This is a genomic window from Vibrio sp. 10N.222.49.C9 (assembly GCF_041474985.1).
GTDB lineage: Bacteria > Pseudomonadota > Gammaproteobacteria > Enterobacterales > Vibrionaceae > Vibrio > Vibrio crassostreae_C.
Genome location: NZ_JBFRVD010000017.1, coordinates 32,291 through 89,961, shown reverse-complemented (window position 1 = coordinate 89,961; position 57,671 = coordinate 32,291). Strand labels below are relative to the sequence as shown.

Genomic DNA, 57,671 nt, shown 5'->3' with positions numbered 1-57,671 from the left:
TATTAACTGATATTGAAACGATATTATATGCAAGACTAATAGATGCTTTCGTAAAGCAGTAACGACTCGCTTTAGTTCAAATCAGACCTTCTCTGCCTAACGCGGCATAGTAAACTGAGTACATAGTTAATCATTAGTAAAAGTAGGTCAACTAATGCCGAAAAAAACAAGTCAAGATTGTTGAACTAAGCAACTTTGGGGCAAAGACATGCTAGCGATAATCACGCTGACAAACACAACCTGTGTAATTTCACTTAGGGGCAGTACTAAGATATTCTTTGTCGGCAAATCCATCGAAACAATATGCACTTGCTTGTCTTCGATGATTCGCCTTAGTCGTTTCCAGTCTTCTGCTGTCAAACGAGTTAGGCGGACTACTTGCTCAATGAATAGAACACATCCCTTGTTAGCTTCACCCAATAGACGCATAAGCTCATGACTATGCAAGCTTACACCTAACTTATTTTCGATGAACCAACCTGAAACAGAGTGTTTCATGTTTTTCAAAAAGTCAGTCATAGACTCTTTAGCACGAGCTGTGTCTTGGCTGTTAGTCGGTGCTCTTAAGCAACGAGTATCTGCATTATTGCTTTCTATCACATAACTAGGTCAGCAACTCAAATGATAGAGATATTACGCTAAAGGGGAGGTGATAAAGAAAAGCCCTAACGTATGGCTAGGGCTTTATTATCAATGGGATTAAACAGGCCAATCCCAATCAATGTATTGCTGTAGCTGTTCGCCAAGTTCCTCTGAAGCAGCACCGTCTACGTGATATGCGTGATAGCCGTACGTTTTTCCTGATGGAATTTTGGTAAATGTCGTTGCTTGATAAGGGTCAAATACTGGAGTAACACCGATTGATTGAATATCAGTGTTGATGGTCTTTAGCCATGTAACCATGATTGTTTTAGCGCCAGTGCGTTCGACGTACTTACGAGCAGCTTCAAGTGACCAGCCTTTTGTGCAGATATCGTCAACTAGCAAAACTGTTTTATTGCGCTTTAGTGGAGCATTTACGTAAGGCTTTTTGTAGTTCTTTGTTGGTAGCTTGTTCAGCTTAATAGTGTTGAGCTGATTATGGTGGTCAATCACAATGCCAGCATTACGCGCATTCTGAGATTTGGTCGCTGTAGTGTGACGCTCAATCAAATCATGCAAATAGCCCTTGTTGAAGCATTTGCCGAAAGTCATAAGATCATCGTTCATTTTGTCGTTGCCAACTCCTGCTTTATGCCCAGGGTAGGCAGCAATGAAATCAATACGCTGATGAATGCCAGTAAAGTACATACTAGTAACTAGCGCGCCAAGCCAGAAGTCAACATCACCTTGACCGAACTTAGCTGCTGCACGTCCATTTTCAGAGTACTTTCTGAACTCTGGCTTGTACGTACTGAACGGGGCTAACGCGTAGTACTCAAAGTCACCGTCTTTGACTTCATGACTCCAGAAGTGCTCACGTAGACAAAGCGTATCAATGAAGCGAGCAAGTTCTTTCGGTTCGCTAAACTCGAAGCCGTAGTCAGTATTATTACTGTACCAAGTCGCACGCAAGAACAGAATCTTGCCATTTACAGCAGTGCGCATATCATCGTCGCTACTGCCGATATAGATAACTTCGTTAGATTCCCACCTCATTTCATCAAGAACGTACTGAGTTGCTGCTGCGCGTGGCTTAGGCGGAATCTTGGAGTCACGCTGTCGAGTAAAGATTGCTAGGTCTTTAAAATGCTTCTCGAACTCGTCGTAAAGGTCTTTTTTGTTGCCGTCGTTATCCGTAAGTGTCCAAGCTCGGTTAGCAAGTAACACAGGCTTAATCCCACGAAGTGTAAAGAAAGCCATTAACTTCTCTACCTCAGCGAACACGTCTGTTTTAATCTTACCGCCGGTGTTAATAAGCGTATCTTCTACGCTGAGAATCACACCTTTTAGCTGTTTAGCAGCCATGCAAACTCCTTACAAATCCATTGAAAGTTGACCTTGTTCGCCTTGTGCTGGTGACGGTTCGCTTTCTTCAGGTTGTTTTAAAAACTCGATTAAATCACTGGATTGGTCAGGGACGCTGAATACTTGTCCGCGTTTATATGCACTGACCGCTTTTATTTCTGCATTTTCTAAATCTGATTGATAGAGATATGGCATTACTAGGAATCGACCGTAGTCTTTTGTGAAGTTCACTGTATGAGCCGTACCACTCTTAATCTTCCACTCGACGGGCACTGTAACTTGAGCAAGGCTTGCTTGAATGCGATTGCGGCGCACAAAGTTATGTGCGCTGTAGCTTTGACCTATCAAATACTCAGTAATAATCGCACCACCATTAGCCACTATTTCAGCTCGTAAGTGTTCAGAACCACGCGGGTAGTTGCTATCAATACCAGTACCGAGAACAGCAATCGTCGGCACACCAAAACGCATTGATTCAACGTGAGCTTTCTGGTCAATACCGTCAGCAAGGCCACTTACTGATGCAAGTCCTTGATTAGCCATAGCTGAAACAATATATTTCGTTAGCCAGAGTCCGTCTTCGGTAGATTTTCTACTGCCAACTATCGCAATAGACGGCTGGTGAAGCGTTCGGTAGTTACCCTCAACGAATAACCACATCGGCGGCTCAGGTGTGTTCTTCAACTGCTGCGGAAAGGTGTCTTGGTCATGGAAGAAAATACGAACGTTCTTTTTGGTGTAATCACGCGCAAGCTCAAGCCCCTTATTCCACAAGTCAAGCTTGAACTGCATCCACGATTCGTCTGACTCTTTAATAGAGTCATCTAGCTTCTTGTGAAGCATCTTTTCGAAGTGCTCAACGTCGTCTGTTTTAATCAGTTTTCTAAAGCTGATTTTTTGAGCCGCGATTTTATACAAGGTTCTAAAGCCGATGCCGTGTATAGACTGTAATGCTAGAAACGCAACGGTTTCAGCTTTCCAGTAATCTTGCTCATTTTCCATTTCAAATACCTTGCTATAGCTGCGCCCGATTTTCGTACTGAGAGCGGTGGGTTTAAAGCTGGATTGAATGCCGAAGACAAATCGATCTTATTGCTTCCATCTTCCTGATTTATATTGCATATAGCAAGTGGCCAACCGACAAAAGCATGAACATTTTGTTCTAGATAAAGAGTTTTACAGGTAGGCGTTTCGTGTACGTGATGTATTAGTTCGACATGAGTGCGGGTGAGTAGCTGGGTTTGGCTTAAGTGATAAGTAGGGTGAGGTGGTGATTTGTTGCCGGGAATAGGCGCTGTCTTAACGTTAGAGTATCCTCCTCATTCACGCCTAAACTGTTACCAGAGTAAACACGTCTTGGGGCAAAAGTGTGTTTCCTAGCGCCGTCAACACAATGAGCTGCCCTCTAGTGTGTTAATTAGAAGCACGTGTAACCCTTCTTACAGAAAGTAAGATTCCGGGTGGTTTTAACTTCACATCGCAACCTGCGCATCGCAACTTGCGATGTGAGTGGCCACTTAAGAAGTACCAGCGCAAAGAGTAAGATATTATATTTTAATCAACGACTTAAGATTAATTTATTATGGATTTACTGATAAGTTATCCTTCGACTGAGAGGGGGCGTATAAAAAAGCTCTCCAGAATAGAGAGCTTTGATAGGTTATCGGTAGTATTGTTTTTGGCGCTTCGAGTTATGCTTCCAACTTTTTGCTAGGCCATACACATACGACGGGTAGTCGTCCCATGGGTTAGCTAATGCTCTTCCTCGTGCAGCGCGCAGCTTAACTGGGTAACCTCTACACTCAACCTTGTGAAGAAAGTAATAGCTCTTCTCCTGCTTGGTAGAAAAGTGCTTATGAGTTCCACTGCGAACGCTTGGATAAAGATCCCAAAGATATTGGCACTGGTATTTTATACGGTTCCGGTACTGCTGTTTTAGCCTTTTCATTTACCCTCCAGGTTTGCATTACCTAGAAGGGGTCCTCTGCAAAGTAATTCATTCCGGCCTCCCCAGTGTGCCTTTAGTGAAATTGTAGCCTATGTTTTTTTCAACTACATAGAAGAGAAAGCCGAGATCACTCTCTGCTTAAATGCCCCAAGTCGAAGCTCATCAAACGTCCCTAGTGTTCCATAGAGACTATTTGAACTGTCTATACTGCTTTCCCAAGATACTGTTGTTCTCCCGCCTTTTGGGGACTCAAGCGGAAGCGCGACACTTAAGCTATTTCCTCGACCAGAGAACTCTGTTTCGATAGGTTTCCCCATACTTACATAGAGACGAGACTCAGGAATATCCTGTTCAACCCTTTCAGAAAACTCAATCAGACTTTGTTCAGCAAAAGTGAATAACCACGCTTGTTGGTTTATTGTATTATTCACACGAAGTATTCGTCCGAGCACCTGCCTGAAATACAATTCCGTTTTGACCGAACTCATATGGCAACATACTTGAAGGCGCGGAATATCAGTACCCTCACTGATCATACCTACACTAACAATCCATTGTGCGTCGCTTTGTCGATAACGCTCTATTTCTGCTAGCGGTTCTTCATGTCGATAAGTGACGATAGAAACGGTTTGCCCAAACTTTTGAGATAGTATCTCTTTGATTGTTTGCGCATGTTGAACCGACGCTGCAACAATCAGTCCACCGGCATTAGGGGATCTGATACGTACTTTTTCTAACCGCTCACATCCTAAACCGAGTAGATATTCCATCGCCTCTTGGTTGTGAATAACACTCTGGTAGGATGATTTTGTCTGTTTAAGCATCTCTAATATTGATGAAAAGGATTCGACTTTTTCGCGACTACTAACAGACAAGTCTTCATTATCAACCAAGACGATTTTAGGCCTTCTACAAACACCATCAGCTATAGCTTGTTTAAGAGTGTATTGGTAATCGACAAGAAGCTGTCCGTCTGGGTCGCTGTACTCACCCATCACAATGGGTAAAGAATCTGAACGCCACGGTGTACCTGAAAGTGCGAGGGTAAAAGTAGCAAGCCCTTGAATCTTAGTGAGAACTTGCTGCCCCCAAATGTTCGCATTTTCAACCTCAGAGCCAGAGCAATGGTGTATTTCATCAAAGACAACAAAGACCCTGTGATTCCGCAATGTTTGCCAAAATTCGTCATTGAGGAATTGGATAGATTGGTATGTTAAAGATTGCCCGACAGATCCCATGCCGCCATTAAACGTACACTTAAGTATCGACGAAAAGGTTCTTTTTATACCATCAGAAACCGTCAACGATGGTGAGAAGCACAATACAAGATCTACCATGTCACTTTGTAACAACCTTGACGCAATATTAGCGGCAAGTACTGTCTTACCTGCTCCAGGTGTAGCTTGGCAAAAGAAATGGGAGTAGTTGGATTGATATTTTTCCAACGCTCTGTCAGAGCATTCACTTTGCCACTTCCTTAACACGGTTCATTTCCTTCATAGAGAGTATTAAGAACCTTTGTTAAAACGTTCACTTTACCGAGCAATAAAGCGGCGCGCTCTTTAGCCTCTTGATGCAAAGGGGCCAGTTTATTCTCTAGCTCAGGAAATCGAGATACGATCGACTGATACTCGTCAATCTCCCCAAGTATTATTTCCAATTCGCCCTTATATTCGTTACGTTCATTGCTTAAAATGGAATAGTTTTGAATGGGTACTTTAGGCTTTATATCCGCTTGGTTATTCGCTATTACATTGTTATGTAACTCTTTAAATTGTGGCGTTTGAAAGTAACGTTTTTTCCGGCCTGAGCCCTCACTTCGCAACCAACTTTTCTTTTCAAAGTGAAAAATTGCTCGGTACACCTTTTTGCGAGCTTCGGCAGAATTGGAGTCCACATTATCAAGGGATAGCCACAAATCTCTCGCTTCTAGCACGGTGAATCCATCTAACCCATTTTCTATCAATAACTTGTGCATGACCGCACTAATTCTTCGAGCCCGTTTCATTTCCAAAATTACACCAACCAAAAACTAAGGATTGCTTAGTATACAGAAATCAGTAAAACTAAGAAAATCTTAGTTACCTTGAGATCAGAGACATGAACTATAAGTGTCATTTACTAACCCAATCCCTGAGCGTCTTAAAGAAGCACGCAAAAAAGCGAAACTCTCCCAAAAAGCTTTGGGGGTGCGTATAGGTATGGATGAAAGCTCCGCAAGCCCGAGAATGAATCAATACGAAAAGGGGAAACATACACCAGATATCAGTACGTTAAAGTCAATTGCAGATGAGCTTGGTGTGCCTTTGAGTTACTTCTTTTGTGAAGATGAGATTTCTGCGGAGTTAGCTGTGAATCTAAATAAGCTCTCTGAAACGGATAAGCAGAAGGTTCTTGAGGTCACAGTGCGGCTTATTGAAGAGTCATTTCAAAATAGTTGTCCTAAAGGGGACTAGCTACGCGAGCCAGCGAAAGGGCACTGGCTCTATTTGTCTTTTAAATACTATTTGCTGTTAAGGTAGTCTAGAACGACTTCATGATGGTCTTTAGTCTTGAACTTATTAAATACATGCTCAAGGTTCCCAGATTCATCGATAAGGAAGCTTGTACGAACCACGCCCATATTCTCACGGCCCATGAACTTCTTAAGTTGCCAAACACCATACTTCTCACAAACTTCGTGCTCTTCATCGGCTAGTAGAGTGAAGTTCAGATCTTGCTTGTTGATAAAGTTGGTCAGCTTTTTCGGGGTGTCTGGACTTAAACCAAGTACAACAACGTTGTGGGCATCTAGTTCAGCTTTCGTGTCTCGAAGTCCTTGAGCTTGAACCGTACAGCCAGGTGTTGAAGCGCGTGGGTAGAAATAAAGTAGTACTTTTTTTCCTTTCAGCTCAGAGAGGGTTACTGGGTTGTTGTCTTGGTCGTTTAATGTGAAATCTGGAGCGATTTGTCCTGCTTCGATAGCCATGGGTTATCCTTACTTTCTTTAATTTACTCTGAATCGAGCTTTGTTATTATTTCAGTGTGTAGTTTTATCTATGCTTGGTGGTGTTGTCTAGTGGTAACTCTAAACTAGGTTTAGTTACCTTCTGAAGTTGCCTTCAACGATGTTATCGGGCCTAGTGTTAACGACTTTATCCATGGCTTTCTCACGCTCTGAAGCAGGAAGCATCTCCATTAGTTCTTGAATCATTTTGATGTGATTAGCTGCTTGGGTAGCTAATGCTTCTTTGTGGCTTTTTGCTTCGTCGTAATATTCTTTTTTCTTTTTATTCGCTAGAGCTCTTTCACCTTTGAGTAACTTTATTTCTTTTTGAAGAACTTCAATGGGGGAGTCACTTGCTTCATCTTGAGCAACTTGTACTTCCAATGACTTATTTTTTATTATCAGAACAACGTCATCATGCCTTCTGAGTGAACCAGCGGAAAGTCCCGCTTCTTTTTCGACATTACTGTTGTTGATTTTGAGCTTGCCCTTCCGTGCTTTACTGCGCAATTCTCTCGATGTTAATTTCGATATATCACCATTCAAAAGTCTTTCCAATGCTTTGATTAGCTTATTTTTAGTTATCTGTGACATTAATAAACAACTCCGCATGGGATAAGTAGACTTTTAACTTCATCTTGAAAAACGACAGGCTCATAGTCGAGACCTAAATCGTCCATAATACGTTCAGCAGCTAGAACTTTCATGTAAGATTCAGAGGCGGTTTGAGGAGTGAGTTCATTGTTTTCAATATCATAAAGCATATGAATTTCCGCTTCTTTACGTTTAGCTTCGGCAAATACAGCATCAACGATATAGTCATTCTTACAGTCTACACATTCCATTAGGTTAACTAGCGTTCGTAGACTACAGGTAGTTGAAGTGCAATACACTCCAGGGGCAACAGCATGAATATGGCGACTTTGGGTTCGAATTTGCTTTTTCCAATAGTTGAGAGACAACATATCGTTATCAATCCTATCCTTGAATAGGTTGCGTTTTTTTTTCATCATGTTCTTAGCAAACTCTTTGCCCTTGCCGCCTGCAACTCTCTCCTTGTTTGCCAATTTCTCATAGATACTTAAATAGACACGGGCTTTTTGGTCGATTCGTTCTTCATCAATTTCGTTCGCAAGTGTCTTTTTCTTTTGCCTGATTTTTTGAAACTTACTGGCATTTTTAGCGTAATGCCGTGTCATTGCCATAGACACATGACTAAATTGCTGTTTGAGTTGTGGGAAATGACAAAGCTCGTAACTAATTAAGTAGTAAGCAAAAGAGCGGCGAAGTTGATGTGGCGTAAACTCGTAATTCTTACCCACTTCAAACGATAAATTGGGATCAGATACTTTTAAGTCAATTAAATCTTCATTGGTTAGCACAAGCTTTTCACCCATTGCGTTTTTGAACCAAGTTGTAGAGTGTTTCCGTATTGAGGATATGCCTAATTTACTGAAATCCCCTCTTGTTTTATGGAAGAAGGATTGTGAGTTGGGGTGTCTCTTTCTAAGTGGCGTATGCAGCGCTTGAAGGACTTCATAAGCTTTCATACCAATCTCAGTGGTGACAAACTCATCTTGTATTGATTGAGAGCCTTTTGCTGTCTTTGAAAGGTTGGCATGGATAACGTATATACTCTGGCGGTCAATGATATCTTCGGAGCAGCCCTGAGCGGTGTTCAGATTATACATTTCATCGCCTCTCATTCCTGTTCGAGTCATTAACCCCCATAGGCAGCCACCGTTGAGCTTTTTAAAAAGCATTTGAGCCTCTGTTAGATTGGTGATTGTCCATTGCCCAATCGTTAGTTTGCGTTCTGAATGGAATTTATCTAAATGAGCGCTAACTATCTCTGGTTTGTGAAGGTTTATGAGAGTCAGAGTCTTTTCTTCATTTGGGGCGTGAATTACTGTGAAGGCTTGTTGAAAAGCAATGGTGCGCTTCTTATTTTCTTTACCCGTCTTACCTAAATACCAGTTGATACTGCCGTTTTCTTTTCTAGCGTCACCACTGACCAGATACTTAGCATAACCTACATAGGCTTTGTCAGTGTAGGTGGTAATGTAATCTGCCAGTTTCCCTAGTTCATGACGAAGAGCGTAAGCTTCATTAATCACCTCTTCCGACTTTTGAAGCCCCATATAGTAGAGCCTTTGTGGAATGACGGTATGTTGTTTAGGTTCTTTAAGGGCTAAGCCAAAATCTGACGCGTTAAGTTTTTTATTAAGGTTAACCTCAAATGGCAAGCCTTTGGCTTCTACATAAAGGCGATTTAACCCGCTGTAAATTTTCCCTCTTTCAAAGTCGATATCGGTACAGCCTGTTAACACCCAAGTTTCGAGTCGGTCAAAGTTAAGCACTGATAGAGTGTTAAGTCCTGCATTTAAAATTGGGTTGATGACTTTCTTAAGGTCAGTTAGCGCATAATAAAGAGTATCAAAAGAATGGTCACGAGGTGAAAGCCACATCATTTTAAGGATGAGCACTATAAGCTCATTTTTTAGGTTGCGCTCAATCACTCTACCATCGTTGGTAAACTCTAGGGTTCGGGGTGTGTTTGCTTGCGGGTCAATATGATACTGCAAGTTTCTCCATGCCTCATCATCGGCAATTTTGCCTAGCGATTCACCTGTCACCGTAAAGCCTATATCAAGAGCTTCGAGTTCATCCCAATCGCCGCGCTCAATCGCTGGCTTTAAGACATCTATTAAGTAATTTGTATGAGCGCCAACGTTTTGTTGTGCTTTAAGAAGCTTGTTTTGGTGTTCTAGGTCAGAGAGTTTTATCATGTGAGCTTCCGTAACTACATAGATAGAATTGCATGGTCGATGGACACTCTTGGATGGCGACCTTGGGTATTGAATTTTTTCATGGCTTCATCGAATACATCATCACTTGCCCCATCCAGCGTACACTCAAACGCTTCGATTTTTTCTAGAGCATCCCCTTTTGAATCAGGGAACATATCAAGCCCTTCCTTAAAAACATCGATGTATGAAATAAGCTTATATATAGCATCAATTTCATCTACCGCTTTGGCAGATTGGCACTTGTGGCACATATCAAACTCGGCGCAAGGTAAGTTTACGCCTAGCGCATAGTTCGTTTCACGCTGTGTATTCTTACCATCAATCATGACTTGTTTCCCATCGCAAGCTATTCCGTTGGGGTTAGTTGTACGCTTTTTCTCACCTTCCTCGTATGTCAGCATCGGAATACCGCGCCTTTTAGCCACAGTGTCTTTTGCTTGCTCTAAATTATTGTCAAAGAGATTTTCGATGACTTCGACACCTTGAGATAGAATGACTTTATTAAGTGATGGAAGCCCGTTTATGTAACTTCTCTCTATTGTTTCTCGCTTGTTTTGGAGCAAGCTTTGAACGGCTTGAATGCCTCCTTCGGCAAAGGTTTGATTGCTGTTCATTTCTCGCCAGCGACTTGATGAAAGAGAGAGATAGTAATGGTTGGATTCAACAGACCATTTCTTAATGAGGCTTGCTGAAATAGGGCTAATGCCTTCCCAACCAGAAGGAACATCAGATTTAGTTCTAGCTAAAAGCAGCCGTTCGTATTTTTTAGGCTGTTTGTCTGCTTTTTCTTTTGCATATAGCTCTATATCTTTGATAAGTGTTAAATCAGAAGCAGGGGCTTTGAAGCATCCCATTTCACCATTTCTATAGTAAAAAGAAACGACAACATTGCCATCGTTATCACTTTCGGAGTAGGTGAGCGGAAGTGAAATTCCTTTAAGCGGCAGGTCTGTGTAACAAGATAAAATGCAGTAGGCACTGTTGGTCGCCCCTTGTGTTGCTTTGGCTTTGGAGAGCGTTTGTATTTCTTTATAAGCAACCGTGCGACCTAAATTATTCACGACCTTCTTTAACGTGATGGCTTGGTGATTTCGGTAGGCGTAAAACAGCTCTTTAAACCAAGGTAGGCTACCAGCCCGATAGGGCGATAGCAGGTGCAGTTGGCTAACGAGATGTTTATTTAGTTCTCCCAAATTAAAATGATCATCGGCTACATCGTGATTATTAAGGGTAAAAATTAACTCAGAACCATCTTCACCACTGCCGTAGAGCTTGGACAAGCGCTCTAATAACTTTATGAACTTCACGCCATCGCGTTTATCAACGTCAAACGGCTCACCCACCAACAGAGCATCGACACCACTACTGGAGCGAGGCTTATAGCTTGAAATCTTGACTACTTGCAGACTCTTATCTCGCTCTCCTGTTTTAACGTCAATTGGGTGGGCGGTTTGTCGAATGTTGCTGTCGTTCAGTGAGGTAAAAAAGCACATTAAGTGATAGGCGGCACCCATCGTAAGGTTAAAGGCCGCGCCAGCATTTACAGCAATGCCCCTTTTGCTTGGTATCCCAGCTCGTGCTTCCAATGATGTCGGGATTTGGATTGTTTCCTCATGCAAGCCAAGGCTTATGATAAAAGGCATGGTTTCTGGTAGAGGGGTATTGTTTTCTTTAGCGGCAATGAGCTGTGGCGCAAGAGTGAAAAATAATGCCTCTAATCGTGTGACCAGAAGCTTTTCTTCCTCATCTGAGTACCCTTTGAACGGCGTTTGTTCTCCTCCAAACGCTCGGTGATTCCTAGCCCAATCGGAAACAGGTAAGCCGCACCATTCAAGCGCAGTGCGAAGGGATGAAAGTAGTCCTACAACACTCGATTCTTTAATGCCTAACTCATCCCCATGAGTGTATTCCCATAGGCGTTTTGAAGGGTTAAGCATCTTGATACGATGTCTTAACTCACCATCGTTGCCTGCATACTTCAAATAACCACTTTCGGTGAATGGGTCAACATTCAGCGCATCACAAAAAACGAGGTAGGCGCGGAAGTTCTCGTAGCATGTTGTGACGGTTCGTGCTGACTTGCCATTGTTGACATATTGCTGAGTTTTTTTGCAAAAATTTCTGATAAATTCGGTTCGGCTGCCTATTTTTTCGTTTTCTTTGTTAGTCCCAAAATACAATAGGTGAGATACATCGAACTGCTCTACCTTTGTTGATTTAGAGCCTTTATAGGGAATCTCAAAATTCAAAGGAATAACATTTTGACTGTTGCGTACACGCTTAACGGATTTGGACTGTCTTGCAATTTTACTTTTCGCCATTATGCCCAACCTCCGTTTATTTTGCGGTTTTTCGCTTTTGCCATGTTGATTTGGTCGTCCAATTTATTCATGAATTTAATGTATTTTTCAGTGGTTGACGTGCTTGCGTGTCCCATTAAATCAGCCAATTCATCCATAAGGAAGTCATAGCTAACAGTACGCTCTTGTGATTCCTGCCAAAGCCAATGAGTTGAAAAGGTAGAACGTAAATCATGAATACGGTAATACCAAGAAGAGTCGAGTTTGCGTATCTGTTTTCGAAGGTTTGAAAAGTGCGTTTCTAAAGTATTACCGGAATATGGCGTCCCTTTATTTGAAATAAATAGGTAATCTACGGCATCTAAAATCTCACCTGCCTGAACAAGTTCATTGCGTTTGCTTAGGTTCGTAAGTCGTGCGTTACTTTCTTTGTATATCTCTAGCTCTTCGTACAGCTCTATGGGAACTTCTACGGTGCGAGGCTTACTGAATTTTGTGCGAGTAATTTTGATTGGTACTGCATCTAAATCACTGTAGTCAGCCTTTCCTATGTTGTGAGCGGGGAAGTGAATTGCTTCATCAATTCTTAGCCCAGCCTCAACACATAGTCGGAAGATTAATTCAGTCGACCTTGGGAGCGAATTGACATGTTCATTAAATAAAGTCTTGTGCTCAGAGGGCATGGGCTTGAGCTTTTTATGGGCGGGTGTGTTTTCTTTTTTAGGAAACATCTTCATGATATTGGATGTTTCATAAGTACGTTTAGAGCTGGGTTTTGTGTGAGCCAACATATCGTGTTGGTCTAACTCTTGATGCACTGTTCCAGTTGTGTAGTGGGTAACAACATTATGATCGTCATTTTTGATGTAGCCGTATTTTTGCATCCATTTATAGAACCCAATCACGGCACTCATATAACTTCTAGCGGTAGATAAACTAAAAGCTTCATCGCCATTAGCACCTTCAATATTATTGCAGTTTGCAAGCAGAAACTCAGAAAATCGCCAAGGAGCCCCTTCTTCTTCATACTTTGAGAGGGTTTTATATGTTAGGTATTCACGTGGAATCTCCACACCATATTGATCAGTTTGGTAGTGGTGAGTTGAATCTAAGTAACGAGTATAAGCCAATAAGCCTTTAGCAATTGATCCTGTATCTTTGACTGCTGCTTCACCACGCAATTTAGACACTAGATATAGAGATTGCGGATAAACAACCGTCCCACCAGGGGTAATGATGATATCGGTTTTCTTTAGACGAGATTTCAGATTGGAAGGAGAAAGGCAGGGAGAGTACGTCACCTCTCCAGATTCAGTATCGGTACTCTCTGAAATTGTCAGCTTTGCTAATGTATCGACCTCGACAGAAAGCAGTCGGTAGTCATCATAAACATCGGAACATTTTTCTTCATGCGTTTCTATCACAAAACTTTCCTCGATATGTTACCCACATATCAAAGATAGATTTGTCATAAAAAAACATCAAGGTTTTCCGTCATGAGAAATTTCTAAGGGTGAATTTTTTCTCGCCCCAAACGCCAAACTGTTCAGCAACGCTGTGGTCTTCATCAGATAGCAGGGTGAAGTTTAGAGATTTCTTCTCAACGAAGTTTGGTAGACGTTTTACTGGGTCAACACTCACACCTAGAACAACCACGTTTAGGTCATCAAGCTGTGTTTTGATATCACGCAGGCCTTCCGCTTGCACAATACAACCTGGAGTCATTGCTTTAGGGTAAAAATAGAAAAGTACTTTTTTACCTTTGAAGTCACCAAGAGATACGATATTGCCATCTTGATCTGGAAGAGAAAAAGCAGGTGCTGGAACACCAGCCGTTAGCGTATTCATGACATTTCCTTTTTAAAGACTGTTTTTGATAAAGTTGAGCGAGCCTTGGACTGATAGGCTCTGACACAGCGAATCGAATTCTTCTTGTAGCTGCATCAAATTACATTCTGATTGCACAGAAGCGGTAATAGAGATATGGAATTGGTCGTTGTCGAGTTGAACCTTAGATTTATTGATGGTTCGTGCACTTAACGAATCGAGGCCGATGTTTCGGTCTGCGAAGAACTGGGTAAACTGCTCAGTAAGTCCGATTTTATCGTCTGACTCAACGAACACCTCTACTGTGTAAGAGTTCTCAATAACATCATGAGTTGAGGTTCGCTTCATAATCGTAATCAAGTCGTGCTCTTGTCCAAGCAAGGGCAAGGTGGTTTCAACGCGGGTAATGTTGTTTGCCTTTCCAGACAGCAGCATGATAAGCGTAAATTCTTCGCCAAACAGGGCGATACGGCTATCAATAATGTTACAGCCTGATTGGGTGACTAAATGAACCACTTGGTTGCATACACCTGGGCGATCAGTGCCCACAGCTGTGATTACTAGATGTTGAGTCATAAAATCACGTCTCTTTACTTTATATTCCATTGATTCATGCATGTTAGCACAGTTAGCTCGTGGAATAAGCGTGCGTGCGGGGCTTTTTATGTGCGACCTTGCTTCGAACATGCAACCAATGATAAGAATATCGAGCGCGTTAAAAAATGAGATAGAGCGATGAGAGCACAGCTTACTTGTTACTGACATCCAGTGATGTGCTATCCGCTAGATTGAGTGCAGGTTACCCAAATTCTAGGTAGAACGCCGTTAGAAGTCGTTTTACCTCAAACATACGACAATATTTAATGCAGATGTTGCCGGTAAGCCACTTTAATGTCTTGTGTTTATTGATTGGCTTACAGTAACATGCAAAAAGAATAAATTAAGGGAGATAGACATGTTTTCAGGAAGTATCGTTGCGCTAGTTACGCCATTTAATACAGATGGTGAAGTGGATTTCGACAGCCTTAAAAAGTTAGTTGAGCACCATATTGCTGCAGGTAGTGATGGTCTGGTTGCGGTTGGCACAACAGGTGAGTCTTCAACACTCACTATTGAAGAGCATGTCAAAGTCGTCAACAAGATCGTTGAATTTGCTGATGGTCGTATTCCCGTTATCGCTGGTACAGGTGCAAATGCAACTCATGAATCTGTTCTATTCAGCCGTTTGTTGAATGGTTCTGGTATTGCTGGTTGCCTGAGCGTAACGCCTTACTACAACAAACCGACTCAAGAAGGTTTGTACCAACACTACAAAGCGATTGCTGAAGTCAGTGACGTTCCACAAATTCTATACAATGTTCCAGGTCGTACTGCGGTAGACTTGTTGCCAGAAACGGTTGCTCGTCTTGCTGAGATCGAAAACATCGTTGCACTGAAAGATGCGACGGGTGATCTCGACAGAATTGCAATTCACCGTGAACTTTGTGGCGAAGACTTTATCTTACTAAGTGGTGATGACTTAACAGGCCTAGAATTTGTTAAGCGTGGTGGCGATGGCGTGATCTCTGTAACGAACAATGTTGCAGCCGCTGATATGGCAACCATGTTCAAGCTAGCAAAAGAAGGTAAGTTTGAAGAAGCGGAAGCGATCAATGAGCGTTTGATGCCTCTACATAAGAATTTGTTCGTTGAGTCTAACCCTATTCCCGTAAAATGGGCGGTTCATAAAATGGGTCTGATTGCTGAAGGTGGCTTACGTCTACCGCTGACTGAACTGTCAGAGCCAGCTCAACCTGTTGTTGCTCAAGCAATGACTGAAGCGTGCATTTACTAAAACGTATGAAGTGATGCCGAAGCGAACCTTCGGCATTTAGGAGTATAAATGAAGTATTCTCACCAGCTAGTGATTGGGTCACTGGCTGTTTTCGTTCTTACAGCATGTTCTGGCAACCCGACTCAACGTCGCCAAGCCAAAGATGATTTCGAATACTTAGAAACACCTGAGTTTTCACAATGGCAATTGCCTGTAGATGCTCAGCCTCAGTTCTACCCAAATTTTGACATCCCAAGCGGTGAATTCAGTGGTGGTACTGGTCGTGAAGTGGATATTCGTCCACCGCAACAGGTTCTTGAACTGATCCCGGGTGCTCGTGCTGAGCGTCAAAACGGTGAAGTGACACTATGGCTTCTTCGCGCAGAAGAGGCAGACCGCGTGTGGCAAACGGCTGTAGATATGCTGGCTCAACGTGGTATTGGTATTCGTGAGCAATCAGAGAATGAGATTGAGACCGATTGGGTAACTTGGGTTTCTGAAGATGAAGACGTAGAGATTGGTAGTCGTTACTCTATCTCTCGCTTCCAAGCAAACAACCGTCATGGCTTCAAGATTAATCTGATTGATTGGCGTGAAGGTACTGAAGAGAAAACAGTAACGGCAACCAATAAAGAGCGTTACAACGCGTTCCTGACCAACCTAGTTATGGCTAAGTACGATGAAAACCTTCGTGCTGAAGCGGCGCTGAAAGCGCAAGAGTTGGTGAAGCGTATTCCAATTTCAATGGGTGCTGACCGTAGTGGTTTCCCTGTGATTATTGCTCGTACGCCATACAATGTATTCTGGCAGCGTCTGCCTAACTTGTTGCCTGAAATGGGCTTTGAGCTTGAAGAACGCAATCAATCTCAGGGTACGGTGAAGGCGAAGTACGCAGCACCAGATGATGAGTTCTGGGAAGAAATTGGCCTACAGCCTATCGACTTAGCGCCAGGCACTTACAACTTCCTATTTGGTGACCTTGGCAACCGTACGTCAATCAACGTAACGGATGCATCAGGTAAGCCAGTAGAAGAAGAGCTGCTTAAGTCTATGGTTCCGGTATTAGCGCATATTGCTGACCAAACCAAAGATGACAAAGAAGCGAAAGCTGAGTAGTCATTCAAGCCGTCACAAGCTGAGTTAAATCAGCCTTGTGATTAGCAAAAGCAAATAAAAAAGAGGACACACTGTGTCCTCTTTTTTATTGTATTCGTTGTCATCAGGCTACATTGGTCAATCAAAATTGGTCAATCAAGCTGATTAGCCAAAGCAAAAGGCTATGCGTCTTTATTGTCTTTGGATTCTTCTTTTTCAGCTTTCTCTTGGTTAAGTTTATCCAAGCGATTGAGCTTATCTAAATCTCGCTCAGTTTTACCACGCCCCGTCAGATCCATATTGGCTGTCTGTTTGAGCGCTGCGATGTTACCCACAACAACGCTAACTACGATGATGATGATAACCCAAGGGTTTGTAAGCCACTCCAACATAAGCGCTCCTAATGACTGATATTCGCTACGAAGCGTGCATAGATCTCGTCTAGCTGCTCCATAATAATCTCATACCCTAATACTGGCTTAGATTGGAGTTGCTTGCCAAGTAAAGTCGGAGATAACTGTGATAAACACGACTCCGATACTTTGCGATGGCTGATATGCCATGGTTCGATCGCCACACCACCCAAATCTTGGCTGTAAGGAAAGAAGAAACCAAATTGTGCAGCATGAACTGATAGCCATTGGTAAAACGATTGCTGGTGGCCAGTAAGGTATTCCCATGGTTCTAATTGCAGATGTATGCCTTCAGGTAAGTGGTTACGAGCAAAGACATCGAAGTCACAACCCCAATGATGACGACTCGCGCCGGGAAGCGCAGACCATCTCAGGATAGCCGATAGCTTTTGTTGTTCGGTCAGTTTTGAAGCATCAAGAGGTTGGCTTTCTGAATCTAATATCGGAGCTTCGCCAGAAAACTTACGGTTCCAAATCAGAGATTGCCTTTCATAGTCGCGAAAGCCACTGGCAATCTCCATTTTAAAACCAGCGAGCTGAGCAGCTTCAATCAAATTATTCAGGTCATTCTTAACCTCACTGTGGACCAAGAAGGTCTTGGTGCCGATCAGGCTAGGCTCTAGATGAGAATCTGATTGTCCGGTAAGCTGCTCTGGTGTCATAACGAGTCTCTCAATAATTGGATGCTATGAATCGCTGATGAAAGACTATTTAGCGAATAGGTTCACTAATGTTCTTTCGTACATGTCAGTTAGTTTCTCTAGATCCGCCACTTTCACGCATTCGTTAACCTTGTGAATCGTTGCGTTAACAGGACCTAGTTCAACCACTTGTCCGCCCATACGTGCAATAAAGCGACCATCAGATGTACCGCCAGTCGTTAGCAGTGCTGGTTTCACATCATTGACGTGACCTACTGCATCGACAATAGCATCAAGCAGTGAACCTGCGTCTGTTAAGAACGGGTCGCCATTGAATGTCCATCTTAGGTCGTATTCGAAATCATACTTGTCGAGTGTCGTTGTGATGCGCTCAACGATGATGTCGTTGCTTAACTCTGTACTAAAGCGTAGGTTAAACTGAACATTAAACTCACCAGGGATCACGTTTGAAGCACCAGTACCCGCACTCACATTTGGAATTTGGAAACTGGTTGGCGGGAAGTAATCATTACCTTTATCCCACTCAGTTGTTGCTAGCTCATTAATAGCAAGCAGAGAGCTGTGTACTGGGTTGTTTGCTAGGTGAGGGTAGGCAACATGACCTTGTGTGCCTTTAATCGTTAGGTCGCCAGTGATAGAGCCACGACGGCCGTTCTTCACGACATCACCCACGAACTCAGTGCTCGATGGTTCACCAACGATACACATATCGATGTTTTCACCGCGCGCCATTAATGCTTCAACAACACGTACAGTACCGTTGATGAAAGGACCTTCCTCATCTGAAGTGATCAGGAAACCAATTGAGCCTGTGTGGTCTGGGTGTTTGGCAATGAACTGCTCGACGGCAACAATCATTGAAGCCAGAGAGCCTTTCATATCAGCAGCGCCACGGCCATGTAGGAAACCGTCTACGATAGTCGGTTCGAATGGCTTAGTGTTCCACTGTTCGATTGGGCCTGCAGGTACCACATCAGTGTGACCAGCAAAAGCAAACAGAGGTGCTTCAGTACCACGACGAGCCCAGAAGTTGGTCGTATCTTCAAATACCATCACTTCGATTTCAAAACCGAGTGCTTTTAAGCGTTCAATCATCAGGTCTTGGCAGCCTGCATCTTCTGGTGTTACCGATTGACGGCTGATTAGGTCTTTTGCCAGAGCCAAAGTTGGGCTATCTGTCATCCTTGAATTCCTTGTTTAAATAAAACGTCTAGTCATTAATTTTTAGAAGCTGATTCAATGATCAACGTCCAGTTGTCTGTCTATGTAAATACAACGATCTAAGCAAAAATAGCCGCGTATTGGTCGGCTTTAAATCCGATGTGAAGCTTACCTTCAACTTTTAAGATTGGGCGCTTGATCATGGCAGGTTGTTCAACTAGCAAAGTCACCGCTTTTTCTTCTGTTAGGGTGTCTTTCTGTTCTTGAGAAAGTTGGCGATAAGTCGTACCACGTTTGTTTAGCACAAGCTCCCAACCTAGCTCAGAGCAGAAGCTTGTTACTAGCTCTTCTGTGATGCCTTGTTTGCGATAATCGTGAAATTCGAACTCGATACCTTCAGCTTCGAGCCATTTCTTTGCTTTTTTAATGGTGTCGCAATTTGGGATACCAAACATGGTGATAGTCATTATTCTTCCTTTGAGTGATTTTATTTCATTGTTATGAGTTGAATCCTATCAGGAAGCAGCAACTCAGACAAAATAGAGTGATGAATATTTCATAGAGTGAAAAAAAAGCGTAAGAAAATGTCACTATTGGAGACTTATTGATCAGCCTCAACATGTTGTCAGCGAAAAAAGAAATAATTGAGCTGCACATATATAGGAGGTGTCAATGGAGTTGAGTCCTGTTTTTGCAAGGCGGCTATATTTAGCATTGTTAGTGGAAAGCCTTGATAGGCCAAATGTGCCTAAACTCATCGAAAAAACGGGGTGGCCTCGTCGTACTATTCAAGATGTACTCAAGGCGTTACCGGGGATCGGTATCGAACTTATGTTTGTTCAAGATGGGCGACGTCATAATGATGGCTATTACCAGTTATCCGACTGGGGGCCATTTGACAGTCAATGGGTTATCCAGCGTAAAGGCGATATAGCAACAAGCCTTGGATTTAGTGCATAAGCCAGCGAAAGCTGGCTTTCTTTTGGGTGTCATAAAATCAAAGCATATCGATATGCCGCTTTAGTTGCTTACTCGCACAGGTAGGCGGTACCAAGCATAGTCACGGAAGTGCTGAAATCTTGGGGTAGGGTAAAGATGACGGTGTCTGCGCCTAGCTCAATGGCATTCGATTTAAGCTCATTCATCGCACCTTGAATCAGGGCGTCATTGGGAAAGAACAAGTAGCTGTACCAATGACCTTCGCTGCCAGTGATTTCCCCTTTATACTCACACTGCTCGATGTTAATCAGGCCGTGGTAATCCATTTGTACCTTGTCCGCTTTACTATGAGGCGTTGATGTGGGTTTGGTACACCCGAGTAACATGCCACTCATAGCCAAAGCGACTAATTCCTTTTTCATACGTTTACCCTGCTATTGCATCAAATAAATCGCGAAGCCTACCCAGCTTGCGAACAGTAGTAACCACGGCAGTTTAGTGGCGTGATTTGATGGTGTTTCAACACTTGTTTCGATCGTGTCTTCTTGGTGTTGATTAGCTTGTTGAGTCTGTTTTTCTTTCTGTACGCGCTTCTTCGCTTTATCGGCTTGGCGGCTGCGTTCTTTTTGCTGTTTCTTGTACAGTGCGATGCCTTTCTCGATACCCTGAGCAATCAGTTTAGTTTGTTCTTTGGTTTGAGCTGGCTTTTGAGTCGCTTTGGCTATCTTCAGTGCTTCCTGTTGAGATTCAACAGAGGGCGTATTAGTTTTGTTTTTCATACTGAGTTCGACAATTAAAACGGATTGGCTACTAAGATAACGCAAAGCTAGTTAAGTATGAATGATTTGCGTTAAAGTGTTGGTTTGAAAATAAGTGAAAGTGAGATTTGTGCGGTACTCCATAGAACAATACGACAAGCACGGCTTTTTGAAAGCTCCAATCTTGCTCTGGCTAGGTTGGTTGTTTCTTGCGAAAGCCTTGGTCGTTTTCATTGTTGCAGGCGCAAGCCGAGAATCGGGAACCGATATTCTTGAGATAATCTACCCAGACCATCAGATGTTTTATGTCGGGATCGCGTTGAGTGTGCCTAGTTTGCTGCTGATGTGGTTATTTGGGCTAAGATCGCCAGATAGAAAGCGCCTTAACAAAGTCGTGTCATGGGGACGTTGGGTTACCATGATGGCTATCTTGGCACAGGGCTCCCATACGATTTATTTAATCTATTTGGATAACGGATGGTTCCGTTGGTCAAATGGCATCACCCTATTGTTGCTGCTGTGGTTAGCGCTTTATCTAACCAATAGCCATGCTGCAAGGGATTGCTTTAAAGTGGTTGAGCTCGAAGACTGATTCTCATCAAAACATTTGTCCCATTCACAATTATACTTAGAAGCTAAAACTGGAAGGAATAATCTATGCTTAATGTTTCAAATGAGCAGCCTAACGTTCAAAGTGCTATTTTGCCTGAAGCTGGGCCTTTCGCGCTTTACGTTCAACTTAAAGTGAACGCTAATACTGCTAATGTACTAGCAGAAATTCAAAAGCTTCCGACTCTAATCGACGAACTAAACCAAACTCAGCCTGATGCGAACTTAACGGCATCGGTTGCGTTCTCAAAAGCTTTTTGGGATAGGTTCGAGCAAGCAGCGCCCGCTGATTTGATCGACTTCCCTGTGCTGGGTGAAGGTGATATCACAGCACCGAGCACACTGTCTGACGTTCTGATTCACTGTCATTCAAACCGACATGATCTGCACTTCTTTATCTTGCGTAAATTGCTATCTGAAGTAGCAGCTGATGTTGAAGTGGTTGATGAAACTTACGGTTATCGCTTCCTAGACTCTCGTGACATGACGGACTTCGTTGATGGTACTGAAAACCCGAAAGACGCACAGCGCGCTGAAGTCGCGATTGTTCCTGAAGGTGAATTTGCGGGTGGTAGCTACGTGATGGTGCAGCGCTTTGTTCATAACCTTCCAGCTTGGAACCGATTGAATGTATCGGCGCAGGAAAAAGTGGTTGGTCGTACTAAGCCTGATTCAATCGAGCTCGATGATGTTCCAGCAGCGTCTCACGTTGGTCGTGTAGATATCAAAGAAGAAGGCAAGGGGCTTAAGATTGTTCGCCACAGTCTACCTTACGGTACTGCTACGGGCGACCACGGCTTATTGTTCATTGCTTACTGTAACGTTCGTCATAACTTCGATGCGATGTTAGAGAGCATGTACGGCGTAACTGATGGCAAAACAGACCAACTGCTTCGCTTTACTAAAGCGGTGACTGGCGCGTATTACTTTGCTCCTTCAACTGAGATGTTGAGTGCATTAACGATTAAGTAAGTCGTCTCAAAAAGAATAAACAAAGGGAGCCTCAGGGCTCCTTTTTTATTAAAGCTTTATATGAATTGGTCGATATAAGAGCAATCGTGAGTTTTATTCCTCTTTTTGTAAGCGAAGGTCTATGGCTATAACTGTTAATACCAATGTCTCAGCGCTGGTGGCCCAGAGAAACCTCTCTAATGCCAATAACATGCTGAACCAATCTTTGGAGCGCTTGGCTTCAGGGAGTCGTATTAACAGCGCTAAAGACGATGCTGCAGGGCTACAAATTTCGAACCGCTTGGAAGCGCAGATGAGTGGTATTGATGTCGCTGTGCGTAATGCGAATGATGGTATATCTATCATGCAAACCGCTGAAGGCGCGATGAATGAAACCACCAATATCATGCAGCGCATGCGCGACTTGTCTCTACAAGCAAGCAACGGTTCAAATAGCCAGTCGGAAAGAACGGCGATTCAAGAAGAGATTACCGCCTTAAACGATGAGCTGAATCGTATTGCAGAGACCACTTCTTTTGGTGGCAAAAAACTTCTCAATGGTAATTTTGGTAGTACGTCATTTCAGATTGGTGGCAGTTCGGGCGAAGCTGTGCAGATTGGTTTGAAAAGCATGCGTACTGATGACATCAACATGGGCGGCTTTAGCTACGTTGCTAATGGCATGGCCAGTGATTCATGGGAAGTGAAATCAAACCAGAATGATATGACGATGTCGTTTACCGATCGTTTTGGTCAGCCACAAGAGATCACCATCAACGCGAAAGCGGGCGATGATATCGAAGAGTTGGCGACTTACATTAATGGTCAAACGGATCTCTTATCGGCTTCTGTTAATGATGACGGACAACTTCAGATTTATATGTCAGGTGAAGATACCGCGGGTACCATCTCTTTTTCAGGTTCATTAGCCAGTGAGCTTTCGATGTCAGCGGGCTATTACGAGTCAGTTAATGACATCAATGTAACGGATGTGGGTGGTGCTCAGCGCGCCGTCTCTATTTTGGATACGGCGATGAAGTATGTCGATAGCCATCGCTCTGAATTAGGGGCAATGCAAAACCGCTTTGATCATGCCATTAACAATCTTGAAAACGTTCATGAGAATTTGGCGACATCAAACAGTCGAATCAAAGATACCGACTACGCCAAAGAAACCACTCAAATGCTCAAGCAACAAATACTGCAGCAAGTGAGCACAACGATACTTGCTCAAGCCAAGCAAGCGCCGAATCTAGCTTTAACGTTATTAGGTTAATGAATTACCTACAATCTTATAAAAGCATTTCAGCTTGGTCGGTGCTTTTTGGCGAATAAAAATACAATTTCTCACTCGACTGACTTCCCGGCAACTTTAGCGATTTTCTCATCTTTTTTCGATAATTTTACGACCAGTCACGCTTTCTTCTGTTTTACCGCTATTTCTTTAAATTTGTTGTTTTTTTCCTAAAGGTTTCGCCAATCACGCCGTTATTAAAAGTAACTTAGAGATAACTACTTGGTTTTCCGAGACGTCGGAAACCGCTATACCGGAAAATCAATTGGAGAAGTCACCATGGCAGTGAATGTAAATACAAACGTTTCAGCGATGACAGCGCAACGTTACCTAAACAACGCAAACAGCGCACAACAAACATCAATGGAGCGTCTAGCTTCAGGCTCAAAAATCAACAGCGCAAAAGATGACGCTGCTGGCCTACAAATCTCGAACCGTTTGAACGTTCAAAGTCGTGGTCTTGATGTTGCTGTACGTAACGCGAACGACGGTATCTCAATTGCACAAACAGCTGAAGGTGCAATGAACGAGACGACTAACATCCTGCAACGTATGCGTGATTTGTCTCTACAATCTTCAAACGGCTCAAACTCAAAATCTGAGCGTGTAGCGATTCAAGAAGAAGTAACAGCACTGAACGACGAGCTAAACCGTATCGCGGAAACGACGTCTTTTGGTGGTAACAAGCTACTTAACGGTACTCACGGTACTAAATCATTCCAAATCGGTGCGGATAACGGTGAAGCGGTAATGCTTCAACTGAAAGACATGCGCTCTGATAACGCTCAGATGGGTGGTAAGAGCTACCAAACTGAGAACGCTAAAGACAAAGACTGGAACGTACAAGCGGGCTCTAACGACCTAAAATTGTCGTTCACTGACAACTTTGGTCAAGCACAAGAAATCGACATCAGCGCAAAAGCGGGTGACGACATCGAAGAGCTAGCGACTTACATCAACGGTCAGCAAGATTCTGTTAAAGCGTCTGTGACTGAAGACGGCAAGCTACAAATGTTCACTGGTAACAACAAAGTGAGCGGCGACGTGTCTTTCTCTGGTGGTCTTGCTGGTGAGCTAGGCATTCAAGCGGGTAAAGACGTAACCGTTGATACTATCGACGTAACGTCTGTTGGCGGCGCACAAGAGTCTGTAGCAGTAATCGATGCAGCACTTAAGTACGTAGACAGCCACCGTGCGGAGTTAGGTGCTTTCCAAAACCGTTTTGACCACGCTATCAGCAACTTAGACAACATTAACGAGAACGTTAATGCATCTAAGAGCCGTATTAAAGATACCGATTTCGCGAAAGAAACGACTCAGATGACTAAGTCTCAGATCCTTTCTCAAGCTTCAAGCTCGATTCTTGCTCAAGCGAAGCAAGCTCCGAACTCGGCACTTAGCCTACTAGGTTAATCGATTAAAAAGCCACGTTGACTTATTAAGCGTTATTGAATCATAAGTGTTAACGTAAGGCTTCCACAAATTAGCTCGTGGTGAGAGATGAGCGCTAAACAGACCCAGCTTCGGCTGGGTTTTTTATTGCCTGAAATTTGGAGAAGAGAGGGGAGTTGTGGTGTTGGTAGTTGATTGGAAAGCGAGATTCCCTATCACGTTCGTGCCTCACTGTAGGGAATGACGGGAGTTGGGTATTGGTGACTCTATAGCTAACTGTATAGAAGAGGTCGGTTTGAGTAACAATCACTCAGGCTTAAACCATAGTGTTTAATCGTCATCCCAGAATCGAACCGAGCGAGATGTCAGGGATCTCTGTTCGTGAGAGGCCCAAAGAAGAAGGGGATTTGTAGTTGTTAGGTATAAGGCCAAAGCGGCTGGTAATCTGGCATTAGAACTATATAGCAGGCACAAAAAACGCCACCCTTAGGTAGCGTTTTAATTAAAGCAGATAAGTAATCGAGATTACTTAGTTACTTTAAGAACTGGAGTTTCGCCAACAGTTACAGAACCAGAAAGCTTGTTCAGCTCTTTGATTTCGTCCATGTTAGAGATAACAACTGGAGTAAGCGTAGATTTTGCTTTCTCTTCTAGAAGCGCTAGGTCGAAAGTGATGATAGTGTCACCAGCTTTAACAGATTGACCTTCTTCAGCTACACGAGTGAAGCCTTCGCCTTTAAGTTCAACAGTATCGATACCGAAGTGAACGAAAAGCTCAACACCGTCGTCAGACTCGATAGAGAATGCGTGGTTAGTTTCGAAGATCTTACCGATAGTACCGTTAACTGGAGCTACCATTTTGTCGCCAGCTGGTTTGATCGCGATGCCGTCACCAACGATTTTTTCAGCGAAAACTACATCTGGCACATCTTCGATGTTTACGATTTCACCAGAAAGAGGTGCGATGATTTCGATTGCACCAGCATCAGCGCTGTCATCAGATACAAGCTTTTTCAGTTTGTCAAACAGACCCATTGTGTCATGCTCCTAACGTTTAGTTTTATTCTGTAGAATATACTATACCAATCTAACAAATTAGACGACTATTTTTAGCCGTCTAACGTTATTAAGCGATTGGCGATTACTGAGTTTTCTCAGCGATGAACTTTTCTACGCAAGCTTCAATTTCAGCAGCTGTTGGTAGAGATAGTGCTTCGTCAGCCATAGCTTTAACTTCAGCGAAGTTAGAGTTACGGATTACTTTCTTAACTTTAGGGATAGAGATACCGCTCATAGAGAACTCATCTAGACCCATACCTAGAAGAAGTAGCGTTGCACGCTCATCACCAGCAAGCTCACCACACATACCAGTCCACTTACCTTCAGCGTGTGATGCGTCGATCACTTGCTTGATTACTGTAAGAACAGCAGGAGATAGTGGGTTGTATAGGTGAGAAATCATTTCGTTACCACGGTCTACCGCAAGAGTGTATTGCGTTAGGTCGTTAGTACCGATAGAGAAGAAAGATACTTCTTTCGCTAGGTGGTGTGCGATTGCAGCAGCTGCTGGAGTCTCAACCATTACGCCGATTTCGATTTCTTCATCGAAAGCTAGGCCTTCAGCGCGAAGTTCAACTTTGTACTCTTCGATTGCTTTTTTCAGTTCACGGATCTCTTCAACAGAAATGATCATTGGGAACATGATACGTAGTTTACCGTGTGCAGACGCACGTAGGATGCCACGTAGTTGGTCACGTAGGATTTCACGACGATCCAAGCTGATACGTACTGCACGCCAGCCTAGGAAAGGGTTCATCTCTTGTGGAAGGTCCATGTATGGTAGGTCTTTGTCGCCACCGATATCCATAGTACGGATAATCACTGACTCGCCTTCCATTGCTTCTGCTACTTCTTTGTAAGCAACGTATTGCTCTTCTTCAGTAGGAAGCGCGTCACGGTCCATAAATAGGAATTCAGTACGGTACAGACCAACGCCTTCACCGCCGTTACGCAGGATACCGTCACAGTCTTTTACTGTACCGATGTTGCCACAAACTTCTACACGGTGACCGTCTAGAGTTTCAGCGTGTAAATCTTTTAGTTTTGCTAGTTCAGCCGCTTCTGCTTCGAAATCTGCTTTGATTTTCTTAGCTTCTGCTAGTTCAGCTTCAGAAGGGCTGATGATGATCTTGTTGTTCATCGCGTCTAGCACAAGCATGTCGCCGTTCTTAACTTGCTTAGTGATATCGTTAGTACCAACGATAGCTGGAAGCTCAAGAGAACGTGCCATGATTGAAGTATGAGATGTACGACCGCCGATGTCACAAGCGAAACCAAGAACGTAGTCTAGGTTGATTTGTGCAGTTTCAGATGGCGTTAGGTCGTAAGCTACTAGGATAACTTCTTCATTGATATCTGCTAGAGATACAATGTTGATGCCTAGAGCATTTTTAACGAAACGAGTACCGATATCACGGATATCAGTTGCACGTTCTTTTAGGTACTCATCATCAAGAGACTCTAGTGCAACAGCTTGCTCTTCGATCACAGTGTGGATCGCGTTGTCTGCGTGCATCTTGTCTTTCTTGATGAGTGCTAAAATCTCATCTTCTAGCTCTTCATCTTCAAGCAGCATGATGTGGCCTTCAAAGATTGCTTCTTTTTCTTCGCCAAAAGTTTCAAGTGCTTTTTGCTTAACAACTTCAAGTTGTTGAGAAGATTTGTTACGAGCGTCAAAGAAACGCTGTACTTCTGCTTCAACTTGGTCGTCAGAGATAGATTGAGTGTTTAGGACAATTTCATCTTCTTGAAGTAGTAGTGCTTTACCGAAAGCAATACCAGGAGATGCTAGGATGCCTGAAATCATAGCCTTACCTTAGTTGTTCAACTGTAAACGGGAGAGTGTGTGACTTTAAGTCGTCGACTAATGTCGCGCTTATTCCTATCTATTTCGAACAAAGCCACTTTGCTATGCAAAATGGCTTTGAAAGAAGGAGACCGTATTAGTGTAGTTGATCCATAAGAGCAACTAGGTGGTCTACTGCTTGCTGAGCTTGAGGACCTTCAGCTGAAATAGTAACGTTAGTACCTTTTACTAGGCCTAAAGTTTGTAGTTTGAACAGGCTTTTCGCGCTAGCGCTTTTGCCGTTAGAAGTCACTGTGATGTCAGCGTCGAAAGATTTTGCTTCTTTAACGAACTGTGCAGCTGGACGAGTGTGAAGACCGTTTTCTGCTGTGATTTCTACTTGCTTCTCGTACATTTTATATACCCCAATTAATTTATTTTTTGTAAGTTTGTAACCAGATTAGCTTAACTGCTTTAGCCCAAATGCGCTAGAGGCTAGTACGCCATGTTCGTGTTAGAACTTAGACTGGTTATAAATTTTTATCCAGCCATGGTCGTCTTTTGCTGAGTACTCATGACTTTCAGAATTTGTTTATTGCTTCTTTTATTTTGAAGCGAAAAATAAAACAGACCTGATATTACCAAAGGTGGGGCAGGGATCAACAAAAAAGCCCCTAAACGGGGCTTTTTTGGACGAAAAATTGATTTGACCACATATTATTGTTGGTTCTCTTTTTCCGTAAAGAGGCCAGCAAATAGGGCTGTGCTTAGGTAACGCTCACCAGAGCTTGGTAGTACAGTAACGATAGTTTTTCCTGCAAATTCAGGTAGTTCGGCGATTCTGTTTGCTGCTACAACTGCCGCGCCAGATGAGATGCCTGCAAGAATACCTTCTTCTTTCATTAGGCGTTGAGCCATCTCAATCGCTTCTTCAGAAGTTACCGATTCAACACGGTCAATAATCTCTAAATCTAGGTTTCCAGGGATGAAACCTGCACCGATACCTTGAATTTTGTGTGGAGCTGGTTTGATTTCTTCACCTGCAAGTGCCTGTGCAATCACTGGAGACTCAGCCGGCTCAACCGCGACTGAAGTAATCGCTTTGCCTTTTTCACCTTTAATGTAACGACTCGTACCAGTGATAGTACCGCCCGTACCAACACCCGCTACAAACACGTCGATTTCGCCGTCTGTTGCTTCCCAAATTTCAGGACCAGTCGTCTGCTCGTGAATCTGTGGGTTAGCAGGGTTGTTGAACTGTTGAAGTAGTAGGTATTTGTCTGGGTCTGAAGCAACAATCTCTTCTGCTTTAGCAATCGCGCCGTTCATGCCTTTTGGTGCTTCAGTTAGCACAAGGTTTGCGCCAAGCGCTTTAAGCAGCTTACGACGTTCTAGGCTCATTGATTCAGGCATAGTTAGCGTTAGTTTGTAACCGCGTGCTGCTGCTACGAATGCAAGTGCAACACCTGTGTTACCACTGGTAGGTTCAACAAGCTCGATACCTGGCTTAAGCGTACCTGCTTTTTCTGCTTCCCAGATCATATTAGAACCGATACGGCACTTAACACTGAAGCTTGGGTTACGAGCTTCGATCTTAGCTAGGACGTTACCTTTGCTTACTTTGTTAAGGCGGACTAGAGGTGTGTTACCAATCGTTAGGGTGTTGTCTTCGTAGATCTTGCTCATGCGATATTCCTTCATTTAATGACAGAACTAAACGTAGTATATCAATCACTTTACCGTCTAGTGTCTTTCGATGTTTGTTCAGCTTGAATTTAGATTAAACAAGTTGAAAAAAAGGTAAAAGGATTAAAAAGTTATATCATATAGATATGTAGCAGAATTGACGCCTATCTTTATTGAAATCAGAACTTCAAAAAGATAGGCGAAACTAGGAAGTGTAGAAAGGGTTAGAGACGAGAACTATAGACGAGAACGTAGAGCTTGGTCTTTAAACTCAGCAACCCACATTGCTGTCGCGCCACAAACGGCAACGGGCATCACAATCAGGTTTAAAATTGGAATAGTAGTGAACACAGAAACAAGCGCGCCAAAGCTGTAGCTCTTACCTTGTTTTTGTTTCAAATTGTTTCTCATGTCATCAAATTTGATTTTATGGTTATCGAACGGGTAGTCGGCGTATTGAATCGCTAACATCCATGCTGTGAAAATGAACCATAAAAACGGAGCAACGGTTTGCCCTAGTGCTGGAATTAACAAAAGTAGGAATAAACCGATCGCTTTTGGCAGAATGTAGACAAGCTTGCGCCATTCTCTCGCTAATATACGTGGGGTATCTTTGAGGACATCAAGTAAACCATCGTCATTAACTTTTTTACCGCTCAACAACTCTTCAACTTTTTCCGCGAGTAAACCGTTGAACGGTGCGGCAATGAAGTTAGCGAGCGTGCTAAAGAAATACGAGAATGTGGCCAAGACGGTTAACACAAGTAATGGCCATAAAATGTATGACAACCACGACAAGAAACTTGGCAATGCACCAATCCAACCTTCAATCCAAGTGTTTAGGTTGGAGAAGATATAAAACAAGGCACCACCAACGAGTAACACGTTCGCGATAAGTGGCATTAGTACAAACTTACGAATGCTCGGTGATAAAGCGATTTTTATTCCGAAAATAAAATAGCCAAAGCCGGAGCGGGGAACAGATTCAATAGTCATATTTAAATTAGGTCACATGTGAATTTGGTTAAATAGCAAACATGTCTAGTGTACTCGACCGAAATTAAGAAAAAAAGCGTGGTGAAAATCACACCATGTAAGGAACTAATTGTATTAAGTTGTTCTAAAACAGTGGCTACTTTTGATAGAGTAGTGAGATTAGCCAAATTAACCCAACTTAGTGACAGCGTGTTTATAGCTAGTTGACTAAGAAAGCTGAGAGCGAAAAATGCAGGAATTGCGATTTGTACTCATTATTGTTGGCGCATTAGCTATCGCCGCATTATTGTTCCATGGTCTATGGACGAGTAAAAAAGAAGGGAAAGCAAAGTTTGGAGATAAGCCGCTCGGTAAGCTTGATAACGACAGCTTAGATGAAGCCGAAACTATTCCAAATCGTTCATTCGCCCCAGAAGATGATTTTGAGATAATCCGAAAAGAACGTAAAGAGCCGGATTTTGCTGTTTCACCCTCTGATACTGATCCGCTGATCGACTCAGATCCGCTAACAGCGCCACAAGCGAAAGAAGCTTACGAAGATGATATCGAATTAAATGATCTTCCTTCTTTCAGCGTAGAAGACCCAATTAAGGTTGAAAGTGAACCTGAAGTGATTGAGGAAGAGAAGGACGTTGAGCCTGAAGTTCCAAGCTTTGAGTTGACTGACGAGCAAAAAGAAAACCATGCCGGCTTTAAAGTGCAGTACGGTTCGTTTGAAGAGCCTTCTGAAACAGTTGATGAGCCAGTCGTTCCAAACGAAACGCTTACTCAAAGAGAGCCCGTTGTTGCGAAAGAAGTCGTGACTCCGCAAAGTGCGACTGTTGAAGAAGCAAAACCAGATGAAGAACTTGGTTTAGAAGTGATCGTTCTTAATGTTCACTGTGCTGGAGAGATCCCATTCGTTGGGACTGAACTTTTCCGCAGCATGGAGAACAACGGTTTAACTTATGGTGAGATGTCTATTTACCACTGCTTTGCGCCAAAGGTTATTTTCAGCGTTGCAAACATGATGCAGCCAGGAACGCTAGAACATGATGATCCTGCTGACTTCACGACTAAAGGTATTTCGTTCTTTATGACGTTGCCTTGTTATGGTCAAGCTGATCAAAACTTCAATGTGATGCTGAGTGCGGCGCAGAAAATTGCTGACGATATGGGCGGAAACGTGTTGGATGAGTCACGCAACTTAATGACACCAAACCGTTTATCTGACTACCGCAAGCAAATCAGAGACTTTATGACGGCATCGAATGCCTAGCCGTATTGTTTAGCCTTGTAAATAATCTATATTTATAGAAAAGGGCTCCTAAGGGAGCCCTTTTTGATATTTCAATCACGATAGAGAATGATATGAAAGAATCGATTCAAGTTACCTTAGAGCAGTTAAGAGAAACTCTGCATTATCACGCCGTTCGTTATTACGTAGAAGATAGCCCTGAGATCCCTGATGTCGAGTACGATCGATTAATGCAGCAATTGCTAAAGATCGAAGAAGAGAACCCGGAACTAGTGACGGTAGATTCTCCGAGCCAACGTGTTGGTGGTCAGCCTCTCGATGGTTTCACTCAAGTGACTCATGAGATCCCAATGCTTTCTCTGGACAATGCTTTCTCTGATGAAGATTTGGATGCGTTCAATAAGCGAATGTCTGATAGAGCGCCAACCGCTAACCTCAAGACTTTCTGTTGTGAACCTAAGCTTGATGGCCTTGCCGTTAGCCTACTCTATGTGAATGGTACTTTAGTTCAGGCTGCGACACGTGGTGACGGTGCGACGGGTGAAAACATCACTGAAAACGTGCGTACGATCAGCTCTATCCCACTTAAGTTACAAGGTGAAGGCTGGCCGCAGCGTATTGAAGTTCGTGGCGAAGTGTTTATGCCAAAAGCGGGTTTCGATAAGTTGAATGAGATGGCGTTGAAGAAAGGCGAGAAAGTATTTGTTAACCCACGTAATGCCGCCGCAGGTAGCCTGCGTCAGCTTGATTCTCGTATTACTGCGAAACGTCCGCTAGCTTTCTACGCATACAGTGTCGGTGTTGTACAAGGCGCTGAGCTATCAAATAGTCACTACCAACGCTTTTTACAGCTTAAAGGTTGGGGCTTACCTATGTGCCCCGAGACTAAGCAACTGAGCTCTCTCGAAGACGTGAAAGCCTATTACCAAGATATTATGACTCGTCGTGATGCTCTGGCTTACGAGATTGATGGCGTTGTTATCAAAGTCGACGATATCGCGGCTCAAGAAGTACTTGGCTTTGTTGCACGAGCGCCACGTTGGGCAATTGCTTATAAGTTCCCAGCTCAAGAAGAGATTACACTGCTCAATGACGTTGAATTTCAGGTGGGCCGTACTGGCGCTATTACGCCGGTTGCTAAACTTGAACCTATCTTCGTTGGTGGCGTGACAGTCAGCAATGCCACTTTACACAATGCCGATGAGATTGCGCGTTTAGGCGTGAAGGTAGGCGACAGCGTTATTATTCGCCGTGCAGGTGATGTTATTCCGCAAATTGTGGCTGTTGTACTAGATCGTCGCCCTGAAACGGCTAGAGACATTGTTTTCCCTGATGCTTGCCCTGTATGTAGCTCTACGGTTGAGCGTGTCGAGGGGGAAGCTGTAGCGCGTTGTACTGGCGGTCTAGTGTGTCAGGCACAGCGTAAAGAAGCGCTTAAGCACTTTGTGTCGAGAAAGGCGTTGGATGTCGATGGCCTTGGCGTAAAAGTGATAGAGCAGCTTGTGGACCGTGAAATGGTAGAAACGCCCGCTGACTTGTTCAAGCTTAGCGCGGGCGTAATTACAGTTCTTGATCGTATGGGGCCTAAATCGGCGCAAAATGTAGTTAGTGCACTTAATAAAGCCAAAGACACAACATTGGCACGTTTCCTTTATTCGTTAGGTATTCGTGAAGTGGGTGAAGCAACTGCGATGAACTTGGCGCAACACTTCAAGACGTTGGAGTTGGTTCAAGCAGCAACCCATGAACAGTTAGTTGAAGTGTCAGATATTGGTGACATCGTCGCTAGCCACATCACAAGCTTCTTTTCGCAAGAGAAAAACAGAGCTGTAGTCGAGCAGTTGCTAGAGCTTGGTGTTAACTGGCCTGCAATCGAAGCTGTTGCGGATGACCAAGAGCTACCGTTAGAAGGTAAAGTGGTTGTGTTGACGGGTTCATTGTCGCAATTAGGTCGTAGTGAAGCGAAAGCCGCTTTGCAGGCTTTAGGTGCAAAAGTAACCGGTAGCGTGTCTAAGAAAACGGATATCTTATTCGCGGGTGAAGCCGCTGGTTCTAAACTGACTAAAGCACAAGATTTAGGTATCGAAATAAGAACAGAAGAAGATCTAATTGCACTTATTTCGTAAGTAAACCAAGGTAAAAAAAGCTCAAAAGCACTCCTTTAAAGGGAGTGCTTTTTTTGTGTCTGCTGCAAATTAGATGCCTTTTTAATTGTTGAGAATTTTGTACCTATACGAACTCTCAAAAAGGGACAGTGATGCCGCTCAACATTAATGAAATACCATTCTAGTTGTATCATAATTGCGAGTCATATCTATTTTTACAAAGTGATAATTACCTCAAGTTGTTGAATTTATTGGTATTGATTTTGTTTTGGTGAGGATTTTTCTATTTATCGATCTGGATCACTAAGTACCTATTAAATTTGCACCAACTCATATTTTTTTAGATGAAAATTAAGTTCTCATTGATCTTTTTGAGGGCGAAGTTAGTCTTAATGCCATGGATGCACATGATGTGTATAACCAGAAAGGAAATAGAGAATTCAGAGTTTAGGGTTCTCAAACAAGAAAAGGTATTTCTCTCTACGGCGGCCAACTTTAGGCGGGGAATATTCAAACAGCTATATCCATTTTTAGGAGTTTTATTCCATGGAAAACAAATTTTTTAAACGTACTCTACTAGGTGCAACGGTTGCACTTTTATCGACAGGCGTAATGGCGAAAGAAGTTGGTATCAACTCTGATTTCAACGTTGACGTATACGGTGTTGCAGCTATCTCTCTAGTTAACTACAACACAACAGATCAAGATGATGCGAGCAGTGGCTACGCTGTAGAGAATGAATCTCGTATCGGCTTCCGTGCTCATAAAGATATGTTTGATGACGTATTAATTACAATGCAGATTGAATCTGGCTACGTAGATAGCACAGACTGGGGTCATGGCGGCGTTTCAGGTGGTGTGCTTGGTTTCCGTGATACTTTCGTTGGCGCTTCTGGCTCTTGGGGTAATCTACGTGTGGGTCGTGTTCTTACGCCATTATACGAAATCGTCGATTGGCCATTCTCTAACCCTGGTCTAGGTTCTGTATTCGATTGGGGCGGTATCAACGGTCATTACGATCGTCAATCTAACCAAGTTCGTTACGATTCGCCAAAATTCGGTGGTTTCTCTTTTGCAGCTTCTGTTGGTCGTGATGATAACGACAATGGTGGTGGCGCGGCGACTCGTGATTCAGAATTCTTTGGCGCGAGCGCTAAGTACAGCTTTGAAAAAGTAACATTTATGGGTGGTGTTGAGTCTGGTACTCGTGTTGTTGGAGATACAGCAAAGTCTTGTGTATTTGACCCTGATGCACCAGGTACACCTGATTGTACAGCTGCAGTAGATGGTTATAAAGACGATACATTCGCTTATATTGTAGGCTTTGAAGCAAGCCTACCAGCAGGCTTTGGTATTGCAGCAGCATACAAAGGCGAAGAAATTGATAACGGTTCTCGCAAATATACTCAAGACTCATACTCTATTATTGGCCAATACTGGAATGGTCCATGGGGCTTTAAACTAGGCTACGCAGCGAATGATGATGCAGAGTTATCTGGAACAACTGCTTCAAATTCTTCTCTAAAAGCGAGCGCAACAGATAAGAGTGATACTATCTCTGGTCAACTTATGTACGTGGATAATGGCTTTGTACCTTATCTACGTGTAGCAAGCCGTAGCTTTACTGACAATGACCGCGGTGAGGTTTCATCAGATATCGTAACTCGCATTGGTCTTGAGTACGGTTTCTAAGTTAAAGTTATCTGCTTAAAACAGTTAAATTAAAATCAAAACGCTGGTAAATCTTTTTGCCAGCGTTTTTCCATAGTGAACATAAGGAATTAGTCATAATGAATAAAGTTAGTGTCGTTGTATTATCATTATTTTTGGGAGCTTGTAGTTCACTCGATTCACAAAGTAATTTTGCAGACTCAGTTGCTGATGTGCAGCCCAAAGGTGGTTACATTAAAGTAACCGGTCAATCTTACGTAGCAGAAAATAGAGCAAATGTAGGCGCAGACATTCTCAAGTCGTCGCTTTACTTTACATACAATAAAGAAGTAACACCAAATACTGCCCCAGAATCTTCAATTACTATGGACGTGAGTTACTTCCAAAGTTACAAAGAGTACGAAACGGTTAGTTTTTTTGGTAAAACGATAGAATTAGAAGATAGACAAGTACCAAGAGAAAGCTGCAGCGAGCACTGTACTAAGACTCAATATATTAAGTTTCCATTAAGTGACGCTGATATTCAGCAAGCAAGACAAAAGAATTTAGAATTTACGCTTGAAGGCCAAAACTCAGTCATGAGCACGACTTTTATCGTACCAAAGGCGTATATCGACACAATTTATAACGGTGCAAATAATCATACAGCTATCGCGGTTGCTCCAGTCGCGGCTGTTCCAGTAGCAGCAGTAGTTGCTGAAGAGCCAAAAGCATCACAAGCACAAGAGATGGTGAATTACTGGTATGGTGAAGCAACCAAAGAAGAGCAATCTGCAGTAACAGATTGGGCATTCAAGAACCGTAAGAACGCTAACCCAGCATTACTAGAAGGCTCAAAAGAGATCGAAATGGTTTCATACTGGTTCAATAAGCTAGACAGTGAAGAAAAATCTCAAACTATGATTTGGCTGTTAGAGCAAGAGTAGGCTTCTAACGTAAGTCTCTAGCTATGTTTTTCAACCGCAGTATTGTATAACAGCAGTACTGCGGTTTTTCATTTTAGGCTTACAGGTAAGATTGTGAATATTGGTGAAGTAGCGAAACGTGTTGGTACAACAGCGAAATCCATTCGTTTTTACGAAAGTAAAGGCATGATGAGCCCACCGCACCGATCAGAAAATGGTTACAGGCAATATGGCGAGATTCATATCGAACAGTTAGAGTTCGTTTTGAGAGCTAAAATGGTTGGTTTCACTCTCGATGAGTGTAAGTCACTGGTTGAGTTGGCAATGAATCCCAACAGACAAAGCTACGAAGTAAAGAAGAAGGCTACTCAGAAGTTAGATGAAATAGAGTTGAAGCTTGCGGAGTTAAACAAGATGAAGGTGCAGCTACAATCTTGGGTACATGACTGCCCTGGAGATACTTCAACGGAATGTCCTATCTTGAATAATCTATCTGGCCGCAGTTAGGTTATTCCAGTTCTAAATAATCGTCAGGCAGCAATTTCATTACTAGCCTGACTTTAATCACCTATCACAGCACCTATCACAGCACCTTTCCGCCGTAATGTTTACAGATCAACAGTGGTACATGAGTGACTGCGTTACCATCTGAACACTTAACGATAGGCCCCATGTTTCCGTTACCAGGAGACTGACTGCTCGCTAGAGCGCTTCCAAATGACAAGCTGAAAATAGCCGTTAGAATTATTAAAAAATGTCTCATACAAACTCCATTAGGTTTATCTCTAATTGAGATAATTGAAAGTATGGACAAGGAAAAGAAAATTTCAAAAATTGGACGGACTTAACATTTTTAATAATTATAAATAAGCGAGAGTAAGGTTAACTATTCATATATATATTGGGTAAGAAATCTGGCTTTCTTATACCTTTTTAGCTCAATCAAACTTTTTAGCTTTACGAAATAAGAACTTATTTTTTTTTCAATTCAATCTATCGCAATGATAATTCGAATATTATTAAGGTTCAAAAATAGAAAAAGCCTGCATTTATTGAAAATGCAGGCTTCATATAGCTCTTGTTTATAAAGGTTCTATTATTAGAACGATTCCGTCTAAAGCGACAATCTTAATTTCGGTTCCAGATGGAATATCTTGACTGGCCTTTGCTGACCAAGAAGAGTCACCGAACTTAATTCGACAGCTACCTTTCTTTACGTCTTCACTTAAAATAACGGTTTGACCTACCAATTGCTTTTCTCTTTGGTTTAACTCTCGCCCTGCATCCGATTGCTTGTCATTCGAGAGTTGTCTTCTCCACCACAACCAAGTGGTAATAAGAGAGAAGCTAGCAAAGGACAGCCATTGCATCTGCCAACCAATTGGTAATGCTCCTAATAGGGCACCGACCAGCATGGCAGATATGCCTATCCATAAAAAGTAACCAGCGGTTCCAATTAGCTCAAGCGCTAACAATGCTAGACCAAACGCTAACCAATGCCAGTGGTTTACTTGTTCTAGTAATTCGACCATAAGTTAGTCCTTACTACCTTTGTCATTCTTATGTGCAAACATCTCCGCGATACCCGCAACAGAACCCATAAGGCCAGTTGCTTCGAGTGGTAGCATGATGATCTTGCCGTTTTCAGCTTGGCCTATAGATTTCAATGCGTCGGTGTAACCTTGTGCAATGAAGTAATTGACCGCTTGCATGTCACCTTGAGCAATTGCCGTTGATACCATTTCTGTCGCTTTAGCTTCTGCTTCTGCGGCACGCTCACGGGCTTCTGCTTGCAATATTGCCGCTTGCTTCTCACCTTCTGCTTTCAGGATCTCTGATTGCTTGTGGCCTTCTGCTTTCAAGATCTCAGCTTGTCGTACACCTTCTGCTTCTAAGATATCAGCACGTTTATTACGCTCGGCTTTCATCTGGGCATTCATCGCAGCAGTAAGGTCTGCTGGTGGCTGTACGTCTTTAATTTCGATACGGGTGACTTTTACGCCCCAAGGGTTTGTCGCTTCATCAACGATGTTCAGTAGCTTGGTATTGATCATGTCACGCTGACTCAGCATCTCATCCAGTTCCATCGAGCCAAGCACAGTACGGATATTGGTGAGGGTTAAGTTACGGATCGCATGTTCAAGGTCATTCACTTCATAAGCTGCCTTAGGCGCGTCGATAACTTGAACAAAACAAACCGCATCGATAACCACATTTGCATTATCTTTGGAGATGACTTCTTGTGCTGGGATGTCGAGAACACGCTCCATCATGCTGATGCGCTGTCCAACTTTATCAATAAATGGAATGATTAAGTTAAGACCCGGTTTAAGGGTGTGTGTGTATCGCCCGAAGCGTTCAACGGTCCAGTTGTTGCCTTGTGGAACGGTTTTTACGCCAGCGAAGATAAATAACAGTGCGACGGCAGTAAAGACGCCGATAGTAATCAAGGTATCAATAGGCATACAAAATCCTTTGCAAGTTTGAGTTTTTGATAGTTCAGTATTGATACTGGCTCATATTTAAATTCTGAGCAAATTTATAAACGAGAAATGGGCCATAAATCATTGATTTTATGGCCCATTTTACATTCTATTATGCGATAAACTAATTGATTGAATTGTCAATTTTCGATGTTTAATCTACGGCTTTTTAGGTTTAACTAGTAAAGCAGAGAGTACAGTTGTCGACGGTACTTACTGGCAACTGGGTTACCTTGTCCAAGCGCACTCAAGATGTCCATGAACTCTTTCTTCATGTCACCATCGAGAGCATTAAGATCTTTGGCTAGGAAAGACCATAATAGATCCATAGCTTCTTCACTGCGGTTCACTTGGTGATATTGCAATGCTAATTCAGATGCTGTTTTAGCGTCGCTCGGATTTTGCTGAAGAGCTGCTTCTAATGCTTGTATTTCAGGGCTGTCTGCTGCTTGTTTATGAAGTTCAAGCTTTGCAACTAAGCCTTTGTAGTAGTTGTCTTGGTACTCAAGAGGGATAGTTGCTAGCTGAGTTTCAGCAAGGTCAAATTGTTGCGTTTCTAACAAACACTCTGCGATCGCCAGTTTTACTTCACCTTTATTCGTCAGCTCTGCTGGAAGTTGCTGCATTGCTGCTAGTGCCTGTGTGTGCTCGCCAGCTTGCATTTGCTCAAGAGCCTGACGCAAAGTAAGTTCATCTTGGCTAGGAAGGTGTTTGCTGAGCATATCGACAATAGCTTCTATGCTTTGAGGGCCACCGAGCCCATCGACTGGCTGACCATTAACAAACAGTGCAATAGTGGGCAGTGCTTGAACACCAAACTGGCTAGCAATAGCTTGCTCTTGTTCGCAATTGAGCAGGGCTAAGGTGAAGGCACCGTTGTATTGCTGAGTTAAAGTTTGCAGTTCAGGAATGACTTGGGCGCTCTCTTGGCTCATTGGTGCCCAAAAATGGATGAGTACAGGGGTCTGCATCGAACCTTCTAATACTTGACGAAAGTTCTGCTCATTAAGTTCAACAATATGCGGAGATTGCATTTACGTTCCTTGAGGTTTGTTTTGTGGATACGTTGCAAATATGGGGGGATTAGTCGGTAACTTCAAGATCTAACTCGGTTATCTCGGATAAAAAGAACCAAAAATAGAAAAACGCTATGCTTCGATGTTGATATAATTGTTATCTCAACATGGAAGGCATAGCGTTATCATCGAGGTAGTCAGTGAGGCGTTGCGTGAGATACTCAAAACAGAATAAACAACGTAATCGCCAGACCCACACCTACCCAATTAAGGCGGTTTAAAGTCATGAGATTTCCAGAGTAGAACCATCAATTGGGAATAACTGATGGGATAGGATAATCATGACATCTTATTGTTACGGAAAAATTACATCGTTACATTAAAGTTTGCGACTCTGCATTCAAAGTTAGTAATTTATGCAGCTTTTCTCAAAATAGGGTCTAGCAAGCGACTCGGTAGAATCCTTTTCAATACCGCGAACACTTTAGTCGGGGTCGTAACTCGGTATCTTAGCTTGGGTTTGTCGGCGGTGAGAGCATGGAATACCGGCTCAATACAACTTTCTGGAGGCAGGACAAAAGCGTTATTCGATGATTCTTTTTCGAGTCGATCTTTTTGTTGTTGGTAAGCGTCTTGGTGGGCGCTGCCAGAAATGTTGATCCATTTATTGAACGCTTTCAAGGCATTGGTTCTAAATTGAGTCTCAATTGGCCCTGGTTGCAGTAATGAGATCTGTATACCGCTGCCATGCAGTTCTAATCGTAAGGTATCTGTCCAACCCTCAATCGCGAATTTAGAAGAATTATAAGCACCACGATACTTCATGGCTGCAAAACCTAATACGGAACTGTTTTGTACGATTCGACCTTCGCCACGCTCGCGCATGTGCGGAAGGATCTGACAGACGAGATGATGCCAACCAAAGAAGTTGGTTTCGAATTGTTCTCTGAGTCCTTGGGTCGGTAAGTCTTCTAGTGCCCCTGCTTGACCGTAAGCACCGTTATTGAATAATCCATACAATCCATTAGGTGCGAGATCAATAGCAAGCTTGGCGCCATGCTCAATACTTTCTTGGTTGGAAAGATCTAATTGAATACAGGTGAGGCCTTCATCTTGAAGGCGTTGAACATCTTGTGGATCACGACAAGATGCAATGACATGAAAACCACGCTTTTGAAGTGCATGAGCACATGTATAGCCAATACCTGTTGAGCAACCGGTAATCAGAATCGACTTGTTCACACTTAATCCTTTATTAGAGTCTCTATCGCTCTAGGGTAAAGAATTAGTCTTGATGTTGTAACAAGTTTTTTAGTGCTGGCTCGATTCTTGAGTAACTAAAGATGAATCCCATCTCAGTGAGTTTCTTCGGCTTGGAGCGAATGCTGTCAAATAGCAAACAAGATGATTCCCCCATGAGAATCGACATTGCCCATTTCGGCGTGAATAAGAAATGCGGTCGGCCTAATTGTTTCGCTAACGTGCTGCTGAACAGTTTGTTGGTCACAGGGTGAGGGGCACACATATTGAATTCCCCTTGAGCGTGGGGGAGTGACAACAAGTGATTGATGGCTCTCACCATATCGAGAATGTGAATCCATGGCATGTACTGCTCACCTGAACCTATTGGACCACCGACGCCGAGTTTATAAGGCAATAGCATCTTCTTGAGTGCGCCGCCATTCTCGCCAAGTACAACCCCTGTTCGCAGTAGTATCACGCGTGTGCTTTCTGATTGTGCTCTCTTGGCTATCTCTTCCCAGTGGGCACAGACTTTATGAGGAAAGCTTTCATCTTCTACTTGCAGTGACTCGTCAAACGGGTGCTGCTGTTGATCGCCATAGTAACCCACGGCTGATCCGCTAATAAAAGCGTGTGGCGGGTTGCTACTGGCATGAATTAATTCGACCAGCTTTTCAGTGATGTGCCAGCGGCTGTTACAGATCCTCTCTTTTTGTTCTGTACTCCAACGCTTATCGGCAATCGGCTCACCCGCGAGGTTGACCACCACATCAAAGTCATTGAGATCACTGAGCTCATCAAGGGATTGAATGTAATGAAGGTTGTTCTGGTTGAGGTGATTTAGGTTTTGCTTGGCATTTTCAGGACTCCGCGTCAGCAATGTCACGTCGTCAGTGTTCCAACTCTTGACCAATTCAGAGCCAATAAATCCAGTACCACCCGTTAACAATATCTTCATACCAATCTCCCTATTAAACATAATTATAGACATGGCTTGTTTTTAGTCGCCAATCAATACGAAAAAATCACTATAACGATCATAAGGTTTCAATCGTGTGATGCCCAAATTACGCCTTTTTCAATTTACAAAGGAGTGAAATTAAATTCATCAAGTCAGGATGTGTACCGTCATCACACTTATGCACTTTACTCGGATATGTTACCAACTGCGTAATATTTGTCACATAAGCAATGATAAGGATTTGCCATGATTATTATTAATTCATAATCAGCGACAAGGAATTGCGATGACGGCGGTGCTTGCTTTGTTTCGATCCATGTTAGGTAGCCTGAGGGATCTATTGCCAATCGTGGCGGTAATCGCTTTCTTCCAGCTTGCTGTCTTACAAGAGCCACTTCCTCATCTTTTATCTATTCTGACTGGCTTAGTGCTCGTCGTTTTTGGACTCACTTTCTTTATCTTTGGCCTTGAAATGGGGTTGTTTCCAATTGGCGAATCGATGGCTCAAGCATTTGCCAGAAAGGGGAGTGTGTTCTGGTTATTGATCTTCGCTTTTTGTTTGGGTTTTGGTACCACCATAGCCGAGCCAGCGTTAACCGCAGTCGCTGCCGAAGCCGCAGAAGTGGCAGCTGAGGGAGGTGTAATCCCCAATACGTTAGATGAAATGGAGCAGTATGCCAATGGCCTGCGCTTTACTGTGGCACTGTCAGTCGGTATCGCTATTTTACTCGGTGTGCTGAGAATCTTAAAAGGTTGGCCAATCCAGTACATGATCATCGGTGGATATATTGGAGTGGTCGTGCTCACTGCATTTGCTCCGGAAAACATCATTGGAATTGCGTATGACTCTGGTGGAGTAACGACATCGACGATCACCGTCCCATTAGTAACTGCGTTAGGGGTGGGTTTAGCCTCGGCAATTAAAGGGCGTAATCCGATGATAGATGGTTTTGGGTTGATCGCGTTTGCTTCGTTGCTGCCGATGATGTTTGTCATGGTGTACGGGATGGTGGTGACATGATCAGTGTTCAACAATTTATCGACACCTTTCTCGGCACTGTGATGGATGTGATCCCGATTGCGATCATCATCTTCGGTTTTCAGTTGGCGGTATTACGAAAGCCAGTCAATAACCTAGCCAAAGTGCTGATCGGTTTCTTCTACGTCATTCTTGGCTTATCACTCTTTTTGATGGGATTGGAACTCGCGTTATTCCCTCTAGGGGAGACGATGGCAATGCAACTCACCGAGCCAAGTTTTTTGACTGAGTTTAAGATCAGTTCTGGTCTTGCTTTGGCTTGGTTTGATTATTACTGGGTCTATCTTTTCGCGTTTTGTATTGGTTTCAGCACCACGATAGCCGAGCCCTCTTTGATTGCTGTAGCGATTAAGGCGAACCAAGTTTCCGGTGGCAGTATCAGCGTCAATGGGCTGAGGATCGCCGTGGCATTGGGCGTTGCTATCGGTATCTCACTGGGCAGCTACCGTATCGTTGCGGGTGACCCGATCCACTACTACATCATTTTTGGTTATGTCGTCGTGGTCATTCAAACCTTTTACGCCCCAAAACTCATTATCCCATTAGCCTACGATTCGGGTGGCGTCACTACATCAACGGTGACAGTCCCTTTAGTAACGGCGCTCGGGCTTGGACTTGCTTCAACCGTACCAGGAAGAAATCCTGTCATTGATGGCTTTGGATTGATCGCCTTTGCCAGCTTATTTCCCATCATTTCAGTGATGGGCTATGCCCAAATAACACAATGGTTAAACCGTTTACATACCTCTAAGGAGAGCAAAGATGCGCTTTAAACTTATCCTAGCGTTTGTAGAAGAGAGCAAGACCGACACTGTGCTCGATGCCGCGCGTGATGCGGGCGCGACTGGAGCAACGGTGATTAATAACGCCAGAGGGCAAGGCTTAAACCAAAAAACCACCTTCTTCGGCTTAACGTTAGAGGTGCAAAAAGATGTGTTGCTGTTTGTGGTTGAGGAACACTTAGCGAGGCATATTCTTGAAACTATTGGCGAAGTCGGTGAGTTTGACCAGGAGTCAGGACAAGGTATAGCGGTGCAGATCGATATCGAAGACGCAGTCGGGGTTGCGCATCAAGTCGAGACGTTAACAAAGGTTGTGGAGGATGAGCTATGAGTACCAGTGAAAAGATCCGAGTAGGCGATGTCATGGCCAATACGTATGTGATTATCGATGGGCTAACCACGGTGTTAGAAGCGATAGAGATGGCTAAAAAGCACAAAGTGAAGGCAATCATTGTCGATAAACGCCACGAAGATGACGAATACGGCATCGTATTGATGAATGACATTGCCAAGAAAGTACTGGCTAAGAACCGATCTCCAAAGCGAACCAATGTTTATGAGATCATGACCAAGCCAGCGCTAAGCGTGTCTGCTGAGATGAACGTAAAGTATTGCGCTCGCCTGTTTGAACGCTTTGGTATCAGTCGTGCGCCAGTAGTTCGTGATAACAAGATAGTCGGTATGGTTAGTTACAATAATATCGTGATCAATGGTATGGCGAGAGATGACGTGTAGCATTTAGATACGTACAATAGGCTCATAAATTTTATGGAGAAGTACGTGTGAAATTATTTTTTGCTTCAGACCTACACGGTTCGCTGCCAGCAACAGAAAAGGTATTAGAACTCTACCAAGCATCTGGTGCGCAATATTTAGTTCTATTGGGTGACATTCTGAATCATGGACCAAGAAATCCGATTCCAGAAGGATACAACCCGCCGGCGGTTGCAGATAAGTTGAATGCGTTTTCTCAAGAGATCATTGCCGTTCGTGGTAACTGCGATAGCGAAGTGGATCAGATGTTGTTGTCTTTTCCAATGATGATGGATTACTCGTGGGTGCTATTAGAATCAGGCCAGCGTATCTTCCTAACGCATGGCCATTTGTACAACACCAATAAACGCCCTGCGTTGAAGGCGGGCGATATCATTGCACACGGTCATACCCATATTCCTGTCGCCGAATACCAAGATGACATCTTTATCTTTAACCCTAGCTCGGTGACATTCCCACGAGAGGGACACGCGGCAAGCTATGGCATCTATGAAAACAATACCTTCAAAGTCATTAGCCTTGAAGGTGATGTTCTCGTGAGTGGTCAGCTTTAAATCATTGGATCGGCTGTGAAAGGCTTATTTTGAGTCCACGTGGCCGAGATCTCTGTCTGGAGCAATGATGTTTCGTACTCTTTGCTTCAGAACTTTCGCCTCTGGAAAACCGTCATCTGCTTTTCTTTCCCAAATCTGCACACCATTACAAAAGATTTCGAACCTGCCTCCTGTGTCTGGGTGTAAGCTCACTTGTTCAATTTCTTCGCTGAAGGTATGCAGTAGCTCTTGGCATAACCAACTAGAGCGAAGCATCCAATTGCATTGACGGCAATAGTGTATCGCGATTGTGGCTTTTGTTGCTGTCTCTTTCGCTGGCGCCAGATTAGGTTGTTCCGTTTTCATGGTTAATCCTTAAAATGCTACATCCGTAATTTGATACCAACGGCTAACAAAAAAGGGGCTTCATGCCCCTTTTTTCTATTGGTTTACCGTTTCATGGTATTCAGCTATTCATAAACAGTAAATAGCGATCCAATCTTAGTTTGAAAACAATACGGTAGAACCATGATTTAAGCTAGTCAGTAGCAGTGCCTTCGGGTTAACAATATCTATGCGGCGGCTTTGCTCTGCGTCCATCTTAATGACTTGAGTGATCAGCTCTAGCTGTTCTTCTGAAAAGTCTTGGCGCTGAGCCGAGGTCACATCTTTAAACTCCGTTGGCGAAACCAGTAAGTAGTTATCGTTAATATCCCACTGACCCGTTTCAGAGATGTTGATGACATTCGCAGGCTCAGTTTGATTACCGTAAAGTCTAACCACTGACATTCTTAAATATGTACCATTTGGTAGGTATTTCGCATTCGATGATAGTTCAACTCTACGAAGTGGGCCGATTGAGTCAGCTTGCTTGTTATCGCTAATCAGCGTCACCATTCTCGACTGCCATTCATGCTGAGTGAGCAAGCGCTCTACTTTTGCATTGCTGCTCCAATATAGCCAACCACTCAAAAATGCCGATAGAACCAGTAAGATAATCGATACTTTTAATTTCATGTTACTTACCACCGTTACAAATGTCGTTTACATCCGACTGGTTTGCGTAAATTCTTAGGGTTACATTTTCGCTCGAGTAATCTTGCGGGTGAATGTAATTGAGGGCAAGGTTATTGGTTTGTCCTCCTGTAGCGATCACTTCAGCCGGCTTTAACACACCAGTGTGACTCGTGTTGTAACTTAATACACACTTTTCTATTGCTGGCAGCCAACTGCTGAGGTCTGGGTGGTTAACCGGTGATTGAACCTTTACACCATCCACTTCAGTCAAAACCGTGAACTCGGACTCCACCGGGGTAGTAAACGTTAAAACGAGAATCGGCATGATGAAAGCGGCAAGCAGTAACCAAAATGTTAACCATTTATTGGTGCTTTTAGCCGGAGCTACAACAGGAGCGGTTGCTGGTTCTACTGCCACTTTAGTTTGTTGAACTTTTGTAATTGGCTCAGGTTCAAATGTGTCAGTGATTGCTTGTTCAGTCGCTGCAGGCGTTGCAAACGTTAGGATAGGTTCAACGTCATTTTCTGCAATTTCAGCGGCTACTGGCTGATCATTTGATGACAGTGGCGCAGAGCGCTCAACGGTCGCAATAAATTGGTAACCGCGCTTCGGTACTGTCTTTACGAATTCAGGAGATTTAGTCGAGTCTTTGAGCATCTTTCTCAGAGTCGATACGGCTTGCGTTAAGCTTGAGTCATCCACCTCAAAGCCTTGGTCTCGCCAAACATACTCATGCAATTCATTACGAGTGATAACTTCATTAGGCCTTTCTGACAGCATCAAGAGAATGCGGCTTTCATTGCTACCAAGACGTACGACTTCACCGTCGCTCATTTGATCGACAAGTGAATTGCTGTTTGGGTCGAATACGAACCGTTGTGCGAGAATAAACTTTGTGCCGATATTACTCATTGAATTCTTCTATTTTGGATTGTTTTGGGGGCGAAATAGACAAATCTCAGGTGAAGTTCCGTTAATTCTTCACCAAATCATGGCTTATTTTATGTTCTTTTATATTTATCAGGCTCAAGGATAATAAAAACAGATAAAAAAAACAGTGTTTTTATGATTTTTGACCTTGAATTTACATTTGTCATCCTCATGTTAATGAACAGAAGAGTGGCATCAAGTGTTACGCCCCTATGATTATTCAACATAAAGTATAGATGTTTTGGAGTAAAAATGAGCGAAACGGCAACGCAAAATAAAGAGACTCGTGGCTTTCAATCTGAAGTAAAACAACTACTTCATCTAATGATTCACTCACTGTATTCAAATAAAGAAATCTTTCTACGTGAGCTGATCTCTAACGCATCTGACGCGGCTGATAAGCTTCGTTTTCAAGCTCTATCGAACGGTGACCTTTACCAAGGTGATGCAGATCTAGGTGTAAAACTTTCTTTCAACGCGGAAGCAAACACGTTAACCATTTCTGATAACGGTATCGGTATGAGCCGCGACAACGTTATTGAGCATTTAGGTACGATTGCTAAGTCAGGCACTGCAGATTTTTTCTCAAAGCTGTCTGAAGACCAAAGCAAAGACTCTCAACTGATTGGTCAATTTGGTGTGGGTTTCTATTCTGCATTCATCGTCGCAGACGCGGTAACGGTTCGCACACGTGCAGCTGGCCTGCCGAACAATGAAGCTGTTCAGTGGCACTCTGCAGGTGAAGGCGATTACACAATCGAAGACATCACTAAAGAGTCTCGTGGTACTGACATCGTTCTGCACATGCGTGAAGACGGTAAAGAGTTCTTAAATGAGTGGCGTCTGCGTGAAGTGATTGGTAAATATTCTGACCACATCGGTATTCCTGTTTCTATCTTCACAGCAGTGAAAGATGACGAAGGTAAAGACACCGAAGAGAAACATTGGGAACAGATCAATAAGGCGCAAGCGCTTTGGACTCGCAACAAATCTGATATCGAGAAAGAAGAGTACCAAGAGTTTTACAAGCACGTATCTCACGACTTTGCTGATCCACTAACCTGGAGCCACAACAAGGTTGAAGGTAAGAACGATTACACAAGCCTGCTTTACATCCCAGCGAAAGCACCTTGGGACATGATGAACCGTGACCACAAGAGTGGCTTGAAACTTTACGTGCAGCGTGTATTCATCATGGATGACGCAGAGCAGTTCATGCCATCTTACATGCGTTTCGTTCGTGGCTTGATTGACTCAAACGATCTGCCATTGAACGTGTCTCGTGAAATCCTGCAAGACAACAAGGTAACTCAGTCTCTTCGTGGCGCATGTACCAAGCGTGTACTGACTATGCTTGAGCGCATGGCGAAGAATGACAATGATAAGTACCTAGAGTTTTGGAAAGAGTTCGGCCTAGTATTGAAAGAAGGCCCGGCTGAAGATATGGCGAACAAAGAGAAGATCGCTGGTCTACTTCGTTTCTCGTCAACGGAAGTGGATTCTGCTGAACAAACCATCAGCCTAGAATCTTACGTTGAGCGCATGAAAGAAGGCCAAGATAAGATTTACTACCTGACAGCAGATAGCTACGCTGCCGCTAAGAACAGCCCACACTTGGAGCAGTTCAAAGCTAAAGGTATTGAAGTGGTTCTAATGTACGATCGTATTGATGAGTACGTAATGAACTACCTGACTGACTTCGACGGTAAACAGTTCCAATCGATCACTAAAGCAGGCTTAGACCTAAGCAAGTTTGAAGGTGAAGAAGAGAAAGAGAAGCAAAAAGAGACAGAAGAAGAGTTCAAATCTGTTGTTGAGCGTACTCAATCTTACCTAGGTGGTCGTGTTAAAGAAGTTCGTACGACCTTCAAGCTAGCAACGACACCTGCGGTTGTTGTGACTGACGACTTCGAAATGGGCACGCAAATGGCGAAGCTTCTTGAAGCTGCGGGTCAAGCGGCACCGGAAGTGAAGTACATCTTCGAGATTAACCCTGAGCACGCACTGGTTAAACAGATGGCTGACGAAGCAGACGAGCAAGCGTTTGGTCGTTGGGTTGAGTTGCTACTTGGTCAAGCGATGCTGGCTGAAAAGGGCTCAATGGAAGATCCGTCACAATTCTTGGGTGCAATCAACGAGCTACTAACAAAGCGTTAGTCTTTCGACTTTAGGTTAAGCCAACAATTACAATAAAAAGCTCGCAAATGCGGGCTTTTTTTTATGAACGTCGTTGAAAATTGACCTAACGTGGTCAACGTCACCGTTATCGTCACAACAAATGTTGTCGATGCATTCTTTAGTCGTAAATTCAGCCAAATTGAATATTAATGTGATAGAATGCTCGACCTAATCAGCTGGGGCTAAGAAGCGACTATCTCCAGTTGTATGATTTTTAAACGTTATACCGAAACTTACCGTTTTGCTTCTGTTCACAGTTTTGCTTAGCCTCAATGGTTACTTAACGCTTTCTGTTCATCCTAAAAATGAGCAAGAATGGAGGGATAGTGAGCTTCGGTATAAATCATAATTTTATAAGAGGATTAAACATGCGCATCATTCTTCTAGGTGCTCCTGGCGCGGGTAAAGGTACTCAAGCTAACTTCATCATGAACAAATTTGGTATCCCTCAAATTTCAACTGGTGACATGCTACGTGCTGCTATCAAAGCGGGTACTGAGCTTGGTAAGCAAGCAAAATCAGTAATCGACGCTGGTCAGCTAGTTTCTGATGAAATTATCCTTGGTCTTATCAAAGAGCGTATCGCTCAAGATGACTGTGAGAAAGGTTTCCTACTAGACGGTTTCCCACGCACAATCCCACAAGCTGATGGCCTAAAAGAAATGGGCATCGCTGTTGATTACGTTGTTGAATTTGACGTAGCTGACGATGTGATTGTTGAGCGTATGGCTGGTCGTCGTGCTCACCTTCCTTCTGGTCGTACATACCACACTGTGTACAATCCGCCTAAAGAAGAAGGTAAAGATGACGTAACGGGTGAAGACCTAGTGGTACGTGATGACGACAAAGAAGAAACAGTTCGTGCACGTCTAGGTGTATACCACGATCAAACAGCTCCGCTAATCTCTTACTACGGTAAAGAAGCTGAAGCAGGTAACACTCAGTACCTTAAGTTTGACGGTACTAAGCAAGTTGCTGAAGTTAGTGCAGAACTTGAGAAAGCACTAGCATAATTGGCTAACAGCCAGTTTTAGAATTTGATATATTGGAAGCGACCTTAAGGGTCGCTTTTTTTGTTTCAATTTTTAGTACGATACCAATCTATATAACTTGATTGCACATGATTCAGAACGGTTCAGACCCGACGGCAGTGGCTAGCAATTGAGAGTGGATTTTGTGTATCTCATATGAAGAATGATTATTCAGACTTTCATTGAGGCGCAATGATCTTAAACTTATGCAGATTAGTATATTACTTTCCAGAAAATCACATATTGGTCTCAGGTATCTATGGAAAATAATAAAAAGCAGGGCGTTTTACTGGTGAACTTAGGAACGCCAGATGCGGCGACCCCCGCTGGCGTTCGTCGATTTTTGAGTGAATTCTTACACGACAAGCGAGTTGTAAACCTAACGCGTTGGCTTTGGTGTCCTATATTACATGGCGTGATTTTACCGATTCGCTCGCCTAAAGTTGCTAAGCTGTATCAGTCTGTCTGGATGGATGAGGGCTCACCACTGCTTGTGTACTCTCAAAGACAAGCTGAAAAGCTCCAGAAAAAACTAGAGATGCCTGTTGCACTGGGTATGACCTATGGCAACCCAAGCCTAAAGACTGGTGTTGAGCAACTGATGGAGCAGGGCGTTGAGGACATCATCGTACTGCCTTTATATCCGCAGTACTCTGGCACAACCACAGCGGCGGTTTCTGATGGTTTAACCAAAGCCTTTAAGCAGATGCCAGTTATCCCGAGCTATCGCTTTATTCGCGACTACTACGCGCACCCAAGCTATGCAAAAGCATTGGCTGAAAGCGTCCGCAGTCATTGGGATAAAAATGGCAGAGCCGATCATTTAGTGTGTTCTTTCCACGGTATTCCGAAGCGACTGGCTGATGAAGGCGATATCTACCCTCAGCATTGTGAAGCGACAACAAAGCTGCTTGCGGCAGAGTTAGGTTTGTTAGCGGACGATATCACCATGACATACCAATCGCGATTTGGTCGAGAAGAGTGGTTGAAGCCATACACTGACGAGACACTTGAGTCACTGCCGAGTAAAGGCATCAAGAAGATCGACATCATGGCACCTGCCTTTTCGGTTGACTGTTTGGAAACGTTGGAAGAGATTTCAGACCAGTGTAAAGAGACGTTCATTGACGCTGGTGGTTCGGACTTTAGCTACATTATGTGTCTGAACGACAGAGACTCACACATCGACATGATGGCTGAACTAGTGGCGCTTCATCGCTAACTGATATGGCGATTGAATAGATAACAAAAGGGCTGCTCATTGAGCAGCCCTTTTTGATCTTGATGTTTCTTCTTGAAATCGATCTAGCTATTAAGCGACCGAAGTTTCTGCTTTTGGTTCTGCTTCAAGCGTCATGTTGGTTTCTACACCATGCATCCATGATACAAGCTTACCAGCACAAAGCAGCAGTAATATGGCACTCACCGTTGCTGTGATAGCAATACCACTGAAGATTGACATAGCACCAAGCTCACCAACGTGAGAACCGACCAGGCCTGCCACGTAGTTTGCCACCGCATTGAAGCCAAACCATGCACCCATCATCAATGATGCTAGGCGAAGCGGAGCTAACTTAGTGACCAACGACAGGCCAATAGGCGATAGACAAAGCTCACCAAGGGTATGGAAGAAGAAAGCACCGACTAGCCATAGCATTGATGTTTTCACGGTTAGGTCACCGCCTTGCTCCATTACCGCGCCCATCATGCACACAAAGCCCAGTGCTAAGAAGAACAATGCCATTGCAAACTTAACAGGAGAGTTGGGTTCACGCTTACCCAGTTTCACCCAGAACGCAGCAATGATTGGAGCAAGTGTAATGATGAAGAATGGGTTCAAAGATTGGAACCACGCAGCAGGAACTTCAAAGCCACCAATCATACGGTCAGTATATTGTTGAGTGTAGATGTTCATTAGGCCGCCAGCTTGTTCAAAGCCCGCCCAGAAAACAATCACGAACAGACCCATGATAAGAATCACTTTTAGTCTGTCGAACTCTTCTTTGGTCAGTGGCGCTTTTTCTTTAGATTTGTTTAGTGCTTTCGCTCTTGCAGCAGCAGGTACAGAACCGATGTTGCCCAACCAAGACTGAGCCATTGTCACTTGCATGATCAAGCTAATAACCATACCAATACCAGCGGCTAGGAAACCTGCTTTCCAACCGAATGAATCGACAGCAGCACCTGAAATTAAGCCACCAAGCAGCGCACCTAAGTTGATGCCCATGTAGAAAATGGTGAAAGCACCGTCACGGCGGTTATCGCCTTCTTGGTACAGATCGCCAACCATGGTTGAGATGTTCGGCTTAAACATACCGTTACCACTGATTAGCAGAGCTAAACCAAGGTACAGCGCGTTCACTTGGTCTAAACCGATGAAGCCGTTAGGTAGAGCCAGTGTAAATTGGCCAAGTGCCATCAATACACCGCCAATCATAATTGATTTACGCTGACCTAGGTAGTTATCGGCAATCCAGCCACCAATTAATGGTGTGATGTAGACTAAGCCGGTGTAAATACCGTAGAGATCGATTGCGTCTTTCGTTGACCAACCCAGTCCACCGTTGAGGGTAGTGTCAGTCAAAAATAAGACAAGGATGGCACGCATCGCATAGTAAGAGAAACGTTCCCATAGCTCTGTGCTAAAAAGTAGAAATAGGCCTCTAGGGTGGCCAAAGATGTTGTGGTTGCTTGGCATAAGTTTTACTAATTTTAGGTATTAAAAGATTTTATAGTCATTCATGTATACACAGTGGGATAAAAGTCTGCAATAGACTTATTTTATGGTCACGACAACTTGGTTTAACTAAGATGTTGATATTAAATATCTTTATTTTTAATGTTGCCCATTTTAGATGTGCTGCAAACTAATTTTCCAGATTTGAGTTGGTTGGTTAATAACCTTCATTAAAGTTGTGTTGAATTAAAATCTTTAGATATATTGCTCTGGTGTATCATTTTGAGTTTGAAGGGAGTGGCATGCGCATTAGGTGGGGTATACATATGCTTACAACAATGAGTCTTTTGATCTCTAAATGATCTCTGTACAATGCTTAACCACTCCGACACCTATAACTTTTTGTTGATAAATTGGTCTGCTACGCATTATTTTTCGTTAGCAACGATTCATTTTATTAATGGTGATTTAACCGTTTTAGGCATGTGGTAAAATATCTAAAAATATAAAATGGCTAGTCAAATGAAACGTTGGTATTTGCTTTACTGTAAGCGTGGTGATCAAAAACGCGCTCAGCAGCACTTAGAGAATCAGGGGGTAGAGTGCTTTTACCCTCAAATAGAAGTCGAAAAGGTGGTGAGAGGGAAAGAAAAGCAGGTCAAAGAACCGCTGTTTCCGTCTTACATCTTTGTTCGCTTCGACTATGAGCAAGGTCCTAGCTTCACGACCGTTCGTTCAACACGTGGCGTTGTGGACTTTATTAAGTTCGGTTCACTGCCGCACGAGGTCCAAGGAGACTTGGTGTTTGAACTTAAAGAGTTTGAGAAGTGCTGCAGTAACGAAGTGGAAGATTGTTGTGTTGAGTTTGAATCTGGACAGGTAGTTAAGATTCAGAGTGGCCAATTTGCTGGGGTTGAAGCTATTTTCGATCAGAAAGACGGTGAGGCTCGATCGATTATGCTGGTGAAAATGATCAGCCAAGTCGTTCCAATCAGTATTGAGAACGAAGCACTACAAGCTCGCGCATAACTGCAGTAATAAAAATAGGCTTAAAACAAAAGGCGCATAATGCGCCTTTTTTAGTCTTTAGGATTTGTTCAAAACGCTCTAAGCGTTGTAAGCATCGTTGTGAACGGCTTGTACTGCACGGCCTGATGGGTCGACACAGTTTTTGAATGACTCATCCCACTCAATCGCTTTCGCTGATGAACAAGCAACTGAAGGACCACCAGGTACACACTCTGCCGCAGATTCTAGAGGGAATAGCTCCTCAAAGATTTCACGGTAAGCATAACCTTCTTTGGTTGTTGGCGTGTTGTAAGGGAAACGGAACTTAGCAGCTTCCATTTGTTGATCCGTTACTTTTGCTTCAGCCGTTGCTTTCAATGTATCAATCCAATCGTAGCCAACACCATCAGAGAACTGCTCTTTTTGACGCCATGCGATTGAATCTGGTAGGTAGTCTTCAAAACACTCACGCAGGATGTGTTTCTCCATCTTACCGTTACCGCACATCTTATCTTCAGGGTTCAGACGCATTGCGACATCGATGAACTCTTTATCCAAGAATGGTACACGGCCTTCAACACCCCATGCCGCTAGCGATTTGTTTGCACGAGCACAGTCGAACATGCTTAGAGCAAGCAGTTTACGTACTGTCTCTTCGTGGAACTCTTTCGCGTTTGGCGCTTTATGGAAGTACAGGTAACCACCAAAGATTTCATCAGCACCTTCACCTGAAAGTACCATCTTGATGCCCATCGCTTTGATCTTACGAGCCAGCAAGTACATTGGCGTTGATGCACGAATCGTCGTTACATCGTAAGTTTCGATATGGTAGATAACGTCACGGATTGCGTCTAGGCCTTCCTGAATAGTGTAAGTCATCTCATGGTGCACAGTTCCGATCTTGTCCGCAACTTCACGAGCAGCGATAAGGTCTGGTGCGCCTTCAAGACCAACAGCGAACGAGTGCAGTTGTGGCCACCAAGCTTCAGATTGCTCATCATCTTCGATACGCATTGCCGCAAAGCGTTTTGCAACTGCTGAAGTAATTGATGAATCCAGGCCACCAGATAGAAGTACACCGTAAGGAACGTCAGTCATTAGTTGACGTTTAACGGCTGCTTCTAGCGCTTCAGTCAGTTCTTCTTTGCTTGTGCTGTTGCCTTGTACCGCAGCGTACTCGTTCCAATCGCGGATGTAGTAGCGTTGAGGTTCAGCATCTTTCGAAGAGTAGAAGCTACCTGGAGGGAATTCACTGATCGTCTTACATACTTCAACCAATGCTTTCATCTCTGAAGCCACGTAGTAGTTGCCGTGCTCATCGTAACCTTGGTAAAGCGGGATGATACCAATATGGTCGCGGCCCACTAGGTACTCGTCTTTCTCTTCGTCGTATAAAACGAATGCGAAAATACCGTTAAGCTCTTCTAGAAGGTCTGCACCCATCTCTTGGTATAGCGCTAGGATAACTTCACAGTCAGAATCAGTCTGGAACTGGTACTTATCTTCATAGCGTGCACGAAGTTCTTTGTGGTTATAAATTTCACCGTTTACTGCAAGAATGTGCTTTTTGTCTTGACTGTATAGTGGTTGAGCACCACTGTTCAAGCCAACAATAGCAAGACGTTCATGAGCAAGGATTGCTTTTTCACCAGCATAGATACCAGACCAGTCTGGACCACGGTGACGAAGCTTCTTAGACATTTCTAAAGCAATAGGGCGAAGTGTTGCGGCATCACTTTTAATGTCGAGAATGCCAAATACTGAACACATAGAACTTCCTTTTAAATAATTTCCAAATCAACTGCATTCAATTTGCCATTCTGGCTAAAAAAAGCAACCGGATGTGAGCAAAAAAATAATATAAAGGGTGTTCTGTTAGAAATTATCTAATTTTTATGTGCTTTTGGTGTGTGATGTTTAATTGCGGTTGGTTTTTTAAACAAAAACCTCTCAAAAGTGCGAAAAATAGGCAGTTTTGAGAGGTTTAGTTGAACACTGTCTAATACTAGATTTTATTGATATTTGGATTTAACTGTTCGCAAACGTGGCGAGCAAAACCACTACCAGCCTCGCTGTAAATGTTAAATGCCGCATCAACGCCATTCTCTTTCAGTGTTTCGAGTTGATCGGGATATTCAGCAATAGCCGCAATTTGGCCTTTAAAGTTACGTGACTTTAATTGTTCTAAAGCGGTTTGATTACCTTGGTGGTGAGGCATTGCCAAAATCACCAGCTTTACGTTTGCTGTATCTAGAATTCGCTCCCAGAAATCTGGGTCAGTCGCGTCGCCAGAAATCACGTTTCTGCCTTGGCTTCTGTGGTTGTGCGCGGCTTCTTCACGCACTTCTACACCTAGGCTGACCTTGCCATAGCGAGTACGTAATTCGTCATAAGCACCGGTACCAATTCGGCCCATACCTAGAATAAGCACTTGGGCACGACCAGGGTCAATTCGCTTATCACGTCGGTGAAGCTTTTCTGACGCATGCTCTTTTAGCCATTTACCTGACTGCTGATAAAGCTTATGACCAGCTCGGTTTAAAGGAGCAGCGATTAGAAAAGACAGTGAAACTGCAATGGCAACGGCAACTAAGATATCACCCGACATCCAACCCATCTTGAAGGCGAGACCACCAACGATGAGGCCAAACTCGCTATAGTTAAACAGTGATAGCGAGGCAAGTAGAGACGTTCGAACACGGAACTTGAAGCGGTTGAGTACCAAGAAGTAGAGAACACCTTTCACTGGCAGCATCAGCAAGAACAAGATTGCGAGCATAAAGCCTTGAATGGTTGGTTGCTCTGACAGACCAATATTCAAGAAGAAACAGACAAGGAAAAGTTCTTTAAGGTTAAACAGCGACTTTGATAATTCTGAGGCTTTTGGGTGACCAGCAAGTAACATACCTAGAACAAGAGCCCCCAAATCTGGTTTCACACCAACCAAATGGAATAAACCAGCACCGACGACTAATGCGAAGAAGATGCCGGAAAGAACCAGCATCTCACCGTGACCAACCCAATTGAGCACTTTGTAGAACAGTGGGCGTAATAAGGGTAGGGCAAACAGAGCAATTGCATACCACTCAGGTATTTTGCCCGTAGAAGCCGTTAAGAATACTACGGCGAAGATATCCTGCATGACCAAGATACCAATCGCTAACGTTCCGTAGGTCGCATTCATTTCGCCTTTCTCTTGCAGAGTCTTAACCGCAAATACAGTACTAGAGAATGAAAGAGCAAAACCGAGCAGAACGATCTGTTCTACCGACATGGCAGCTAGCGATGAAATACCTAAGAACTTAAAGCCAAACAGGGCGACGGCGAAAAACAGAGTGGACAAAAGGTTGTGGATTGTCGCGCCAGCCCAGATCTCTTTAGAGAGTAGGGTTTTGATATCGAGCTTTAAGCCGATAGTAAATAGAAGCAGCGTGACACCAAGGTCAGCTAAAGTAATGATGGTGTCATTGGTTTCAAAGCCAAAGGCAAAAAGCCCAAAGCCTGCAACCAAAAAACCAACTAATGGGGGAAGGTGACACTTTAAAGCAATAAATCCTGCGATAAACGCAGTGGATATTAATATAAGTTCCATAACTTGTTGTTGTAGTTCCCTAGCTTAAAAAAACGGGCCGTGTTTATACAAACACGG

General features: G+C 43.4%; 57 protein-coding genes and 1 pseudogene. 23 read left to right on the top strand and 35 right to left on the bottom strand.

Translation table 11 applies throughout. The annotated features are described in order from the left end of the window. Positions 1 to 171 precede the first annotated feature (171 nt). From AB4585_RS06430 to AB4585_RS06410, 5 genes are all read right to left on the bottom strand, one after another. On the bottom strand, positions 172 to 600 hold the full coding sequence (locus AB4585_RS06430; protein ID WP_372169432.1) for a recombinase family protein: 429 nt from the start codon (positions 598 to 600) through the stop codon (positions 172 to 174). 99 nt (positions 601 to 699) lie between these two features. Further along, complete coding sequence (locus tag AB4585_RS06425; protein ID WP_017086252.1) at positions 700 to 1,947, bottom strand: hypothetical protein; 1,248 nt, start codon at positions 1,945 to 1,947, stop codon at positions 700 to 702. A 9-nt stretch (positions 1,948 to 1,956) separates the two neighbouring features. Then, positions 1,957 to 2,949 (bottom strand): DNA-processing protein DprA, encoded by a 993-nt coding sequence (locus AB4585_RS06420; RefSeq protein ID WP_017086253.1) that lies wholly within the window; start codon positions 2,947 to 2,949, stop codon positions 1,957 to 1,959. Positions 2,950 to 3,999: 1,050 nt separating this feature from the next. Then, a complete protein-coding gene (locus tag AB4585_RS06415; protein ID WP_102311740.1) occupies positions 4,000 to 5,379 on the bottom strand; it encodes a DEAD/DEAH box helicase in 1,380 nt (459 codons plus the stop codon). Continuing rightward, positions 5,373 to 5,903, bottom strand: coding sequence for a hypothetical protein (locus tag AB4585_RS06410; protein WP_102306510.1), 531 nt, complete (start codon positions 5,901 to 5,903; stop codon positions 5,373 to 5,375). Before AB4585_RS06410 ends, AB4585_RS06415 begins: the two co-directional genes overlap by 7 nt. Before the next feature lie 103 nt (positions 5,904 to 6,006). Between AB4585_RS06410 and AB4585_RS06405 the strand changes: the two genes are divergently transcribed. Beyond that, positions 6,007 to 6,351 carry a helix-turn-helix domain-containing protein gene (locus AB4585_RS06405; RefSeq protein ID WP_016800146.1) on the top strand — a complete coding sequence of 115 codons (345 nt, stop codon included), beginning with the start codon at positions 6,007 to 6,009 and terminating at the stop codon, positions 6,349 to 6,351. A gap of 47 nt (positions 6,352 to 6,398) precedes the next feature. Here the strand turns inward: AB4585_RS06405 and bcp (AB4585_RS06400) are convergent, their stop codons facing one another. The 7 genes and pseudogenes from bcp (AB4585_RS06400) to AB4585_RS06370 form a co-directional block, all read right to left on the bottom strand. Continuing rightward, entirely contained in the window at positions 6,399 to 6,863 is a 465-nt protein-coding gene (bcp, locus tag AB4585_RS06400) for a thioredoxin-dependent thiol peroxidase (protein WP_102336672.1), read from the bottom strand. Positions 6,864 to 6,977: 114 nt separating this feature from the next. Next, the gene (locus AB4585_RS06395; RefSeq protein ID WP_372169431.1) at positions 6,978 to 7,475 is read right to left on the bottom strand and encodes a bacterioferritin comigratory protein; all 498 of its coding nucleotides are present in this window, start codon (positions 7,473 to 7,475) and stop codon (positions 6,978 to 6,980) included. Continuing rightward, positions 7,475 to 9,670, bottom strand: coding sequence for a site-specific integrase (locus AB4585_RS06390; RefSeq protein WP_372169430.1), 2,196 nt, complete (start codon positions 9,668 to 9,670; stop codon positions 7,475 to 7,477). The genes AB4585_RS06395 and AB4585_RS06390 overlap by 1 nt, the downstream gene beginning before the upstream one ends. A 14-nt stretch (positions 9,671 to 9,684) precedes the next feature. Beyond that, positions 9,685 to 12,012 (bottom strand): hypothetical protein, encoded by a 2,328-nt coding sequence (locus tag AB4585_RS06385; protein ID WP_372169429.1) that lies wholly within the window; start codon positions 12,010 to 12,012, stop codon positions 9,685 to 9,687. Continuing rightward, the gene (locus tag AB4585_RS06380) at positions 12,012 to 13,415 is read right to left on the bottom strand and encodes a tyrosine-type recombinase/integrase (protein WP_372169428.1); all 1,404 of its coding nucleotides are present in this window, start codon (positions 13,413 to 13,415) and stop codon (positions 12,012 to 12,014) included. Before AB4585_RS06380 ends, AB4585_RS06385 begins: the two co-directional genes overlap by 1 nt. Positions 13,416 to 13,506: 91 nt before the next feature. Next, positions 13,507 to 13,839, bottom strand: a pseudogene (gene bcp / locus AB4585_RS06375) (thioredoxin-dependent thiol peroxidase); the annotation flags it as partial. 12 nt (positions 13,840 to 13,851) lie between these two features. Beyond that, positions 13,852 to 14,394 carry a glycine cleavage system protein R gene (locus tag AB4585_RS06370; protein WP_017060705.1) on the bottom strand — a complete coding sequence of 181 codons (543 nt, stop codon included), beginning with the start codon at positions 14,392 to 14,394 and terminating at the stop codon, positions 13,852 to 13,854. 379 nt (positions 14,395 to 14,773) lie between these two features. On the opposite strand from AB4585_RS06370, the gene dapA reads away from it, so the two are divergent. Together dapA and bamC are read left to right on the top strand one after the other, a co-directional pair. Further along, a complete protein-coding gene (gene dapA / locus AB4585_RS06365; RefSeq protein ID WP_017060704.1) occupies positions 14,774 to 15,652 on the top strand; it encodes a 4-hydroxy-tetrahydrodipicolinate synthase in 879 nt (292 codons plus the stop codon). Positions 15,653 to 15,700: 48 nt separating this feature from the next. Beyond that, positions 15,701 to 16,747 carry an outer membrane protein assembly factor BamC gene (gene bamC / locus AB4585_RS06360; RefSeq protein ID WP_017060703.1) on the top strand — a complete coding sequence of 349 codons (1,047 nt, stop codon included), beginning with the start codon at positions 15,701 to 15,703 and terminating at the stop codon, positions 16,745 to 16,747. Between the two features lie 161 nt (positions 16,748 to 16,908). Here bamC and AB4585_RS06355 read toward each other — a convergent pair whose 3' ends face one another. From AB4585_RS06355 to AB4585_RS06340, 4 genes are all read right to left on the bottom strand, one after another. After that, positions 16,909 to 17,118, bottom strand: coding sequence for a DUF2897 family protein (locus tag AB4585_RS06355; RefSeq protein ID WP_019821638.1), 210 nt, complete (start codon positions 17,116 to 17,118; stop codon positions 16,909 to 16,911). Positions 17,119 to 17,126: 8 nt separating this feature from the next. Continuing rightward, complete coding sequence (locus AB4585_RS06350) at positions 17,127 to 17,801, bottom strand: M15 family metallopeptidase (RefSeq protein ID WP_017063385.1); 675 nt, start codon at positions 17,799 to 17,801, stop codon at positions 17,127 to 17,129. Positions 17,802 to 17,846: 45 nt separating this feature from the next. After that, a complete protein-coding gene (dapE, locus tag AB4585_RS06345; protein WP_017060700.1) occupies positions 17,847 to 18,983 on the bottom strand; it encodes a succinyl-diaminopimelate desuccinylase in 1,137 nt (378 codons plus the stop codon). Positions 18,984 to 19,081: 98 nt separating this feature from the next. Next, positions 19,082 to 19,429, bottom strand: coding sequence for an ArsC family reductase (locus AB4585_RS06340; RefSeq protein WP_017060699.1), 348 nt, complete (start codon positions 19,427 to 19,429; stop codon positions 19,082 to 19,084). A gap of 205 nt (positions 19,430 to 19,634) precedes the next feature. Here AB4585_RS06340 and AB4585_RS06335 point away from each other — a divergent pair, with 205 nt between their 5' ends. Next, entirely contained in the window at positions 19,635 to 19,922 is a 288-nt protein-coding gene (locus AB4585_RS06335; protein ID WP_004734273.1) for a helix-turn-helix domain-containing protein, read from the top strand. A gap of 68 nt (positions 19,923 to 19,990) precedes the next feature. On the opposite strand, the gene AB4585_RS06330 is transcribed toward AB4585_RS06335, so the two are convergent. Both AB4585_RS06330 and AB4585_RS06325 read right to left on the bottom strand, forming a co-directional pair. Then, the gene (locus AB4585_RS06330) at positions 19,991 to 20,323 is read right to left on the bottom strand and encodes a DUF4156 domain-containing protein (RefSeq protein ID WP_017063387.1); all 333 of its coding nucleotides are present in this window, start codon (positions 20,321 to 20,323) and stop codon (positions 19,991 to 19,993) included. 12 nt (positions 20,324 to 20,335) lie between these two features. After that, complete coding sequence (locus tag AB4585_RS06325; protein WP_017060697.1) at positions 20,336 to 20,680, bottom strand: DUF2956 domain-containing protein; 345 nt, start codon at positions 20,678 to 20,680, stop codon at positions 20,336 to 20,338. A 109-nt stretch (positions 20,681 to 20,789) separates the two neighbouring features. Between AB4585_RS06325 and AB4585_RS06320 the strand changes: the two genes are divergently transcribed. From AB4585_RS06320 to AB4585_RS06305, 4 genes are all read left to right on the top strand, one after another. Further along, positions 20,790 to 21,251, top strand: coding sequence for a DUF2919 domain-containing protein (locus tag AB4585_RS06320; RefSeq protein ID WP_017060696.1), 462 nt, complete (start codon positions 20,790 to 20,792; stop codon positions 21,249 to 21,251). A gap of 65 nt (positions 21,252 to 21,316) precedes the next feature. Beyond that, positions 21,317 to 22,240 (top strand): Dyp-type peroxidase, encoded by a 924-nt coding sequence (locus AB4585_RS06315; protein WP_372169427.1) that lies wholly within the window; start codon positions 21,317 to 21,319, stop codon positions 22,238 to 22,240. A gap of 121 nt (positions 22,241 to 22,361) precedes the next feature. Beyond that, the gene (locus AB4585_RS06310; protein WP_372058932.1) at positions 22,362 to 23,495 is read left to right on the top strand and encodes a flagellin; all 1,134 of its coding nucleotides are present in this window, start codon (positions 22,362 to 22,364) and stop codon (positions 23,493 to 23,495) included. A gap of 297 nt (positions 23,496 to 23,792) precedes the next feature. Next, positions 23,793 to 24,926 carry a flagellin gene (locus tag AB4585_RS06305; protein ID WP_372056246.1) on the top strand — a complete coding sequence of 378 codons (1,134 nt, stop codon included), beginning with the start codon at positions 23,793 to 23,795 and terminating at the stop codon, positions 24,924 to 24,926. 504 nt (positions 24,927 to 25,430) lie between these two features. On the opposite strand, the gene crr is transcribed toward AB4585_RS06305, so the two are convergent. From crr to cysZ, 5 genes are all read right to left on the bottom strand, one after another. Then, positions 25,431 to 25,940, bottom strand: coding sequence for a PTS glucose transporter subunit IIA (crr, locus tag AB4585_RS06300; protein WP_004737851.1), 510 nt, complete (start codon positions 25,938 to 25,940; stop codon positions 25,431 to 25,433). 106 nt (positions 25,941 to 26,046) lie between these two features. Next, complete coding sequence (gene ptsI / locus AB4585_RS06295; protein WP_372169426.1) at positions 26,047 to 27,771, bottom strand: phosphoenolpyruvate-protein phosphotransferase PtsI; 1,725 nt, start codon at positions 27,769 to 27,771, stop codon at positions 26,047 to 26,049. Positions 27,772 to 27,907: 136 nt separating this feature from the next. After that, complete coding sequence (locus tag AB4585_RS06290) at positions 27,908 to 28,165, bottom strand: HPr family phosphocarrier protein (RefSeq protein ID WP_004734263.1); 258 nt, start codon at positions 28,163 to 28,165, stop codon at positions 27,908 to 27,910. A 302-nt stretch (positions 28,166 to 28,467) separates the two neighbouring features. After that, positions 28,468 to 29,436 (bottom strand): cysteine synthase A, encoded by a 969-nt coding sequence (cysK, locus tag AB4585_RS06285; protein WP_372102577.1) that lies wholly within the window; start codon positions 29,434 to 29,436, stop codon positions 28,468 to 28,470. A 237-nt stretch (positions 29,437 to 29,673) separates the two neighbouring features. Next, positions 29,674 to 30,432 (bottom strand): sulfate transporter CysZ, encoded by a 759-nt coding sequence (gene cysZ / locus AB4585_RS06280; RefSeq protein ID WP_029235129.1) that lies wholly within the window; start codon positions 30,430 to 30,432, stop codon positions 29,674 to 29,676. A gap of 229 nt (positions 30,433 to 30,661) precedes the next feature. Between cysZ and zipA the strand changes: the two genes are divergently transcribed. The 6 genes from zipA (at position 30,662) to cueR (ending at position 36,857) form a co-directional block, all read left to right on the top strand. Then, complete coding sequence (zipA, locus tag AB4585_RS06275; RefSeq protein WP_372155485.1) at positions 30,662 to 31,690, top strand: cell division protein ZipA; 1,029 nt, start codon at positions 30,662 to 30,664, stop codon at positions 31,688 to 31,690. A gap of 92 nt (positions 31,691 to 31,782) precedes the next feature. Continuing rightward, complete coding sequence (gene ligA / locus AB4585_RS06270) at positions 31,783 to 33,795, top strand: NAD-dependent DNA ligase LigA (RefSeq protein ID WP_372155487.1); 2,013 nt, start codon at positions 31,783 to 31,785, stop codon at positions 33,793 to 33,795. A gap of 389 nt (positions 33,796 to 34,184) precedes the next feature. Continuing rightward, positions 34,185 to 34,340 (top strand): hypothetical protein, encoded by a 156-nt coding sequence (locus AB4585_RS06265; RefSeq protein WP_004734257.1) that lies wholly within the window; start codon positions 34,185 to 34,187, stop codon positions 34,338 to 34,340. Next, positions 34,321 to 35,466, top strand: a complete 1,146-nt coding sequence (locus AB4585_RS06260; protein ID WP_136973710.1) for a porin — start codon at positions 34,321 to 34,323, stop codon at positions 35,464 to 35,466. The genes AB4585_RS06265 and AB4585_RS06260 overlap by 20 nt, the downstream gene beginning before the upstream one ends. Before the next feature lie 98 nt (positions 35,467 to 35,564). Next, on the top strand, positions 35,565 to 36,371 hold the full coding sequence (locus AB4585_RS06255) for a DUF2057 family protein (protein ID WP_102320158.1): 807 nt from the start codon (positions 35,565 to 35,567) through the stop codon (positions 36,369 to 36,371). Positions 36,372 to 36,464: 93 nt separating this feature from the next. Next, entirely contained in the window at positions 36,465 to 36,857 is a 393-nt protein-coding gene (gene cueR, locus AB4585_RS06250; RefSeq protein ID WP_017061928.1) for a Cu(I)-responsive transcriptional regulator, read from the top strand. Positions 36,858 to 36,933: 76 nt separating this feature from the next. Here the strand turns inward: cueR and AB4585_RS06245 are convergent, their stop codons facing one another. The 6 genes from AB4585_RS06245 to AB4585_RS06220 form a co-directional block, all read right to left on the bottom strand. After that, complete coding sequence (locus AB4585_RS06245) at positions 36,934 to 37,113, bottom strand: hypothetical protein (protein WP_017061927.1); 180 nt, start codon at positions 37,111 to 37,113, stop codon at positions 36,934 to 36,936. 319 nt (positions 37,114 to 37,432) lie between these two features. Further along, a complete protein-coding gene (locus AB4585_RS06240; RefSeq protein ID WP_017061926.1) occupies positions 37,433 to 37,882 on the bottom strand; it encodes an NfeD family protein in 450 nt (149 codons plus the stop codon). Positions 37,883 to 37,885: 3 nt separating this feature from the next. Further along, positions 37,886 to 38,815 (bottom strand): SPFH domain-containing protein, encoded by a 930-nt coding sequence (locus tag AB4585_RS06235; protein ID WP_017063395.1) that lies wholly within the window; start codon positions 38,813 to 38,815, stop codon positions 37,886 to 37,888. 197 nt (positions 38,816 to 39,012) lie between these two features. Then, positions 39,013 to 39,867 carry a co-chaperone YbbN gene (locus tag AB4585_RS06230; RefSeq protein ID WP_372154959.1) on the bottom strand — a complete coding sequence of 285 codons (855 nt, stop codon included), beginning with the start codon at positions 39,865 to 39,867 and terminating at the stop codon, positions 39,013 to 39,015. 396 nt (positions 39,868 to 40,263) lie between these two features. Then, complete coding sequence (locus AB4585_RS06225) at positions 40,264 to 41,091, bottom strand: SDR family oxidoreductase (RefSeq protein WP_372154958.1); 828 nt, start codon at positions 41,089 to 41,091, stop codon at positions 40,264 to 40,266. A 43-nt stretch (positions 41,092 to 41,134) separates the two neighbouring features. Then, positions 41,135 to 42,049, bottom strand: coding sequence for a TIGR01777 family oxidoreductase (locus AB4585_RS06220; protein ID WP_372056258.1), 915 nt, complete (start codon positions 42,047 to 42,049; stop codon positions 41,135 to 41,137). A 289-nt stretch (positions 42,050 to 42,338) separates the two neighbouring features. On the opposite strand from AB4585_RS06220, the gene AB4585_RS06215 reads away from it, so the two are divergent. The 5 genes from AB4585_RS06215 to yfcE are packed head-to-tail and all read left to right on the top strand — an operon-like array spanning position 42,339 to position 45,201. Next, entirely contained in the window at positions 42,339 to 43,073 is a 735-nt protein-coding gene (locus AB4585_RS06215; protein WP_017072437.1) for a DUF1538 domain-containing protein, read from the top strand. Beyond that, positions 43,070 to 43,864, top strand: coding sequence for a DUF1538 domain-containing protein (locus AB4585_RS06210; RefSeq protein ID WP_017062208.1), 795 nt, complete (start codon positions 43,070 to 43,072; stop codon positions 43,862 to 43,864). Before AB4585_RS06215 ends, AB4585_RS06210 begins: the two co-directional genes overlap by 4 nt. Beyond that, a complete protein-coding gene (locus AB4585_RS06205; protein ID WP_017062207.1) occupies positions 43,854 to 44,204 on the top strand; it encodes a P-II family nitrogen regulator in 351 nt (116 codons plus the stop codon). The genes AB4585_RS06210 and AB4585_RS06205 overlap by 11 nt, the downstream gene beginning before the upstream one ends. Beyond that, positions 44,201 to 44,608, top strand: a complete 408-nt coding sequence (locus AB4585_RS06200; RefSeq protein WP_017062206.1) for a CBS domain-containing protein — start codon at positions 44,201 to 44,203, stop codon at positions 44,606 to 44,608. The genes AB4585_RS06205 and AB4585_RS06200 overlap by 4 nt, the downstream gene beginning before the upstream one ends. 47 nt (positions 44,609 to 44,655) lie before the next feature. Next, positions 44,656 to 45,201 carry a phosphodiesterase gene (yfcE, locus tag AB4585_RS06195; RefSeq protein WP_017068995.1) on the top strand — a complete coding sequence of 182 codons (546 nt, stop codon included), beginning with the start codon at positions 44,656 to 44,658 and terminating at the stop codon, positions 45,199 to 45,201. Positions 45,202 to 45,225: 24 nt separating this feature from the next. Here the strand turns inward: yfcE and AB4585_RS06190 are convergent, their stop codons facing one another. From AB4585_RS06190 to AB4585_RS06180, 3 genes are all read right to left on the bottom strand, one after another. Next, positions 45,226 to 45,546 (bottom strand): SelT/SelW/SelH family protein, encoded by a 321-nt coding sequence (locus AB4585_RS06190; RefSeq protein ID WP_017062204.1) that lies wholly within the window; start codon positions 45,544 to 45,546, stop codon positions 45,226 to 45,228. Between the two features lie 135 nt (positions 45,547 to 45,681). Next, complete coding sequence (locus AB4585_RS06185) at positions 45,682 to 46,197, bottom strand: regulatory protein ToxS (RefSeq protein ID WP_017063402.1); 516 nt, start codon at positions 46,195 to 46,197, stop codon at positions 45,682 to 45,684. A gap of 1 nt (position 46,198) precedes the next feature. Further along, complete coding sequence (locus tag AB4585_RS06180; protein ID WP_017063403.1) at positions 46,199 to 47,110, bottom strand: transcriptional regulator; 912 nt, start codon at positions 47,108 to 47,110, stop codon at positions 46,199 to 46,201. Positions 47,111 to 47,380: 270 nt separating this feature from the next. On the opposite strand from AB4585_RS06180, the gene htpG reads away from it, so the two are divergent. From htpG to hemH, 3 genes are all read left to right on the top strand, one after another. Beyond that, complete coding sequence (gene htpG, locus AB4585_RS06175) at positions 47,381 to 49,285, top strand: molecular chaperone HtpG (protein WP_017062201.1); 1,905 nt, start codon at positions 47,381 to 47,383, stop codon at positions 49,283 to 49,285. Positions 49,286 to 49,674: 389 nt separating this feature from the next. Then, complete coding sequence (gene adk, locus AB4585_RS06170; RefSeq protein ID WP_017062200.1) at positions 49,675 to 50,319, top strand: adenylate kinase; 645 nt, start codon at positions 49,675 to 49,677, stop codon at positions 50,317 to 50,319. Between the two features lie 277 nt (positions 50,320 to 50,596). Further along, positions 50,597 to 51,559 carry a ferrochelatase gene (hemH, locus tag AB4585_RS06165; protein WP_017068992.1) on the top strand — a complete coding sequence of 321 codons (963 nt, stop codon included), beginning with the start codon at positions 50,597 to 50,599 and terminating at the stop codon, positions 51,557 to 51,559. A gap of 90 nt (positions 51,560 to 51,649) precedes the next feature. Here hemH and AB4585_RS06160 read toward each other — a convergent pair whose 3' ends face one another. Further along, the gene (locus AB4585_RS06160; RefSeq protein ID WP_372154957.1) at positions 51,650 to 53,035 is read right to left on the bottom strand and encodes a peptide MFS transporter; all 1,386 of its coding nucleotides are present in this window, start codon (positions 53,033 to 53,035) and stop codon (positions 51,650 to 51,652) included. A gap of 501 nt (positions 53,036 to 53,536) precedes the next feature. Between AB4585_RS06160 and rfaH the strand changes: the two genes are divergently transcribed. Continuing rightward, complete coding sequence (gene rfaH / locus AB4585_RS06155; protein WP_017068990.1) at positions 53,537 to 54,043, top strand: transcription/translation regulatory transformer protein RfaH; 507 nt, start codon at positions 53,537 to 53,539, stop codon at positions 54,041 to 54,043. A 78-nt stretch (positions 54,044 to 54,121) separates the two neighbouring features. Here rfaH and asnB read toward each other — a convergent pair whose 3' ends face one another. Together asnB and AB4585_RS06145 are read right to left on the bottom strand one after the other, a co-directional pair. After that, complete coding sequence (asnB, locus tag AB4585_RS06150) at positions 54,122 to 55,792, bottom strand: asparagine synthase B (protein WP_102320162.1); 1,671 nt, start codon at positions 55,790 to 55,792, stop codon at positions 54,122 to 54,124. 235 nt (positions 55,793 to 56,027) lie between these two features. Next, positions 56,028 to 57,614 (bottom strand): cation:proton antiporter, encoded by a 1,587-nt coding sequence (locus tag AB4585_RS06145; protein WP_372074675.1) that lies wholly within the window; start codon positions 57,612 to 57,614, stop codon positions 56,028 to 56,030. Positions 57,615 to 57,671: the final 57 nt, after the last annotated feature.

Coding starts and splice junctions, on each gene's coding strand:
- AB4585_RS06210 (WP_017062208.1), top strand. CDS start 43,070: ATGATCAGTGTTCAACAATTTATCGACACCTTTCTCGGCACTGTGATG.
- AB4585_RS06230 (WP_372154959.1), bottom strand. CDS start 39,867: ATGCAATCTCCGCATATTGTTGAACTTAATGAGCAGAACTTTCGTCAA.
- AB4585_RS06290 (WP_004734263.1), bottom strand. CDS start 28,165: ATGTACGAGAAGCAAGTAGAAATCACAGCAGAAAACGGTCTTCACACT.
- AB4585_RS06330 (WP_017063387.1), bottom strand. CDS start 20,323: ATGAAAAAGGAATTAGTCGCTTTGGCTATGAGTGGCATGTTACTCGGG.
- AB4585_RS06200 (WP_017062206.1), top strand. CDS start 44,201: ATGAGTACCAGTGAAAAGATCCGAGTAGGCGATGTCATGGCCAATACG.
- ptsI (WP_372169426.1), bottom strand. CDS start 27,771: ATGATTTCAGGCATCCTAGCATCTCCTGGTATTGCTTTCGGTAAAGCA.
- AB4585_RS06160 (WP_372154957.1), bottom strand. CDS start 53,035: ATGCCAAGCAACCACAACATCTTTGGCCACCCTAGAGGCCTATTTCTA.
- dapA (WP_017060704.1), top strand. CDS start 14,774: ATGTTTTCAGGAAGTATCGTTGCGCTAGTTACGCCATTTAATACAGAT.
- AB4585_RS06395 (WP_372169431.1), bottom strand. CDS start 7,475: ATGTCACAGATAACTAAAAATAAGCTAATCAAAGCATTGGAAAGACTT.
- AB4585_RS06145 (WP_372074675.1), bottom strand. CDS start 57,614: ATGGAACTTATATTAATATCCACTGCGTTTATCGCAGGATTTATTGCT.
- AB4585_RS06235 (WP_017063395.1), bottom strand. CDS start 38,815: ATGCCTATTGATACCTTGATTACTATCGGCGTCTTTACTGCCGTCGCA.
- AB4585_RS06385 (WP_372169429.1), bottom strand. CDS start 12,012: ATGGCGAAAAGTAAAATTGCAAGACAGTCCAAATCCGTTAAGCGTGTA.
- AB4585_RS06245 (WP_017061927.1), bottom strand. CDS start 37,113: ATGAGACATTTTTTAATAATTCTAACGGCTATTTTCAGCTTGTCATTT.
- AB4585_RS06315 (WP_372169427.1), top strand. CDS start 21,317: ATGCTTAATGTTTCAAATGAGCAGCCTAACGTTCAAAGTGCTATTTTG.
- zipA (WP_372155485.1), top strand. CDS start 30,662: ATGCAGGAATTGCGATTTGTACTCATTATTGTTGGCGCATTAGCTATC.
- AB4585_RS06335 (WP_004734273.1), top strand. CDS start 19,635: ATGGAGTTGAGTCCTGTTTTTGCAAGGCGGCTATATTTAGCATTGTTA.
- AB4585_RS06190 (WP_017062204.1), bottom strand. CDS start 45,546: ATGAAAACGGAACAACCTAATCTGGCGCCAGCGAAAGAGACAGCAACA.
- AB4585_RS06355 (WP_019821638.1), bottom strand. CDS start 17,118: ATGTTGGAGTGGCTTACAAACCCTTGGGTTATCATCATCATCGTAGTT.
- asnB (WP_102320162.1), bottom strand. CDS start 55,792: ATGTGTTCAGTATTTGGCATTCTCGACATTAAAAGTGATGCCGCAACA.
- cysK (WP_372102577.1), bottom strand. CDS start 29,436: ATGAGCAAGATCTACGAAGACAACACCCTAACGATTGGTAACACACCT.
- AB4585_RS06350 (WP_017063385.1), bottom strand. CDS start 17,801: ATGACACCAGAGCAGCTTACCGGACAATCAGATTCTCATCTAGAGCCT.
- hemH (WP_017068992.1), top strand. CDS start 50,597: ATGGAAAATAATAAAAAGCAGGGCGTTTTACTGGTGAACTTAGGAACG.
- AB4585_RS06310 (WP_372058932.1), top strand. CDS start 22,362: ATGGCTATAACTGTTAATACCAATGTCTCAGCGCTGGTGGCCCAGAGA.
- AB4585_RS06425 (WP_017086252.1), bottom strand. CDS start 1,947: ATGGCTGCTAAACAGCTAAAAGGTGTGATTCTCAGCGTAGAAGATACG.
- AB4585_RS06420 (WP_017086253.1), bottom strand. CDS start 2,949: ATGGAAAATGAGCAAGATTACTGGAAAGCTGAAACCGTTGCGTTTCTA.
- AB4585_RS06340 (WP_017060699.1), bottom strand. CDS start 19,429: ATGACTATCACCATGTTTGGTATCCCAAATTGCGACACCATTAAAAAA.
- crr (WP_004737851.1), bottom strand. CDS start 25,940: ATGGGTCTGTTTGACAAACTGAAAAAGCTTGTATCTGATGACAGCGCT.
- AB4585_RS06325 (WP_017060697.1), bottom strand. CDS start 20,680: ATGAAAAACAAAACTAATACGCCCTCTGTTGAATCTCAACAGGAAGCA.
- AB4585_RS06220 (WP_372056258.1), bottom strand. CDS start 42,049: ATGAAGATATTGTTAACGGGTGGTACTGGATTTATTGGCTCTGAATTG.
- htpG (WP_017062201.1), top strand. CDS start 47,381: ATGAGCGAAACGGCAACGCAAAATAAAGAGACTCGTGGCTTTCAATCT.
- ligA (WP_372155487.1), top strand. CDS start 31,783: ATGAAAGAATCGATTCAAGTTACCTTAGAGCAGTTAAGAGAAACTCTG.
- AB4585_RS06255 (WP_102320158.1), top strand. CDS start 35,565: ATGAATAAAGTTAGTGTCGTTGTATTATCATTATTTTTGGGAGCTTGT.
- AB4585_RS06410 (WP_102306510.1), bottom strand. CDS start 5,903: ATGAAACGGGCTCGAAGAATTAGTGCGGTCATGCACAAGTTATTGATA.
- cysZ (WP_029235129.1), bottom strand. CDS start 30,432: ATGACTATTGAATCTGTTCCCCGCTCCGGCTTTGGCTATTTTATTTTC.
- AB4585_RS06205 (WP_017062207.1), top strand. CDS start 43,854: ATGCGCTTTAAACTTATCCTAGCGTTTGTAGAAGAGAGCAAGACCGAC.
- bamC (WP_017060703.1), top strand. CDS start 15,701: ATGAAGTATTCTCACCAGCTAGTGATTGGGTCACTGGCTGTTTTCGTT.
- AB4585_RS06180 (WP_017063403.1), bottom strand. CDS start 47,110: ATGAGTAATATCGGCACAAAGTTTATTCTCGCACAACGGTTCGTATTC.
- AB4585_RS06215 (WP_017072437.1), top strand. CDS start 42,339: ATGACGGCGGTGCTTGCTTTGTTTCGATCCATGTTAGGTAGCCTGAGG.
- adk (WP_017062200.1), top strand. CDS start 49,675: ATGCGCATCATTCTTCTAGGTGCTCCTGGCGCGGGTAAAGGTACTCAA.
- AB4585_RS06265 (WP_004734257.1), top strand. CDS start 34,185: ATGTGTATAACCAGAAAGGAAATAGAGAATTCAGAGTTTAGGGTTCTC.
- AB4585_RS06370 (WP_017060705.1), bottom strand. CDS start 14,394: ATGACTCAACATCTAGTAATCACAGCTGTGGGCACTGATCGCCCAGGT.
- AB4585_RS06260 (WP_136973710.1), top strand. CDS start 34,321: ATGGAAAACAAATTTTTTAAACGTACTCTACTAGGTGCAACGGTTGCA.
- rfaH (WP_017068990.1), top strand. CDS start 53,537: ATGAAACGTTGGTATTTGCTTTACTGTAAGCGTGGTGATCAAAAACGC.
- bcp (WP_102336672.1), bottom strand. CDS start 6,863: ATGGCTATCGAAGCAGGACAAATCGCTCCAGATTTCACATTAAACGAC.
- dapE (WP_017060700.1), bottom strand. CDS start 18,983: ATGACAGATAGCCCAACTTTGGCTCTGGCAAAAGACCTAATCAGCCGT.
- AB4585_RS06305 (WP_372056246.1), top strand. CDS start 23,793: ATGGCAGTGAATGTAAATACAAACGTTTCAGCGATGACAGCGCAACGT.
- AB4585_RS06240 (WP_017061926.1), bottom strand. CDS start 37,882: ATGGTCGAATTACTAGAACAAGTAAACCACTGGCATTGGTTAGCGTTT.
- AB4585_RS06390 (WP_372169430.1), bottom strand. CDS start 9,670: ATGATAAAACTCTCTGACCTAGAACACCAAAACAAGCTTCTTAAAGCA.
- AB4585_RS06185 (WP_017063402.1), bottom strand. CDS start 46,197: ATGAAATTAAAAGTATCGATTATCTTACTGGTTCTATCGGCATTTTTG.